Annotated in this window: 46 protein-coding genes and 1 pseudogene (1 of these 47 running past the window's edge); 25 read left to right on the top strand and 22 right to left on the bottom strand. The window is 48.4% G+C overall.

What is annotated here, in order from left to right; genetic code table 11:
• The 3 genes from acnA to Q8L79_RS01580 form a co-directional block, all read right to left on the bottom strand.
• Positions 1 to 1,683, bottom strand: the 5' portion of a protein-coding gene (gene acnA / locus Q8L79_RS01590) for an aconitate hydratase AcnA (RefSeq protein WP_305267419.1). Its footprint begins 1,119 nt before the window's first position; the window shows 1,683 of its 2,802 coding nt (coding positions 1–1,683); its start codon is at positions 1,681 to 1,683; its stop codon lies beyond the left edge, outside the window.
• Positions 1,684 to 2,122: 439 nt separating this feature from the next.
• Positions 2,123 to 2,479 (bottom strand): DUF5615 family PIN-like protein, encoded by a 357-nt coding sequence (locus Q8L79_RS01585; RefSeq protein ID WP_305267417.1) that lies wholly within the window; start codon positions 2,477 to 2,479, stop codon positions 2,123 to 2,125.
• On the bottom strand, positions 2,476 to 2,697 hold the full coding sequence (locus tag Q8L79_RS01580; protein WP_305267415.1) for a DUF433 domain-containing protein: 222 nt from the start codon (positions 2,695 to 2,697) through the stop codon (positions 2,476 to 2,478). The genes Q8L79_RS01585 and Q8L79_RS01580 overlap by 4 nt, the downstream gene beginning before the upstream one ends.
• Positions 2,698 to 3,126: 429 nt before the next feature.
• Between Q8L79_RS01580 and Q8L79_RS01575 the strand changes: the two genes are divergently transcribed.
• The 9 genes from Q8L79_RS01575 to Q8L79_RS01535 all read left to right on the top strand — a co-directional run bounded on the left by Q8L79_RS01575 (position 3,127) and on the right by Q8L79_RS01535 (position 11,433).
• Positions 3,127 to 3,567, top strand: a complete 441-nt coding sequence (locus tag Q8L79_RS01575) for a hypothetical protein (protein WP_305267413.1) — start codon at positions 3,127 to 3,129, stop codon at positions 3,565 to 3,567.
• A gap of 201 nt (positions 3,568 to 3,768) precedes the next feature.
• Entirely contained in the window at positions 3,769 to 5,367 is a 1,599-nt protein-coding gene (locus Q8L79_RS01570) for a tetratricopeptide repeat protein (protein WP_305267411.1), read from the top strand.
• Between the two features lie 2 nt (positions 5,368 to 5,369).
• A complete protein-coding gene (locus Q8L79_RS01565; protein WP_305267410.1) occupies positions 5,370 to 6,854 on the top strand; it encodes a hypothetical protein in 1,485 nt (494 codons plus the stop codon).
• Between the two features lie 12 nt (positions 6,855 to 6,866).
• Complete coding sequence (locus Q8L79_RS01560; RefSeq protein ID WP_305267407.1) at positions 6,867 to 7,082, top strand: hypothetical protein; 216 nt, start codon at positions 6,867 to 6,869, stop codon at positions 7,080 to 7,082.
• A gap of 5 nt (positions 7,083 to 7,087) precedes the next feature.
• Positions 7,088 to 7,285, top strand: a complete 198-nt coding sequence (locus Q8L79_RS01555) for a CopG family transcriptional regulator (RefSeq protein ID WP_305267406.1) — start codon at positions 7,088 to 7,090, stop codon at positions 7,283 to 7,285.
• Positions 7,272 to 7,766 (top strand): hypothetical protein, encoded by a 495-nt coding sequence (locus tag Q8L79_RS01550; protein WP_305267404.1) that lies wholly within the window; start codon positions 7,272 to 7,274, stop codon positions 7,764 to 7,766. The genes Q8L79_RS01555 and Q8L79_RS01550 overlap by 14 nt, the downstream gene beginning before the upstream one ends.
• Before the next feature lie 29 nt (positions 7,767 to 7,795).
• Positions 7,796 to 9,478: an NUDIX hydrolase gene (locus Q8L79_RS01545; protein ID WP_305267403.1), complete on the top strand. Its 1,683-nt coding sequence runs from the start codon at positions 7,796 to 7,798 to the stop codon at positions 9,476 to 9,478.
• A gap of 50 nt (positions 9,479 to 9,528) precedes the next feature.
• Positions 9,529 to 10,935, top strand: coding sequence for a class II fumarate hydratase (gene fumC, locus Q8L79_RS01540; RefSeq protein WP_305267402.1), 1,407 nt, complete (start codon positions 9,529 to 9,531; stop codon positions 10,933 to 10,935).
• Positions 10,936 to 10,998: 63 nt separating this feature from the next.
• Positions 10,999 to 11,433, top strand: a complete 435-nt coding sequence (locus Q8L79_RS01535) for a heme-binding protein (RefSeq protein WP_305267400.1) — start codon at positions 10,999 to 11,001, stop codon at positions 11,431 to 11,433.
• A 435-nt stretch (positions 11,434 to 11,868) separates the two neighbouring features.
• Here Q8L79_RS01535 and Q8L79_RS01530 read toward each other — a convergent pair whose 3' ends face one another.
• Both Q8L79_RS01530 and Q8L79_RS01525 read right to left on the bottom strand, forming a co-directional pair.
• A complete protein-coding gene (locus tag Q8L79_RS01530; RefSeq protein ID WP_305267398.1) occupies positions 11,869 to 12,357 on the bottom strand; it encodes a nucleoside triphosphate pyrophosphohydrolase family protein in 489 nt (162 codons plus the stop codon).
• Between the two features lie 72 nt (positions 12,358 to 12,429).
• Complete coding sequence (locus tag Q8L79_RS01525; protein WP_305267396.1) at positions 12,430 to 12,636, bottom strand: DUF6494 family protein; 207 nt, start codon at positions 12,634 to 12,636, stop codon at positions 12,430 to 12,432.
• A gap of 115 nt (positions 12,637 to 12,751) precedes the next feature.
• Here Q8L79_RS01525 and Q8L79_RS01520 point away from each other — a divergent pair, with 115 nt between their 5' ends.
• Positions 12,752 to 12,931 carry a hypothetical protein gene (locus Q8L79_RS01520; protein ID WP_305267394.1) on the top strand — a complete coding sequence of 60 codons (180 nt, stop codon included), beginning with the start codon at positions 12,752 to 12,754 and terminating at the stop codon, positions 12,929 to 12,931.
• Positions 12,932 to 13,010: 79 nt separating this feature from the next.
• Here the strand turns inward: Q8L79_RS01520 and Q8L79_RS01515 are convergent, their stop codons facing one another.
• From Q8L79_RS01515 to Q8L79_RS01445, 15 genes are all read right to left on the bottom strand, one after another.
• Entirely contained in the window at positions 13,011 to 16,583 is a 3,573-nt protein-coding gene (locus Q8L79_RS01515) for a PAS domain S-box protein (RefSeq protein WP_305267392.1), read from the bottom strand.
• On the bottom strand, positions 16,580 to 17,053 hold the full coding sequence (locus Q8L79_RS01510) for a response regulator (protein ID WP_305267390.1): 474 nt from the start codon (positions 17,051 to 17,053) through the stop codon (positions 16,580 to 16,582). Before Q8L79_RS01510 ends, Q8L79_RS01515 begins: the two co-directional genes overlap by 4 nt.
• Complete coding sequence (locus Q8L79_RS01505) at positions 17,032 to 20,655, bottom strand: ATP-binding protein (protein WP_305267388.1); 3,624 nt, start codon at positions 20,653 to 20,655, stop codon at positions 17,032 to 17,034. The genes Q8L79_RS01510 and Q8L79_RS01505 overlap by 22 nt, the downstream gene beginning before the upstream one ends.
• Positions 20,652 to 22,457 carry a PAS domain-containing protein gene (locus Q8L79_RS01500; protein WP_305267386.1) on the bottom strand — a complete coding sequence of 602 codons (1,806 nt, stop codon included), beginning with the start codon at positions 22,455 to 22,457 and terminating at the stop codon, positions 20,652 to 20,654. The genes Q8L79_RS01505 and Q8L79_RS01500 overlap by 4 nt, the downstream gene beginning before the upstream one ends.
• A 223-nt stretch (positions 22,458 to 22,680) precedes the next feature.
• The gene (locus Q8L79_RS01495; protein ID WP_305267384.1) at positions 22,681 to 23,781 is read right to left on the bottom strand and encodes a two-component system response regulator; all 1,101 of its coding nucleotides are present in this window, start codon (positions 23,779 to 23,781) and stop codon (positions 22,681 to 22,683) included.
• Between the two features lie 260 nt (positions 23,782 to 24,041).
• Complete coding sequence (locus tag Q8L79_RS01490; protein WP_305267382.1) at positions 24,042 to 25,598, bottom strand: bifunctional aminoglycoside phosphotransferase/ATP-binding protein; 1,557 nt, start codon at positions 25,596 to 25,598, stop codon at positions 24,042 to 24,044.
• A 108-nt stretch (positions 25,599 to 25,706) separates the two neighbouring features.
• Positions 25,707 to 26,588 carry a 23S rRNA (guanine(745)-N(1))-methyltransferase gene (gene rlmA, locus Q8L79_RS01485; protein WP_305267380.1) on the bottom strand — a complete coding sequence of 294 codons (882 nt, stop codon included), beginning with the start codon at positions 26,586 to 26,588 and terminating at the stop codon, positions 25,707 to 25,709.
• Positions 26,589 to 26,714: 126 nt separating this feature from the next.
• Positions 26,715 to 27,047: a hypothetical protein gene (locus tag Q8L79_RS01480; protein WP_305267378.1), complete on the bottom strand. Its 333-nt coding sequence runs from the start codon at positions 27,045 to 27,047 to the stop codon at positions 26,715 to 26,717.
• A gap of 529 nt (positions 27,048 to 27,576) precedes the next feature.
• A complete protein-coding gene (locus Q8L79_RS01475) occupies positions 27,577 to 27,984 on the bottom strand; it encodes a ketosteroid isomerase-related protein (protein ID WP_305267376.1) in 408 nt (135 codons plus the stop codon).
• A gap of 55 nt (positions 27,985 to 28,039) precedes the next feature.
• Positions 28,040 to 29,704, bottom strand: coding sequence for a glutamine--tRNA ligase/YqeY domain fusion protein (locus Q8L79_RS01470; RefSeq protein WP_305267374.1), 1,665 nt, complete (start codon positions 29,702 to 29,704; stop codon positions 28,040 to 28,042).
• A gap of 77 nt (positions 29,705 to 29,781) precedes the next feature.
• A complete protein-coding gene (locus Q8L79_RS01465; RefSeq protein WP_305267372.1) occupies positions 29,782 to 30,624 on the bottom strand; it encodes a 23S rRNA (adenine(2030)-N(6))-methyltransferase RlmJ in 843 nt (280 codons plus the stop codon).
• 16 nt (positions 30,625 to 30,640) lie between these two features.
• Positions 30,641 to 31,435 (bottom strand): RMD1 family protein, encoded by a 795-nt coding sequence (locus tag Q8L79_RS01460; RefSeq protein ID WP_305267370.1) that lies wholly within the window; start codon positions 31,433 to 31,435, stop codon positions 30,641 to 30,643.
• Between the two features lie 131 nt (positions 31,436 to 31,566).
• Positions 31,567 to 31,986, bottom strand: a complete 420-nt coding sequence (locus Q8L79_RS01455; RefSeq protein ID WP_305267368.1) for a hypothetical protein — start codon at positions 31,984 to 31,986, stop codon at positions 31,567 to 31,569.
• A gap of 130 nt (positions 31,987 to 32,116) precedes the next feature.
• The gene (locus Q8L79_RS01450; RefSeq protein WP_305267366.1) at positions 32,117 to 33,409 is read right to left on the bottom strand and encodes a flavohemoglobin expression-modulating QEGLA motif protein; all 1,293 of its coding nucleotides are present in this window, start codon (positions 33,407 to 33,409) and stop codon (positions 32,117 to 32,119) included.
• A gap of 121 nt (positions 33,410 to 33,530) precedes the next feature.
• On the bottom strand, positions 33,531 to 34,775 hold the full coding sequence (locus Q8L79_RS01445; RefSeq protein WP_305267364.1) for an SLC13 family permease: 1,245 nt from the start codon (positions 34,773 to 34,775) through the stop codon (positions 33,531 to 33,533).
• Between the two features lie 190 nt (positions 34,776 to 34,965).
• Between Q8L79_RS01445 and Q8L79_RS01440 the strand changes: the two genes are divergently transcribed.
• Entirely contained in the window at positions 34,966 to 35,664 is a 699-nt protein-coding gene (locus tag Q8L79_RS01440) for a DUF882 domain-containing protein (protein WP_305267362.1), read from the top strand.
• A 363-nt stretch (positions 35,665 to 36,027) separates the two neighbouring features.
• Here Q8L79_RS01440 and Q8L79_RS01435 read toward each other — a convergent pair whose 3' ends face one another.
• Complete coding sequence (locus Q8L79_RS01435) at positions 36,028 to 37,785, bottom strand: murein L,D-transpeptidase (RefSeq protein WP_305267360.1); 1,758 nt, start codon at positions 37,783 to 37,785, stop codon at positions 36,028 to 36,030.
• A 462-nt stretch (positions 37,786 to 38,247) separates the two neighbouring features.
• Here Q8L79_RS01435 and Q8L79_RS01430 point away from each other — a divergent pair, with 462 nt between their 5' ends.
• The 6 genes from Q8L79_RS01430 (at position 38,248) to Q8L79_RS01405 (ending at position 48,665) form a co-directional block, all read left to right on the top strand.
• Positions 38,248 to 39,648 carry an MBL fold metallo-hydrolase RNA specificity domain-containing protein gene (locus Q8L79_RS01430; protein WP_305267358.1) on the top strand — a complete coding sequence of 467 codons (1,401 nt, stop codon included), beginning with the start codon at positions 38,248 to 38,250 and terminating at the stop codon, positions 39,646 to 39,648.
• Between the two features lie 122 nt (positions 39,649 to 39,770).
• Entirely contained in the window at positions 39,771 to 40,721 is a 951-nt protein-coding gene (locus Q8L79_RS01425; protein ID WP_305267356.1) for a DUF808 domain-containing protein, read from the top strand.
• A gap of 146 nt (positions 40,722 to 40,867) precedes the next feature.
• Positions 40,868 to 44,302 carry a mechanosensitive ion channel domain-containing protein gene (locus Q8L79_RS01420; protein WP_305267354.1) on the top strand — a complete coding sequence of 1,145 codons (3,435 nt, stop codon included), beginning with the start codon at positions 40,868 to 40,870 and terminating at the stop codon, positions 44,300 to 44,302.
• 107 nt (positions 44,303 to 44,409) lie between these two features.
• Positions 44,410 to 44,748 (top strand): STAS domain-containing protein, encoded by a 339-nt coding sequence (locus tag Q8L79_RS01415; RefSeq protein ID WP_305267352.1) that lies wholly within the window; start codon positions 44,410 to 44,412, stop codon positions 44,746 to 44,748.
• Positions 44,749 to 44,757: 9 nt separating this feature from the next.
• A complete protein-coding gene (locus tag Q8L79_RS01410; RefSeq protein ID WP_305267350.1) occupies positions 44,758 to 45,183 on the top strand; it encodes an ATP-binding protein in 426 nt (141 codons plus the stop codon).
• A gap of 149 nt (positions 45,184 to 45,332) precedes the next feature.
• On the top strand, positions 45,333 to 48,665 hold the full coding sequence (locus tag Q8L79_RS01405; protein WP_305267348.1) for an NAD-glutamate dehydrogenase domain-containing protein: 3,333 nt from the start codon (positions 45,333 to 45,335) through the stop codon (positions 48,663 to 48,665).
• A 229-nt stretch (positions 48,666 to 48,894) separates the two neighbouring features.
• Here Q8L79_RS01405 and Q8L79_RS01400 read toward each other — a convergent pair whose 3' ends face one another.
• Positions 48,895 to 49,920: a zinc-dependent alcohol dehydrogenase family protein gene (locus tag Q8L79_RS01400; protein ID WP_305267346.1), complete on the bottom strand. Its 1,026-nt coding sequence runs from the start codon at positions 49,918 to 49,920 to the stop codon at positions 48,895 to 48,897.
• Positions 49,921 to 50,451: 531 nt separating this feature from the next.
• On the opposite strand from Q8L79_RS01400, the gene Q8L79_RS01395 reads away from it, so the two are divergent.
• From Q8L79_RS01395 to Q8L79_RS01360, 8 genes and pseudogenes are all read left to right on the top strand, one after another.
• Positions 50,452 to 51,156, top strand: coding sequence for a protein-L-isoaspartate(D-aspartate) O-methyltransferase (locus Q8L79_RS01395; protein WP_305267345.1), 705 nt, complete (start codon positions 50,452 to 50,454; stop codon positions 51,154 to 51,156).
• A complete protein-coding gene (gene ahcY, locus Q8L79_RS01390) occupies positions 51,149 to 52,411 on the top strand; it encodes an adenosylhomocysteinase (protein ID WP_305267344.1) in 1,263 nt (420 codons plus the stop codon). Before Q8L79_RS01395 ends, ahcY begins: the two co-directional genes overlap by 8 nt.
• Before the next feature lie 39 nt (positions 52,412 to 52,450).
• Positions 52,451 to 53,428 carry a hypothetical protein gene (locus Q8L79_RS01385; protein ID WP_305267343.1) on the top strand — a complete coding sequence of 326 codons (978 nt, stop codon included), beginning with the start codon at positions 52,451 to 52,453 and terminating at the stop codon, positions 53,426 to 53,428.
• Positions 53,429 to 53,562: 134 nt separating this feature from the next.
• A complete protein-coding gene (locus Q8L79_RS01380; protein WP_305267341.1) occupies positions 53,563 to 54,192 on the top strand; it encodes a DUF6781 family protein in 630 nt (209 codons plus the stop codon).
• A 16-nt stretch (positions 54,193 to 54,208) separates the two neighbouring features.
• Positions 54,209 to 55,885, top strand: a complete 1,677-nt coding sequence (locus Q8L79_RS01375; protein WP_305267339.1) for an AarF/ABC1/UbiB kinase family protein — start codon at positions 54,209 to 54,211, stop codon at positions 55,883 to 55,885.
• Positions 55,886 to 56,073: 188 nt separating this feature from the next.
• Complete coding sequence (locus Q8L79_RS01370) at positions 56,074 to 56,337, top strand: hypothetical protein (protein ID WP_305267336.1); 264 nt, start codon at positions 56,074 to 56,076, stop codon at positions 56,335 to 56,337.
• A 90-nt stretch (positions 56,338 to 56,427) separates the two neighbouring features.
• A complete protein-coding gene (locus Q8L79_RS01365) occupies positions 56,428 to 57,264 on the top strand; it encodes a hypothetical protein (RefSeq protein WP_305267334.1) in 837 nt (278 codons plus the stop codon).
• 191 nt (positions 57,265 to 57,455) lie between these two features.
• Positions 57,456 to 57,671 (top strand): annotated as a pseudogene (locus Q8L79_RS01360) (IS4 family transposase); the annotation flags it as partial.

Below are 57,671 nucleotides of genomic sequence, written 5' to 3'. Positions count from 1 at the left end.
GACCAGCGGCGGCGAAGCGAGATAATTGGTCTTTGTCAAGGGATGTACACGGCCTTCGAAATTCCTGTTGCCGGACAACACCGCCGACACGACCAGATCGTTGTCCACTATCGCTTTTTCAACCGCTTCATCCAGCGGGCCGGAGTTGCCGATGCAGGTGGTGCAGCCATAGCCGACCAGATAGAAGCCAAGCTGTTCCAAATAGCCAAGCAGCCCGGACTTTTTTAGATATTCCGTTACTACCAATGAGCCGGGGGCCAGCGAGGTTTTGACATAGTTTTTAACTTTCAATCCCCGCTCCACCGCTTTCTTGGCAACCAAGCCCGCTGCCAGCATGACCGATGGATTGCTGGTGTTGGTGCAAGATGTAATCGCCGCGATGACGACTGCGCCATGAGTAATTTTCTCATCGGCATTATTCCTCGATACGATGCCGCTGCGCTCCAGGTCATGCTCGAACAGTCCCATGCCCTTGATACCTGTCGGTTCGATCAGCATTTGCCGGTAGGTCGGCCCGACTTCACTGAGGGCGATGCGGTCTTGCGGACGCTTGGGGCCTGCCAGCGAAGGTTCAACGGTGCCGAGATCCAGTCCCATAACCTCGGTAAATTCCGGGTCCGGCGTTTCGTCGGTGCGAAACAGCCCCTGTTCTTTGGCATAACGCTCGGTTAGATCGATCAAATCCGCATGGCGCCCGGTGAAGCGCATATAACTGAGCGTCTCGTCGTCGATAGGAAAGAAACTCACCGTCGAACCTTGCTCAGGTGCCATATTACTGAGCGTGGCCCGATCCGGGATACTCAGGTTAGTCAGCCCGGAACCGTAAAACTCGATGAACTTTCCGACCACGCCAAACTTCCGGCAAAGCTCGGTAACGCGCAATACCAGATCCGTCGCAGTAACACCCGGCGGCAGCATGCCGGTCAATTTAATGCCGACCACATCGGGAACCAGCATATAGATAGGCTGATCCAGCATCACCGCTTCGGCCTCAATACCGCCGACACCCCAGCCCAGCACGCCCAGACCGTTAATCATCGGCGTATGCGAATCGGTGCCGACGCAGCTGTCCGGATAACAGACGTTTTTATCCTTGTTATGGAACACAACCGGCGCCAGGTATTCGAGATTGACCTGATGCACGATGCCGGTAGCCGGAGGCACCACGCGCAGATTTTTAAATGCCGACTGCCCCCATTTCAGGAACTCATAGCGTTCGGCGTTGCGTTCGAATTCGACGGTTTCGTTGAGCAGCAGGGCATTGGGCTTGCCGAAATAATCCACTTGCACCGAGTGATCGATCACCAAGTCGCAGGGAATAAGAGGATTAATCTTTTTCGGATCGCCGCCCAGCTGCTTCATCGCATCCCGCATCGCGGCCAGATCCACGAGCGCCGGAACGCCGGTAAAATCCTGCAATATCACCCGGGCCGGTTTGAACGGGATTTCATACCGTGTGCCTTGCGGCTGCCAGTTGGCGACGCTCAAGACATGATCCTGGGTAATTATGTCGTTGTCGCAGTTACGCAATAATGATTCAAGCAGGATTTTTATCGTATACGGCAGCCGGGAGACATTGGCCGCGCCGGCAGTCTCAAGCCGGGGCAGGGCATAATACGAGACCGGGCCGACGCTATCGGTTTTCAGTTGTTGATGCGCACCAAATGGATCGTGGTTAGTCATGACAGAAACCTCCGGGATGGGCTTTTGGGCTTTCAATTTAACAAGGGCAGTTTAAGGTTAAGCCGTTCGTGATGAGCCTGTCGAACCATGTGCGGCTTAACCATCCACCCTTCGACAGGCTCAGGGCGAACGGTTAAGCCTTGCGTCTGTCCCGTCTTAAGTGAGAAACCGAAAAATAATAATAACTTAAACAGCTTTTACCCGCATCTGTAGTGGCGTCAAGGATTTTGATTCTATCTTGAGGTAATCGAGAGCTTAATTTTTGATTAACAATGCATGTGAAAAGTAGATCAATACTGTTGACTTAAGCCACCGCCCGTTCGCCCTGACCCTTCGGCTGCGCTCAGGACTAAAGGCCTTGTCGAACAACAACATTGGAAATATCGGATCATTCTATTCATAAGATAGTTGATACAGGCCAATGTCTTATTTATCAATATCATGAGATTTTCGTAGTTTCAAGGTCGGTTATTTCTACAACGGCTTCGCCTTTGACCAGTAATTCCTGAGCGCGAGGAAATACCTGAATCAAAATGTTTTGCAAGCGGCGATTCGTGACGTTGCCGCAAGTGACCCAAAGTAGTTGCGGAGGTGCGCCCAAGCGCAACACCATCTCGACGAAATCGCTGTCCTTGCTGATAATGACGATACCTTGCTGACGCTCTCTTTGAAAAATTTGTTCATCTTCGGCATCGCGTAATTGCAGGTCACGCAAGGCATAGGCTTCCACGTTAAATGTCTGGCTAAGCCAGTCCGCCAATTGCGGCGGCAGTTGCGCATCAATCCAGTAAATCATGCCGCCAAGCGTTCCAAATTCGCCCGGCGAGCAGCGTACAACAGGCAAGCTTGAATGTCTTGCGGCTCCAAATCAGGGAAATCCTGCAAAATTTCTTCGCTACTTACGCCTTCGCCCAACATTTGCAAAATATCGCTGACGCGGATTCTCATGCCGCGAACACAAGGTTTGCCGCCGCACTGAAGTGGGTTATGGGTGATTCTTGTTTCTAAACTCATGGTAATGACTCCTATCTAATCAATGTTGTCATCCTAGCATAAATCTTTTTGGTCAATTTGGCATCCATTCGCGAGCGAAAGACCGGCAAGTCATGGCAAGATTCGTCATTTGTGGATGGAGTTACAACAGTATTTCACGCCTCTACCAACACTTCATCAATTCGCACTGAGCCCTTCGGTTAAGCTCGGACTAAAGGCCTTGTCGAACGACTCAGCGCGACCGACAAGGGTTCCGATAGAATCAAAAAAACTCCCACAGTTCTCCCATTACATCGACATAATTTTATCCGATACTACACACCATGTTGATGAGGCAGATTTAGAGCCCTCTCGTTTCAAAATTGAATATTAAAGTAACGATTACAATGTCTCAATGATGTACATTGACCATTTAACTTAACGAATCCAACAACAACCGGGAAAACAAACATGAACTCATTCAATGATCACGAAAAAAGCAATGAAGCTTTGATTAAGTCCAATCAGTGGGATGCGAAAAAAATTGCGCAAAAGATAGTAATTGGCGCATCAATTGTCGGTGGTACCACTGCATTGAGAATTGGTGTCATTGCAGCAGGCACCTCTGCAACGGCTACCATTAGCGCAGTTGGGGCAACAATAGGAGGTGTGACTGGTGGAGTCATCGGTTCAAGCGTTGGGCTGGTATCAGGAGGTGTCGGTATGGTCGCTACTGTTCCGTTTGCCGCTGCCGGTGCTGCCATAGGCAGCTGGGTTGGCCCTGCACTTGCTCTTGTCGGCATTGGTACGGCGCCAGCTTGGGCTGTACCAGTTGCTATTGGAGGTGGAGTAATCGCATTAGGTGGAACTGCTGCTGCAATTTACAAATTGGCTAGGTCGCCGCGAAAATAAAAGCCAAACCGTTGCGCGACCATTATGCTGTTTCATTTTCAACTCGCGATTGGTCACGCAACGGTTAACTTTGCGTTTTACGTTGTCGTATGCCTTAAGCCGCTATTAATCACATTCCCTATGTTGGCGATTGCCAATATAGGGTTTAATATGATGTTGATTGCATGACCTTTTCATTACCTACTAAATATAAGCAGAAACATGCAACACAAAACAGAATTAACAAATGGCTCAAACTGGGGAGTGGAATCGGACGAGGAAGGTGAGGAAATTGGTCGATATACGAATGAAGAGATTAATCGCCTGACTCAGGCTATAGGGCAATTACCCTCATATGACTTATATATGGAGCGTAGTGAAAAATATCCAGAGGACGGTCATGAATTGGCCTTATCCGATATTGATAAAGCGATTGCATTAAATCCAACATCCGAAGCGTATTATAAAAAGGGCAATATTCATATGATGGATGATGAATATAAGCTTGCTATTGATGATTATAACGAAGCAATTAAAATTGATGACAACATAGAAGCTTATTTCAATCGCGCCACTGCTCATGTTTTGCTGGGTCAGCCAGAGAAAGCTTTAGAAACTTATTCGGCAACGCTCAACAATAAATCCATATGCACTTATGATTATGACAAGAGAAATAAAGCATTTATTTTTGCAGTAAATTTGGCTAATAGTTTAAATAAATATTATGAAGCTAAGGAGTTTATTAGATTTTTATCTTTATATGCTTCGGATAGAGAAGAGGAAAAGCAACTTAAAGTACATTTAAAGCTTGTCAATACTGTTGACGGTCTTGATAGGAAGAACAAAGAAAGGAAAAAAGAACTTGAAGAAAAAAATAATGAACTTGAGTTATTAATTCAACAAAAAGAATCGTTGCAAACAAGAATGCAAAAATTAGTTGAACAATTTACTCATTCTTTAGGTAATGTCATTTTTCCAGATACCATTTATCAAGTTGCCGAGCGATTGAAAAATAATCCTGAATGCCGCAAAGATGTTTTATTACTCCATGAAGCTTATCATTCAGAAATTATCATCAAGTTACAAGGCGAATTATTGCGTCAACGTTACGCAAACACAAATCCTGAAAAATTTCGCCGGTTTATTAGAAGTTGTCGCCGAACTCAGAATCATGCCGATAAAACAAAGTCCATTGAAGAAATTTTGGATTATGCGGCTAGCCGTGTAGCAGCTCGATTTCTCAATCAACATTATGCGGGGCTTAACAGCATCCGCGATAACATTTTGTCCAAGAAAAATGTAAGTCTTGATGCCTTAAAGCAAAAATTTGAAGATGATATTTTACTCAACAAGTCGTTGCGGCCTATTGCATGGGTTAACCAAAATTTGCGGCCGATTCAAATAACTGAAATAAGTCCTCTGTGGAAAAAAGTTTTCATTCTTTCAGAAAGCCATGCCGAAGCACTATTGTTTGGTTATTTTTCAGAAATTTTGTTTAATGCCTTTAAGTATGCAGACCATGATAAAGATGAATTTTTAACATTAGTTTTTGATGAAAAAAATATCGACGACAAAACGTATTTGACTTGTAGTTGGCAAAACCCAGTTAAAGACAAAAGCCAATCAATGCTAGGCACAGGGAAAGGCCTGGATGCCATTCAAGAAGACTTAAAACAACTGAACGACACCGAAAACCCAGAAGAAAGTTTATTGATTTCTCAGCAAAAAAATCAATTTCAGGTGACTTTGTTCTTTAAAAAAGACTTGTTAGTAAACGAGTTACCTAGCCTTAAAATAAAACGCAAAGCCAATGTGGAGTAAAAATGCTAAAAATATTATGGGTGGAAGACGAGTATTCAGAACAAAAACAAGTTTCCTGGTTTAACAATAGGTCGGTTTGCGTAAAAACATCCTTCGATGAGGGAGAAGAAGCTATCAATAATTGTTTAACGCAATTCGACTTGATTGTATTGGATATAAATTTAGAAAATTCAGAGCATACTGACAAAGTAAAAGAACTTGCAAAGCAATTTGGAATTACCGAGCAAGAGTTTTTACAAGAAAGTGGAATGAATTTGTTTTTAAACTTGTTGGAGAATGGGTTTCCGAAAGAGCAAATTATATTTTTAACCGCTAATGCAGATATTAATATCAGTCGAATAGATGAATTACGTGAAGCATATAGTCAGGGTAATGACGATGTTTTTAATGGAATTCTAGGTACTATCACAAATGGGTTTAGCGCAGAAACGGTTAAAGAGTGCTCTGAATTTATCGATGCAGGAGATATTGAAGGTTTATGTCAATATCTTGAAAATTATTCCAATAAATTAAATGATGGCGTAACAAATAATACCTACAACAGATTTTGTGAAGCTTATCGACGTTGCCGTATTGAACCGCCTAAAGCCATCAATAAAAATTTAAATGAATCCAAGCGGCATCTTAATGATTGGCTAGAAGAGTACGAAAAAAATAAAAAACACGATTATTTGGTTTTGCGACGGGGGATTATTGAAGGTTGTGATTTTTTAAAATTACATATTAAAAGTGAGGACGGTAATATTCAATTTAGGGATTTTATCAAGACAGATAAAGATACCAATCGACCCGTTATCGAAATAGAACACACTGATATAAAAAACTATCTTGATACTTTATCGCAATTTTTAGCGATAAAACAACCGAATATAAAAACAATCATTGATGTATATCGGTTGTTTTTAAGAACACTTGTACATGAGTGGGAAGAAAATATTGAGCCCAATAAAAAGTATAAATACAAGGATATTCATACTTTCGCTTGGCTATCAAAAATGACTCGAAATTGGACTTCTCATGCTAATTTACTTGAACCGTTAAATCCTCACATACTTGCCTTTTTATTCATGGTTAATATGCGGGCTATGTTTAAAATACCTCCAGAAACACAGTTTTATGAAGAAATTTTATTGAGCCGAATTTCAATATCAAAAGAAATTGATGATAGATTAGAAAATAAAATTGAAGATATAGAAAATAATGTTAATAAAATTTTAGTTACTTTAAAAATACCTGAATATAAAGAGGATAAATATGGAAATAAAATCCTTGATAGGAATGGAAAAGAAAAGATGAAGTATTTTGGTGACAAAATAAATGCAATTCATCAGAAAAATACAGGGAAACCAAAACAACATGACTTTAATAGTTTTTTACTACAATATTTTTTGGTTAATCAGAAATCTAATTTAGACGATTTAACGGCAAATTCAGATGATTTTTTGCCGACATTGGCACGGCATATCTACAACTGTAGTTTTTTATAGGATGATTACGCCATGAAAACCCTACAATTCACCAGCCACATAGAAAACAATGCCCAGCTCCATTTAACGCTACCATCTGAATACGCCAATCAAGACGTCGAACTGGTTGTGATTATTCAACCACGTAAAGAAACGATGGAAAGGCAGAATTGGCTGGCGTTTATTAACCAGAGCTATTGCTGTTTAGCCGATGATCCTTTAGCCCCCGCAGTTTCCCTCAATAGGTAATTATCATGTCCACACTTATAAAAACCGAAATACCCGATCAACTTTGGCAGCAAGCGCAAAACATGGTGGAGCAAGGTTGGATTGATAACATGGATGCACTGGTTGCAGAAGCAATGCGTCGTTATATAGAGTCTCATCAACAAACGATCAGCGAACGCTTTATCCGCGAAGATATTGACTGGGGCTTGCATGGAAAAGACTAGGGCGGTCGTTATTGCCGACGCCGGGCCTATTATTCATTTGGATGAACTGAACAGCCTTGATCTTCTGGCCGATTTTGACAAGGTTATTGTTCCGGAAACAGTTTGGAATGAAGTGGAACAGCATCGTCCTCAAGCTTTGGTTTGCTCCGAAGTTAAATTTATTCGCCAATGTGCGGTACATTTTTCGGCCCAAGTCGATGCGCTGACCCCGTTTTACACTCTACATGCGGGAGAGCAGGAAGCTTTGCATTTGTGCTTTGAATTTAGCAATAGCCTGCTTTTGACGGATGATACTGCCGCCCGGCTAGCCGCAAAAAATTTAGGAGTGGCGGCACATGTGGCACACTGGGTGTATTGGTTCGCGCTATTCGCCAACAAACCCGCTCAAAATCGGGCGTATTGGAATTGTTACACGCTATTCCAACACGGACCACTTTACACATTCGCGCTTCTTTATTGGCAGAAGTCATCAGCGACGTAGAGAAAAATGCATAATGAAGTTTATAAATAATGTCTGCTAATCTCATTCAAGCGCTTATTTCCCATCTTCCCCGTTACGCCGAAGAAGAAGGCGATTTTTACAGCGTTCCGCGCGAAGCATTGATTAACGCGCTTTGCCGCCAGCACCAACTTGACCGCTTGATCACTGAAAACACTATAAATTTAATAGAAACCCTGCTCGATACTTTAGCTGTATTAAATACCGCCAATTTACAAAAAGGCGAGTGGTGTTTTATTTCATTTCCTGCGCAATTGTTAGCAACGTCGTTATTAACTGCGATGAGCGACAATGAATCACGTTTTTTTGCCGATAATTTTTGGAATACGCAAGGCATAGCCGATGCGAAGAAAAATCAGCAACGCGAGGTGTTGAGTATTGTTGAAGACAGGCGCTATGAGCATCACTCAAGCCATAGCGCTAAACCTATCCGTTACATTTATGTAGCCTGGGGCATTATCAAACTGGACGGCAACATTTTGTTTTATCAACGCGAAGATACCCAAAAGCGTTTTGATAAAAAAGCAGGGGATTACGGCTTGATCGGTGGGCGGTTGAATCAGCATGATGTGCCGGGTGATATGGATATGCCTGTTTTACTCGTTGAACTGCAATCGGCAAATTCCGGTTTAATTAAACAAGCTTTGCCGGACACATTAAAACGGGAAATCAGCGAAGAAGTCGGTTTGGTTTTTGAGCGGCATTTTCGTTTTAAGCCTTGGCGTAGCTTAAAGCCTTACCGGCAAGTTCAAGGTTCTGCGCCTAATCATGCATTAACCGAATATTATCTGGATATTTTTCAGGTTGAATTAACGTTGGAAGGCTATTTATTTCTGCAACAGCAAATAAAGCGTGATGACCGTCTGGTCTGGTTTGCGATTGATGATGTGGCAAAGGGCGAAACAGTTAACGGCAAGATCGCTTATGTCAAAGCCTTGGTTGATGATTTTGATGATGACCGCTTAGCGTTAAAAACAGGACTGTTGGCTTTACCGGATAGTTTTTCAGCGGGTTATTTATTCGATCCGCCAAAATACGGTTTAACGTTGCTTATTGATGCTGAAAAGCCACTGTTGGCCGGTGCTTTAGGTAAAGAGAAGCCGTTTGATTTGGTTTTAACTCCAAGGCAATTAAGCGTTTTATTAGGTTTGGCGGCACATTGTCGCGGTTTTGAATTTGCGACGGTTGAAGAAAATATTATTTTTCATCCTTATGGCTGGATTGATGTTAAAAATAATCCAATGCTGCAAGCAGAATTAAAGCAGCTGGCTGAATTGTTTAAAGGCACTGATTTAATTATTGAAAACCACCATGATGTATTGTTTCGCTTATCGATCAATCCTGATGTGGTTTATTTTGATGAAGCGTTGTTTACTTATTCGGTGCATAACGCCGACCTAATCGGCACCAAAACAAAAATACCTGTGAGCATTGAAAGAAAAGCCTTTGCTATGGCATTAGGAATGACTAAAGTCAAAGCAGAAGTATTTAATGTGACTTTGGAATTTGCGCATAAATTACAGCAATTATCTGAGAAGCAATTTTCGTCAGATAACGAAGAGGCTGTAAAAATTGAAGATACTTATAAAAAAGGTTTACATAGAGACTCCAAGTTTTCGGCATTGGGCTTAAGAGGATTGATACGACGAGAGGCGGGGGTTATAAAGTTTTGTTGTAAATTAGATGTGCTATAAAGGGCTGGAGTGTGCAAGCTATGTCGTAACTCAACCATAGAGGATAACGCATGAAAACAAACACCATCCATAATACCCGTACAGAAACCGACTCTTTCGGCCCGATACAAGTACCCGCCGACAAATACTGGGGCGCGCAAACCCAGCGCTCCCTGCTTAACTTCAAAATCGGCAATGAAAAAATGCCTCGGCCTTTGATCCGCGCGCTGGGCATCGTCAAATATTGCGCCGCATTATCGAATATCGCGCTGAACAATATTGATGACAAAATCGGCTACGCCATAGCGGTTGCGGCTCAGGATGTTATCGACGGCAATCTCGATGATAATTTTCCGCTGGTTGTCTGGCAGACCGGCTCCGGCACCCAGTCCAACATGAACGCCAACGAGGTGATTGCCAATCTGGCTATCGAGCGTCTTGGCGGCGCTATGGGATCTAAAACGCCGGTTCATCCGAACGATCACTGTAATCGCAGCCAGTCTTCGAATGATGCTTTTCCGACGGCCATGCATATCGCCGCCGTCGAGCAGTTGCACCACGTGTTGATTCCCTCGCTTTTACATTTGCAGCGCGCACTGGCCGAAAAATCCCTGGCATGGAACCAAATAATCAAGATCGGGCGCACGCATTTGCAGGATGCGACGCCGCTGACGTTGGGGCAGGAGTTTTCCGGCTATGCCGCCCAAGTGCAGTTCGGCATCGACCGGATTAATGACAGTCTAAAACGGCTGTATCCGTTGGCGCAAGGCGGTACCGCGGTGGGTACCGGCCTGAATTCAAAGCCGGGTTTTGGCGAACAGTTTGCCGAAGAAGTTGCAAAATTTACCCGGCTTCCTTTCGTCTCCGCGTCCAATAAATTCGAGGCGCTGGCCGCGCACGACGCGATGGTGGAAATCTCCGGGGTGTTAAACACCATCGCCGTCGGCCTTAATAAAATTGCCAATGATATTCGCCTGTTGAGTTCGGGGCCGCGCTCCGGCATCGGCGAGCTGTCGCTGCCTGAAAACGAACCCGGCTCTTCGATTATGCCGGGCAAGGTGAATCCGACCCAATGCGAAGCCATGACGATGGTTTGCGCACAGGTTATGGGCAATCACACCACTGTCACCTTTGCCGGAGCGCAAGGGCATTTGGAACTCAATGTGTTCAAGCCGGTCATTATTTATAACGTGCTCCAGTCGATCCGGCTTATCGGCGATGCGGCGATGAGTTTTACAGATCATTGCGTGGTCGGCATTGAGCCGAATATCGACCGCATTGCCGAGCTTATGGAACGTTCGCTGATGCTGGTGACTGCCTTGGCTCCGCGCATCGGTTACGACAATGCCGCAAAAATTGCGAAACTGGCTTTAAAAAATCGCAGCACGTTACGTGAAGAGGCAGTCTCCGGCGGATTTGTGACTGAAGAGGAATTCGACAAGCTTGTTCGTCCGGAAAATATGATTTTTCCCCAATAAAGAACGAAAGAGAATACCATTAAGCGGTTAGGTACTTTTGATAACGAATAGAGGAGATAGACCATGCATGTAACATACGAACTGGCCGAACAGGCAATGGCTGCGGCAATTGCCGAGTCAAAAAAAATCGGTACGCAGATGTGTATCGCCGTTGTGGATTCCGGCGCTGACTTAAAGGCGTTCGTGAGAATGGACAATGCCTGGGTAGGCAGCGTGGATATTGCGATCAAAAAAGCCAAGACCGCCTGTTTCTTCGCGATGAACACCGGACAAATCGGTCAGCTATCGCAACCGGGCGGGCCGCTTTACGGGATTGAACATTCTAACGACGGGCTAATTACCTTTCCCGGAGGCGTGCCTATTGTTGACAAGGATGGCGTTCTAATCGGCGCTGTCGGCGTCAGCGGCAGTTCGGTGGAAAACGATCATCAGGTTGCCAAAGCCGGGGCGGAAGCAATCGGTGTTTCCGATTTGCCGGCGCACCCGTGGCGAACTTGAGCTTAAGATCATTTTCAGGATTGCATCGTTCCCACGCAGAGCGTCACTGCCATTAAGTTGAGAAATACGCTGGGTCCCACGCTCGACTTGGGGCCCCATATGGCGAAGCTCTCGGCAATCGCTCCTGCGTTGCTCTACCCCCTGCATAATCCACAAGGATGTGGTGAATGCAGATATTGCACGACTGTATGGATACAGGAGGTAGAGTAATGCAGGAGCAATTACCGAGGAGCAAATATCTGTCCATGCAAGTCGTAGCTTGGCGAGACGGGAAGCTGGAGCTTCCCACACCGAGTTCCCAAGCTGGAGCTTGGGAACTAGCGCTTACTAAAATCCTTAACTTAATGGCCGTGACGAACGATGTATTTTTTTTGGGGCTAAATTCAGGCAATCCCCATCATAATTCCTCATCCATTCATGAATAGCCCTTTGATGTTATTCAAAAAGACAAGCACTCAAATCGGGCTCTTTCACTTCTTTGGCTATCTTGCCGTCATGGATCATTTGAAAGGCTTTATTGAAATCCGCGTTGATGAAACTGCTCGATAAATGAGCGCACAAGCAATAAACGGCTGAATAATCATCGGTATTGCCTGAGGTGCAATTATTGATTCTGTCGGACAGGATACGGATGATAGAAAGAATAAAGCCATCATGCCGCCATGTTACCGGACGGTCTGTAACATCACTTCCCCGTATCGCAATAGCGCCCAATGCACAATAGGCAAGATTAACCAGTCCGGCCAATATTTCAACCATATCGCCTGCTTTAATCGCTTTTAATACCGCGCTGCCTTCATCCATGAGTAATGCTTGACGCATAACAATATCCATATCGGATAACCGCTCATTTGCCCCATGTTCGGCTTGCGGAAGTGAAAATGTGTCGTGAAATTCTCTAACTAACTTTAAGTGCTTATTCATGGTTTTTATCCTCGTCGACTTACGTCGAATTAATGTAATAACCAGACCCAACTAAAGTTTCTTCATAGCGATTTATTCAAGCGCTATTTTTCCCTCAATGCAATGGTTGACGCCAAGAGCGGGAGCATCCAGGGTCATTTTAATGTCTATGGTCTCGGAACCGTTCAATTTTCCGGTTTCAACCGCCTTGAGTACGGCATGTTCAATCTCGCGTTGTGATGTGATGCCGACATTTTTGAGATATTTTCTGATTTCTAAATTTAATGTGTCTTCATTCATTTTGACCTCCTAAAGGCAAATTAGGTTCCATCAGTAAAAGCAATGGAATTTGTTTTGATGAAAAAACTATCATTTTGTAATCATAAAAGCTTCTTATGAACTGTAACATGTCCTGATGTTACGTACACTGCCAAAAATAATTATTTTTCCGGCTGCAAAAAAGGAAATTGTTGTTGGTCAAAAATTATCAGCAATCAGCGAAAACAGGTTATTAAAAACTAATAACCTGCGCTTCAGTCTGGGTGTGCTGTTGGATTATGATCTAATGGCGGGAAGATATGCCGGTGCAGGTTGATGTAATAAATGTCCGTATAATTTTCTTTTCCAAAATGCGGCTGGATTCGAGGCAAGGTTATCAATGAGGTGAAAACCTCTTAAGCATCCGTCTTGGGGCTGGTTATCCCTCGTAGTGTTGTCAGCGCGCTTTCGTAGTTGAATACTTCAATTTGTCGGCTAAAGTCAGCATAGCCGCTGCCCAGCTTCATCCGTAGCAGATCGGCAGATTCACGGGCCAAGCGGTTGGCGAGAGCGTTGTCTTCGATCAGCAGGCTTTCCAATTCCGAAAGTATTTGCTTTGCGTGTTCAGGATCAATATTACAGTTAGTGTTTTCGGCGGGAACAACTTCTTCAGGCAAACTCAGGATGTACTGAATCAATTGAGTCAATTCGCGATCGCACAACCGGGCCAACTCTGTGCATTCGGCTACACTAGCATTCTGGCGCAAGGCCTTATCCAGCCTGGTCGCCAGCTCAGAAACGCGGCATGCGCCCAGTGTGGCGGCGGCGCCGTTCAAGCCATGAGTCAGACGTTGCGCCTCTTGGATATCCCCATCAGCCAGTCGTTCCTGTACACGTATCATGTCTTTGCTATGGAAGCCGGCAAACATCTGCAAAAGTTTCTGATATTTGGTGGCGTCGCCCCTGACGACAGCGAGGCCTAGCGCAGCCTCCAGTCCCGGAACGGTTGCCAGTCGGCCCGGAATATAGGTAGCCGGGAGAGGGGACTGTGCTAAGTCTGCCGTGAGCTCTACAAGCCGGTTGCTCGAATCTGTCGAGGGATGGTTTCGATCAGAGGGCGACAGCCAACGCAACAGCGTAGCGTAGAGAACCTGGGGAATCACGGGTTTGGCAACAAAGTCGTTCATACCTGCATTAAGGCAGATCCGCCGATCTTCGTCGAAGGCATTGGCAGTCATCGCCAGGATCGGCAAGGCTGCATAGCCGGGCTGGGCGCGAATCGCTTTAGTCGCGGCCAGGCCATCCATTTCGGGCATTTGTACATCCATCAACACCATATCGTAACTATTCGCACTGAGCTTATCCAAGGCGGCCCGACCATTTTCCGCAGTGTCTACCGACAGACCGACTCCATGCAGCAATTCCAGCGCCACCTCCCGATTGATGGGGTTGTCCTCCGCCAGCAGCAGACGGGCGCCGGCATAGTCCCGGCGCAACATGTTCTCGGCATCCATCGATTTTATCCGAACTTCAGTAGGTATCACGCCATGACCCCGCTGGAGCCGGACGGTAAACCAGAAGGTGCTGCCTTGGCCCAGAGTGCTTTCGACGCCGACCTCTCCACCCATGATGTTCGCCAGACGTCGGGTAATGGCCAGCCCCAAGCCGGTGCCGCCGTACTTGCGGGTAGTCGAAATATCGGCTTGAGCGAATACTTCGAACAGCGTCGGCAAATTCTCCGCCGCGATACCGATTCCGGTGTCCTGAACTTCGAATCGCACCAGCAGCCCTGTGCCGGTTTCTTCCAATAACCTGGCGCGCAACCAGATGGTACCGCGCTCGGTGAACTTGACGGCATTGCCCGCATAGTTGAGCATGGCCTGACGTAGCCGGGTCGGGTCGCCGCGCAACCACAGCGGCACGTCACCGTTATCCATTTCGATAGTCAGCCCCTTGGCTCGGGACTGATCGGCAATCAATGAGTTGATGTGGTCCAGTACCGCTGCCAGGGAGAAGTCGGTTTGTTCCAGCTCCAGGCGACCGGCCTCAATTTTTGACAGATCCAGAATGTCGTTAATGATGGACAGCAGATGCAGGGCGGCGGCATCAATCTTGTCCAGGCGTACGCTTTGTTCAGGCGTAGGCGTGTTTTGGCGTAAGAGATAAGTCAACCCGATGATGGCATTCATGGGGGTGCGAATTTCATGGCTCATATTGGCCAGGAAAGCACTCTTGGACTGATTGGCTGCATCCGCCGAAGTCCGGGCCGACTCCAGTTCCGCCGTTCGACGCGCTACCAGCTCCTCCAAGTGATGGCGGTGCTGATCCAGTTCCTCGCCTTGACGCCGCTTTTCGGTAATGTCCTCCTGCACCGCCACGTAATGGGTGATGCCTCCATTCGGTTGACGGATGGGAGTAATGATGGCGAAATCGACATATTCGCTGCCATCCTTGCGTTTATTGATGAATTCGCCTTTCCAGGTTTGTCCATGAGAGATGGCATCCCAGAGCGCTGCATAGGACTCTTTCGGCGTTTTGCCGGAGTTCAGGAGTCGCGGATTCTGCCCCATCAGCTCTTCGTGGAGGTAGCCGCTATTCTTCACGAAAGCCTCGTTAACATATTCGATGTTGCCGTCGAGATTGGTGATGATAATGCTCTCCGGACTCTGCTCCACGGCTTGGGCGAGTTTGCGCAGCTGCTCTTCGGCCTGCTTGCGCTCGGTGATGTCGCGAACGATTCCGGCGGCATGCCACTGGCCGCCGAGCTGTGTCGCAGAGAGGGAAAGCTCGACGGAGAATTCCTCGCCGTTCCGGCGCAGGGCGGGTAGTTCGAGCGTGCGGCCCACTGTCGCGCCCTCGCCGGTGTGCGCGAAATGCGCCAGACCGAGAGCTGCCGCTTCGTGAAAACGGGACGGCCCGATGAGTTGGTGTAGTGGCAGGCCTATCGCCTCGTTCTTGGTGTAGCCGAACATAACAGCGGCAGCGGGGTTCCACAGCACGATTTTGCCCTCTTCGCCATCAATGAGGATAAAGGCATCGCGGATGCTTTCGGTGGCTACCCGGAAGCGCTCAGCGCTGTCATGCAGTTCTTCCTCGTCCCGCTTACGCGCGGTAATGTCGCGGTTCACGCCGTGCAGACCCAGGTATTCGCCGTTCTCGCCGTGGATGGGTTTGCAATGGTGACCGATCCAACGCACGCTTCCGTCCTTGTGCACGATGCGCACTTCAAGTTCGCCCCTATCGGTATTTGTGCTGTCTGCAAGATGTTGTCGATACGCCATGCGGTCGTCAAAATGGATCATGTCGGCCATTAACTCGGGATCGGCCAGGAATTCCTCGGGAGTATGGCCGGAAATTTGTTCGCAAGCCGGAGAAATGTATTTATAGCGTCTGTCGGTGCCGACCCAGAAGATACAATCGGCAGCATTGTCGGCCAGTAGCCGGTATTTTGCCTCCGATTCCTGCAACGCTGCATGAGCCGTCTCGGCGCGGGTCCGGGCGGCGAGGGCGTCCTCCATCAGATTCAGTGTAGCCAATCTGGCCTGGCGCTGCTCTTCAAGGATGACTGCCTGGCTTTCGTGCAACGCAGTTTCGGCGGATTGGCGTGCGCGACGTTCGTTGGTCTCATCCAGGGCGCGCAAGATGGCCGGCAATAAACGAACCAAGCTGTTTTTAAGGACAAAATCGCTCATGCCCAGACGCAACAGTTCCACAGCAGTTTCCTCGCCGACACTGCCGGACACCAGGATAATCGGCAGGTCGGGGCAATAAGTCCTGATACGTTTCAGGGTCGTGACAAAATCCATGCCCGGCACGTTGTAATCAGAGAGCACCACATCCCATTCGTTTTGCAATGCGGCATCCAGCTCTGCATTGCTGCCGACACGGAGGTACTCGGCATCCAGGTCATGCCGGCGTAAGTGCCTCTCCAGTAGCAGGAAGTCGGCAGGGATATCTTCGATGACGAGGAGCTTCAACGGACTGTTCATTGCTGTTTCATCGCGGGAGGCGGCTCATTGGTCGCCAGCCAGTACACACCCAAGCGCGCTACAGTCTCGGCGAATTCGGCAAAATCCACCGGCTTGCGCACGAAGCTGTTGGCGCCGACTTCATAGCTCTTCAGGCGATCGCGTTCCTCATCCGAAGAGGTGAGGATGACCACAGGCAATAGCGCAGTGCGGGTGTCGGCGCGCAGTTGTTCCAGCACTTCCAGGCCGGACAGACGTGGCAGGCCGATGTCAAGCAGTACCACGGTGGGCAGGTCGGGGCCGCCCCGGTCGGCGAACTCGCTTTGCCGAAACAGGTAATCCAGAGCTTGTTGACCGTCGCGCACTACGTCTATCTGGTTGATCAGATTGGCGCGGCGCAAGGCGCGTAGGGTCAGTATTTCGTCCTGGTGGTTGTCTTCTACCAGCAAGATGGTTTTGTTATTCATCATTAAACCTCGTTTTCGCCGCACGTTGAATTTGCGGGCATATTTGATAAAGAAAAACAGAATACCGCGCCTTTGCCCGGTTCTCCTCGTGCTTCGATGCTCCCGTTGTGGCGGTGTACGATACGCTGCACGGTGGCCAGGCCGATGCCGATGCCGGTAAATTCCTCCTGGCGGTGCAGACGTTGGAACGGCTGGAACAAGCGGTTGCCGTGGGCCATATCGAAACCGGCACCGTTATCGGCGACGCAGAAGCGGCGAACGTCACCCCGATCTTCGGCGTACACGCGAATGCCCGGTGCTGCCGCGTGTGCGCTGTATTTCCAGGCATTGTCCAGCAGATTGCGCATGACTGCTTCGAGCATGCGCGCATCGCCATACACCTGAAGCCCTGTCTCCACCTGTATCGCCACTTGCCGTTCAGGTATGCTTTGCATCAGTTCGGCCAGCAAACGCTCGGACAGGGCGGAAAGATCCACGGCATCGTGCCGCAACTCGCCCCGGGTGCTACGCGAAAGCGTCAGCAGGCCATCGATCAGTTCGCTCATCTTGCGACTGGAGAGATCGATCTGATCCAGGTAAACCTTAGCCTCTCCCACCAACTGACTGCCGTAATCCTCAGCCAGAGCCTGGCTGAATCCGCTCATGGCGCGTAGCGGCGCGCGCAGATCGTGGGAGACGGCGTAGGCAAAGCTGTCGAGCTCGCGGTTGGCGGTGGTGAGTTCGGCAGTGCGCTCGATTACGCGTCGCTCCAGGTCGGCGTTGAGGCGGTGGATTTCTTCTTGGGTCCGTTTACGGTCGGTGATGTCGCGCAAGATCACCGTGAACAGTTCGCCAGTGGCAGTGGGGGTATGGGAGATGGACGCCTCGATGGGAAATTCCTCGCCGTTTGCGCGCAGGCCGCTGATCTCGCCTACGCCCATACGGCGAGCGGTTATGCCGGTCTGTGCGAAATTCCGGACATTGCTTTCATGCTCACAGCGGAAACGTTCCGGGATGAGGCGGGTCAAGGGCTGGCCTATAATTTCGTCCGCGCTCAGGCCGAACACCTGCCCGGCGGCCGGGTTAAACATGCATATCTGTTGCTGCTCGTTCACGGAGATAATCGCATCCGTCGCCGAGTCGATAATGCCTGCTAACCGCTCCTCGCTTTCGCGTAGCGCCTGCTCCGTGCGTTTGCGCTCGGTAATGTCTTGCACCGTGCCGTACAGACCGATGATGTTTCCTTCGGTATCGTGGCTTGCTTTACCTCGGGCGATGATCCAACGATGGGAACCGTCGGGGCGTACCACCTCGGTATCGCATTCGTAGGACACTCCTTCCGTCAAGCCCTTCTCTACGGCCGCGGCGAGGCCAACCCAGCTTTCGGGCGTGAAATAAGTCTGGACTTCCGGATAAGCCGCGGGTGGCAAGGTTAGGTCGCGGCCGTAGATGCGATAGATTTCGTCGGACCATGTGTATTGGTTGGTCCTCAGATTCCACGTCCAGTTGCCGATACCGGCCAAGTGCTGCGCTTCCTCAAGTGTGGCTGCGAACTGTTCCGCATCCTGCCGGGCGTTGGCCATGCCTTGGTAAAGATCAATGTTGGCAAGTCCTACCGACATGGCATCGGCCAAAGCCTGCTGCAACTCAAGTTCTTCTACGCCGGCCATGTGCCGGTTGGCCCAGTAGCAGCCAATCGCGCCCACCGGCTTTTCTCTGCCGATAGGTGTCATGGATAGACTCTTGACGAAAGTGGAGCGATAGGCGGCATGGGGAATACGCGGATCGACAGTGATATCTTCGATGACAGCCGCTTCTGCGTGGAGCATGGCCCAGCCCGAAACGCAGGATTCAAGCGGAAAGCGTTGGCCCTTCCACAATGGGCCAATGGCATCCTCGTCGATGTAATGGCACTGGCCATTGTCGCGTAATACTAAAGTGGCACCGTCTGCGCCGGTCAATTCACGCACGGCGGGGAGGACGATGTTGGTGAGACTCGGCAAGTCGCGCACCGCCGCAACTTTCTCGACGATTTCGGCCAGTCGGCGCAAAAGCTCCGCACTACGGCTCAACTCCTCCACCGTGCGCCGTCGCGATAATATCAGTCCGCTCACTCGTGCCAGTAGTTCCTCCACCGAGAAAGGCTTGTTGAGATAGTCTTGCACACCCTCCCTGAGCAGGCGTATACGCAGGTTTTCATCGGCCTTGGCGGTGAGTATGACGATCGGCACGTCGCGCGTAGCCGGCAAACGGCGCAATTCGTATACCATGTCGTCGCCGGCCATTTCCGGCATCATCAGATCGGTGATGATCAAGTCGGGAAGCAGCTCCAGCGTTTTTTTCAGACCCTCGCGTCCGTTGAAGGCGCTGTAAACGCGGTAGTGCGGGCGCAGAGTGGCGGCAATGAATTCGTTCATATCGAGGTTGTCTTCGACCACCAGTATCAGCGGCGCGTCGGCTGCGGGCAAGGATTTGTTCAGGGCAACGGTCGAGGCACGTGCTTCCAGTTCCTCGATGGCTTGGCGGTCGATGACTTCATCGAACGGTACCGGTGCGCTGAGTACCGTGCCGACCGGTGCCGTCAGCGGCAGCCGCACGGAAAACAGTGCACCGCCGCCCGAAGTCTCGCCCAAGCTGACCGTGCCGTTATGCAGTTCGACGAAATCCTTGACAATAGCTAACCCGAGGCCGGTGCCTCCAAAACGGCGCTGGGCTCCACCCTCCACCTGACGAAACCGTTCAAACACAGTTTCCTGCAAGTTGGCGGGTACGCCGGGGCCGTTGTCCTGCACTTCGATCAGTGCGTGACCATTTTCCTGCGACAGGCGCAGGGCAATAGCTCCGAAATCGGGCGTGAACTTGAAGGCATTGGAAAGGAGATTCACTAAGACGCGCTGTAACTTTTCACCGTCCGCCTCGACCGGCAGTGTGTCCGGAATCATCACGGCGTAGTCTATTTTCCGTTCCGCAGCCAAGGCCTCGAAGTGGCTGGCCATTGCCCTGGTTAGGGCCGCAAGATCAATCGGTGTCCAGATCAGGGGCATACGGCCTGCCTCAAGTTTGGCTGTATCGAGTAAATCCGTGACGTGGCGGTAAAGTAAGCGTGCGTTGCGCAGCACCATTTCGTTTTCGCGCCGTTCCGTCTCGGTCAGGTCGGTAGCGGCCAAGCGCCGGGTAAGGGGGCTCATGATCAAAGTCAATGGCGTGCGCAGTTCGTGGCTGACATTAGCGAAAAATTGGGTTTTTAGTTTGTCGAGTTCGAGCGTTTTTTGATAAAGCCGGGTGATCTTCCGGTTAGCCGTGCGGATTTCTGCCAGAGCCATGTCGGTGTTCCGTTGCGCGCGACGCAGACGATCCTGGGTTTCGCTAAACAGGTAGCCCATGACCAGAAACAGGCCTACCGAATAAAGGTTGGACGGGTTGTCCATCGTCCAGCTCAACTGGGGCGGGATAAAAAAGAACCAGACTATGACGGTACTCAGAACGGTGCTGATCAGCCCGCCCCAGAGGCCGCCCAGACGTGCGCTGAAAAACACGGTGGGGAAGAATAGAAACCAGACGAAAGGGGCGATCCAGGGCCACAGTACCCATTGCAGCGCCAGCGCCAGCAAGGGTAGCAGGACCGCCGGCGCCAAGCGTCCGTTCATGGCGCTTCGTTCCCCTTCGGCGGTACTGGATGGGTATTAAGAAAAGCCAGCGGATAGGGGGGCTCCTGCCCGAGTCGTATGGACAGCTCGTTGACCTGTTGTTTAAGCGCAATCATATCCAGCTCACGCCCTATCATGGTGCGATTGAAGCGCTCAAGCTCGTCGTTGCGCTGGATCAGCTCAGCCTCGGCTGTCTTGCGCTCGGTGATGTTGCGGGAAATTCCGAAGATACCGATCATGTTGCCTTCGTTGTCGTACAGAGGCCCTTTGGTGGTGAGAAATTCGGTCTCACCCTGCAAGGTGTTAAGCCGTTCTTCCTGAGTAATGGTGCGGTTTTCGGCGCTCACACGACGATCGACGGCCATCAGCCTTTCGGCCTGCTCGGGAGGGAAGATGGCTAGGTCGTCGTGACCCAGCAGATCTTCGGACGACTTGCCGACGAACAGACTGGCAGCGCGATTGAACAGGAGGTAATGGCCGTCCATGTCTTTGGCGAAAATAGCGTCATCCGAGCTGTCGGCGATGGCGGCAAGCAGATGCAATGCGCGAAGGCGCTCTGTCTGGGATTGCTGTAAGGCCTTAGCCTGGGCAAGTTGTTGAGCCTGTCGCAACAGATAAAAACCGGCACCCGTCATAAACAGGGCCAGCAAGCCTACAAAACCGGTCCACGCAACATCTCCGACGACCTCGGCGTAAAGTTCAGACAGATCCAGCTTGGTCATCAGGAACCAGTCTGTGCCGGCGACAGAGCGCACTACACCGATGATGGGAACGCCATGGTAATCCAGGCCTTCAATCGGGCTACCCGGAGATACCTCGTCGTTAAGCAGTTTTTCCATTGCCATGGGTACGGGCAACTTGGTTTGCGTATTTTCTTGGTGTTTCAGTTTGTTAAAGAAGAGTACCTGGTCGCCATTACGCTGGAACAACACAGTCTCGCCCTTGGCGCCGGGTACCGGCCAGGTTTGCAGAATGGGGGAAAGCCGATCCGTCAAGTCGACGTGCAGGATGACCAAGGGCGGAGAGCCGGAGATGATCGTCAAGGGCACAATAAAATCCAGGCACATGTTGCCGGCTGCATCGGGATACGGACCGGCTCGCCGTACTGTCCGCTCTGCCGAGGCAAGCTGTGCTGCGGTCTGCAATGGCTGGGCAAGGACAAGCGACGTCTTGTCGTTTCCCCACAGCTGCTTACCTTTCGGGTCGAGTAGTATGACGGCACCAAATCCATGATTCCGGCCTAGTTGCTCCAACTGCGTTTGCAGTCGTTCGCCGCTGTGTTGATCACCCGATTCTTGCCAACGGCGGTATTGTTCGGTGAAAAAGTCGCTGGTCTGGGTGAAGTCCGCGTCAGCCTGTCTCTCTTTGAGCCAGTCAGCAATCTGAAGGGCCTTGATGTCGGCATCGGCCTGCAACCGGCCAATCGCTTCTTCTTTTTGGTGTTTGAAGGTATGTAATATACCTGTGCCTGTGAACATGACGATAATCACCGCCAGCGATATGAAAGGTAAGCCCAAGCCATGTGAGCTCGCCGAGTGTGCTTTAGACGTCTTATCGCCGCCGATCCAGCGCAGCATCAGGCCATAGAACAGCAATGAGGTTACACCGACGAATAACCAGCCCTTGAGCATACTGGCGAGGATAATCTGGTTAGGATCGTTGAAGATTATCTGTACCAATTTGTCGGACAGCAATATCCAACACGCGGCGAACATGGCATAGACCAGAACAATGGCTAGAATTCCGCCTCGGTTGGCGGGTGGTTCAGGTCGAGTCGGTATGGAGGCAGTATCGGGTGGCATTGGCTGGGCAGCTCTTTATATTAGTGATCCGGACTGGATTCAGTGGAGGTAAAGTTGAGCGTCATAGCTATGTTGTTACCGTTCCGGATGGTCGAAATTCACTGCGCGCCTTAAAGACATTTTCTGGTTTGGCCATGGTGACAGATAAGCTGGTTGTTAACGATAAAGATAGCTGTACCTTCATGCTCGACCAGTAGGACGCGAGTGGCTTGATTCATGGCGTTTAATCCGGAACGGGATCGCGATGGCGTTCGGCGATGTCGCAGAAGACGCTGAAATGGGTGAGAAAGGCATCAACCATGTCCGGGTCGAAATGCCGGCCTCGCCCGGCCGCAATGATGCTGCGAACTTCAGCGTAAGACATGGGTTCTTTGTAAACACGGCGGGAAATCAAGGCGTCGAATACATCCGCCAGGGCCATGATACGAGCTGACACGGGAATGGCTTCACCGACAAGTCCATCCGGATAACCGCTGCCATCCCATTTCTCATGGTGTCGGTGGGCTATTTCCTTGGCTAAAGTCAGGAATATTACCGGCCGTTCTACATCCCGCTCGGCCTCTTCGATGGCCACGGCGCCAAGACGAGCATGGGTTTTCATGATCTCCCATTCTTCCGGCGTCAACTTACCGGGTTTTTGCAGGATAGCGTCGGGGATACCGACCTTACCGATGTCGTGCAGCGGCGCGGAACGTGCCAGCAACTGAATGTAACGGTCATTCAGAGTCGCCGAAAAAAGGGGGTGAGTTTGTAGCTTCTGGGCGAGCTGTTGAACATAGCCCTGGGTGCGCAGGATGTGGTTGCCGGTTTCAGGGTCGCGAGTTTCCGCCAGATGGGCCAATGCCCGGATGCTTACTTCCTGGATCAACTCGTTTTCGGCCATGCGTTTCGCGATCTCGGCTTCCAGATAACAGTTTTCGTCACGCAGCCAGTCACGGGCCTGTTTCAATTCCAGTTGGGTATGGACGCGCGCCAATACAATGGGGGGTACGACAGGTTTGGTGATGTAGTCCACTGCACCTACGTCCAGTCCATGGAGCTCGGCTTCCGTACTGTCCATGGCAGTCACGAATATCACAGGGATGTCGCGGGTCGAGGGATCTGCGCGCAAACGCTCGAAGACTTGATAACCGTCCATGCCCGGCATCATCACATCCAGCATAATCAAGTCTGGACATGGTGTAGTGGCGGCGATGCGCAATGCTTTCCGGCCCGAAGTAGCGACGCGTACCCGGTAGATCGGTTGCAACAATTCGCTTAAAACGGTGAGGTTCTCGGGAGAGTCGTCAACGATCAATATCGTTTGGAGAGTTATCTCTGACATGGGTGTTCCATAGTAGGTATGGCAATGTTTCTTAGCTTAGATTGCAGATTCTATCGTTTTGAATTATAGAGGGCTTAAAAAATAACGCTAGGTTTTGTTGGTATTTCAGTAATAAGTATTCAAAAGCAATTACTTGTAAATATAAAGTGAATTCCTAAGTAGCCGATAAAACAAACGTTTTTATTAATGGTCAACAGAATCCGGTGCCTTAGGAATAAATGAATTCATTTGTTAAGCCGCGTTAAAAGACCCGCATCCGGTCATTGTAAATAACGGTCAAAGTTATTCAACAGGTTTTCCAGGGCATTGCCGTTTTCGGTATTAATTTCAATTACAGCGGATTGTTCATGTTCCGACAACGGTTGTGCCGATTGTTGCTGATGGTGTAGTACGGCCACAGTTGCTTCCGATGCATCGTTTTGCCGTTGCTTGATACGCCTGCATAATTCCTGATCAGACGCTTGAAAAGTGAGGATATGAAACGGCACGCCGCAGTCGGCCGCAAGCTGCCGAAACGGATCGCGTTGCCTGGTTTTAAGAAAAGCCGCATCGATAATTACCGGGAAACCTGCGTCAAGCACGGTTTTGGCAAGTTCCTTAAGGTGTTGATAGGTTTTTAGATTCGCTTCTTGGGTATAAAGTCCGTTGTCAATGCCGCTGCCCGTTTGCATCAATGCCCGGTAGCCGAACAGCCGTTTGCGTTCTATATCGGAACGTATCTGGAACGCGCCGATTTTTTCGGCGAGTTGGGCGGCCATCGTGGATTTTCCGGAACCTGAATAGCCATGGGTAATGATCAGAACGTTTTGGCGACGCTTGGTAAAACGCTCTGCCAGATCGGCAAAAGCTGCGTATTCGCGATGCGCCTTCTGGGCAACAACAGGGTCGTCGGGTTGCTGGGCCATGCGCAACAAGGAAACTTTAGCCCGTACCAGCGCACGGTAAACCAGGTAATAACGCAGCAGCGTCAGCCCTCGATAATCGCCGGTGTATTGTAAATAGCGATTAAGAAAGCGGTATGCATAGCGGTCATATCCAAAATGCAGCAGGTCGATAAACAAAAAAGCTACTTCGCTGATGACATCAATCCAGCGCAGCAGCGGATTAAATTCGATGCAATCGAACAGGGTCACCTTACCGTTAATCAGTGTCATGTTGCCCAGATGCAGGTCACCGTGACATTCCCGGATATAGCCTTGATGTCTGCGCAGCTGCATTATCCCGGCTTGCATGCGCCATTCGCTGTCGCCCCATTGCTGAATGCGCTGTAGCTGCTGTTTTTGAACGTCATCAATCAATAAAGGCCTGATATGGTCGAAATTCTCGACAAACCAATGGTTGATGCCTGCGCTATCGCCATAGGGAGAGTTTTCATCCGTCTGTTCAATGGTTTCATGAAAATCGGCAATAATATCGGCAAGTTGATCGACTGCATCTGTGCTTAGCCGGCCGCGCGCGGCGTACTCGCTTAGCAACTGCCCGGAAGGAAATCGAGTCATCTTGATGGCGTATTCGATGGCTGTGGTCGTGCCGCCTATTCTGGGATGCTCCGGCGTTCCGGTTATCGGTACGACCTCCAGATACAGGTCGGCGGCCAAGCGTCTGTTCAGTCTTAGTTCTTCAATACAGCAAAAGCTGCGTTTTTCCAGCGTGGAAAAATCCAGAAAGCCGAAGTTAACCGGTTTTTTGATTTTGTAGACGTATTGGCCGGTCAGCAGCACCCAGGAAATATGGGTTTCAATGATGTTGCAGTCATTCGCTTCAGATAACGCTTTGATGAGGGTGAGGCTTGAATCCAGCGCTGTTTTATTGCTCATGTTTACAACCTCCGACGCAATCAATGGTCAGATGTTATTACGTTCATGGCATTGGGCGCAATGCCGGAAGGTCGGGGCGGTAAAAAATATGTAATTCGAATAGCGAGGTTAAGACTTTAAGATGCTGTTTGCGTCCTGCAATGCTCCAGCGTTACTAGGCTTGTAGGGTGTTTTTATCGCCAGCGTTAAAATAAAGTCGGTTTCTATTTCGAGTTCCGCAACGTCTTTAATGGCTTGTTGAACGCTTTCATTGGCTCGCCACGCAAATGGCGTCATCTGTAACAGGGCGATTCTTTGCTGGAGATTCGGGACGATTTTATAACTGATGCGTTGTCTATCAATACGCTCAAACCCTTGCGGCAGTTCGCTCTCCAACGTATGTTCTTGCACATCAGCATAGATGAATTTTTTCAATTGCCATAGATGTCTGGGACCTGGCGTCACTGTCAGCAAAAATCCTGACGGTTTCAGTATCCGCTTGAGTTCATGTTCATTTGATGGGGCAAATACTCTCAGCACAAAATCGAAATACTGATCTGCATAAGGCAGCCGGTTAGCGCTGGCGACTATAAATCGCGCATTGGGCTGTTTTTTAGCGGCAGCGGCTATCGCGAATTTGGCAATGTCGACGCCGTGCAACATCATCGTGTTTGGGCAATGGGCTTCAATCATCCGGCTGTAGTAGCCTTCGCCACAGCCCAGATCCAGCAGATGTTTGGGTTGATTTGCATTGACCATCATCGCTACGGCTTGGGCCATTGGTTCATAATACCCGGCTTCCAAAAACTCGCGTCTGGCCTGCATCATTTGCTTGCTATCACCCGGTTCACCGGAGCGTTTATGCTGCACAGGCAAAAGATTCAAATAACCTTCTTTTGCAAGATCAAAGTGATGGTTATTCTTGCAAACGTAGCTTTTTTGATTTAACTGTAGCGAGGCCGCGCAAAGCGGACATACATAACAGGATATTGGCTGGTGAGGTTGATGCATGCAAACAAACAGGGGGCTTTACCCGGCTAAGCGGTGTAAAAATCGTAGAGGGTTGAACGGTGGTTTTGAATAGAAGGCAGGGTCAACTTAAGTTAACCCTGTCTCAGTAAAAAGTCGATCTAATGATTAGATTGACTTGAAAAAGCCTAATGCTTTGTTTAATTCAGCAATAGCTTTTTCTTCATCTGCACTTTTACCAATTATTTGCGCTTTAATCAGACTTTCGAGGCCTTGCTTTACAGCCGCTTCGTTGCCTGTGATTTCTTCAGAAGCGGTACGTGCTGCTTTTTCATGTATATAAGCGGCATTGAAATCGTGTTTGCCGATTTCAGCTATAGCGGCTTCAATATGTGCAATAACTTCAGTGGCTTTTGCATCTTCAGCGAAAGCAATGTTACTTGCACCAAAAGAGATAGCCATAATAAAAGTAAGTACTGCTTTTTTGATTAAATTCATCATATACCTATGAAGTGTTTTGGTGTGATTTCCAGACATTGCCTGAAAATTAATAATTGGAAAGACAATTGCTTCCCAAACGCTATCATATACGATTAATCGATTCCTTATATAGCCAATTTTTAAATTAACAATATGTTTTCAGAAAAGTCGGACAGGGTTGTTTTGACTTGTGATTTTCATAATGTTGTTTTTTATAGATTATTATGGCAAAAACCGGTAAGTAACGGCTTTTTGTTATGAGTAAGTAGTTTTTAAAATTTGTCCTGATTAGCAAGAAATTTGTTGAAAGGGATTCAGTCTGCAAAGAACTGGAAGGGAAGGCGATATTGAACTCATTCACCTTACGTCCCTCTCCGGACAGGACGCCAAAGCGCCGCCTGACCTGATGTCTAACCTAGCACACTATAATGATATAGCTCTGTTTCCAGGATTATGTACTGAAAGGGTTAACGCATGAGCAGTTCCGTAAGTCGGGTTACGGCGCAAAAAAAACGCGCCTCACCCAACCTTGTTGAATAGTTGCAGTTAATTATTGGCTAACCTGAGCGATCCAGTCTTGCAGGTTGTAATAATTGGTAATGCGGGCCACTTTGTTGTCGCGAATTTCAAAAAAAGCACCGGCAGGCAGGCGGTATTTTTGGCCTTGTGCGGCAGGCAGGCCTTCATCGGTTTTAATGTATTCGCCCAATACTACAAATTCCGCCGCCGCACGTTTGCCGTCGGCTGTCGCCATGATAACCATATCGACCAGCTGTTCTCTGTAATTGTTGTTCATGCAGGCCATAAACTGGGTAAATGCGTCCTTGCCGATTTCACGCCTGCCTTGGTTAATGTCGTGGATGACATCGTCAGTCAGCAGGTTAAGAAATGACTCCATGTCACCGCCGTTGAATGCGGCATAGTATTGTTCTATCAGGTTGATGCTGTCTTGGTTCATAGTGATTCCGTGGTAAATAAATTAAATACTGATATTTGATTATGTTGCCGGTTGATTAGTCTTTTTCCCAGTTATCCCGCAAGGTCACGGTGCGGTTAAAGACCAGTTTGCCATTAACGCTGTCTATGGCGTCAAAGCAGAAATAGCCGGTTCGTTCAAACTGGTAGCGGCTTTCCGGTTGCGGACTAGCCAAACTGGCTTCCACTCTGCAATCGGTCAGAACTTCCAATGAATCGGGGTTTATGGCATCCAGGAAGTTTTCTTCATTGTCAGGGTTAGGCACGCTGAATAAGCGGTTATATAAACGCAGTTCTGCAGGTTGCGAGTGTGGCTCGGAAACCCAGTGGATTACGCCTTTGACTTTACGTCCTTCGGGATTTTTGCCCAGCGTGTCGGGGTCGTAGCTGCAACGCAGTTCGGTAATATTGCCGTCAGCATCTTTGACGATTTCGTTGCACTGGATGACGTAAGAACCGCGCAAGCGGACTTCGCCGCCTGCTATCAAGCGCTTGAATTTCGGCGGCGGTACTTCGGCAAAGTCATCCTGTTCAATCAAAATGACTTTGGAAAAGGGCACTATACGTTTGCCAAGCTCAGGCTTTTGCGGGTGATTACCGACTTCAAGCTGTTCGGTTTGATCTTCAGAATAATTGTCGATGACTACGCGCAACGGCTGTAAAACCGCCATGGCTCTGGGGGCATTGTCGTTTAAATCTTCGCGGATGCAGTATTCCAGCACGCCCATTTCTATCCATGAATTTTGCTTGGTCAGGCCGATGCGCTCGCAAAAATCGCGTATCGATTTAGGCGTAAAACCTGCGCGGCGCAAACCGGCGATAGTCGGCATACGTGGGTCGTCCCAGCCGTTGACGTGTTTTTCCGTGACCAACTGGTTGAGTTTACGTTTGCTGACGATGGTGTATTCCAGTTGCAATCTTGCGAACTCTATTTGTTGCGGATGGCTGGGCGTTTTGAGTTGATCCAGCACCCAGTCGTAAAGCGGGCGATGGTCTTCAAATTCCAGCGTACACAGCGAATGAGTGATGCCTTCCAGCGCGTCGGAAATGCAGTGGGTGTAATCGTACATCGGATAGATGCACCAGTCGTTGCCGGTACGTTGGTGATGCACGCGGCGAATCCGGTACAACGCCGGGTCGCGCATGTTGATATTGGGGGAGGCCATGTCGATTTTGGCGCGCAGCACATATTGGCCGTCGGCGAATTCACCGGCGCGCATGCGTTTAAATAAATCGATATTTTCCGCTATCGGGCGGCTACGGTCAGGGCTCTCCTTGCCGGGTTCGGTCAGGGTGCCGCGATATTCCCTGATTTGTTCGGCGGACAAGCTGTCGACATAGGCTTGGCCTTGTTCGATCAGTTGCACGGCGTAGTTGTAAAGCTGTTCAAAATAATCCGACGCGTGACGCAATTCCGACCACTCAAAGCCCAGCCAGTGTACGTCGCGCTTGATTGATTCCACATACTCATCGCTTTCTTTTTCGGGATTGGTGTCGTCAAAACGAAGATTACAAGCGCCGTTATTTTCGGCGGCGATGCCAAAATTCAGGCAGATCGATTTTGCATGACCGATATGCAGATAGCCATTAGGCTCTGGGGGAAAGCGGGTGACAACTTTGCCGTTGTTTTTGTTGTCGTTGAGATCATTGGCAATGATCTGGCGGATAAAGTTTGACGCAGGTTGGTTATCGTTTGTGGACATTGTCTGTGTTGGATGCGTTATTGAAGAGGATTTGTGTGTCAAAAGTTGTAATTATACATTGAATGATTGCTGCGGAGCTATTCGGCAACCAGCGTCTCTATCCGGTAAAAACCTTCGCCGTTATCGCCTAAAACATCGGCCAGCCAAGGTAAAACCTGTTTCATCTCAGCCGCTAAAGTCCAAGGTGGATTGATGACGATCATGCCGCTGGCGGTCATGCCGTGTTCGTTGCTGTCCGCGCGTATTCCCAGCTCAAATAACTGCACATTGTTGATGCCGCTGGCTTGGATGGCCCGCTCCAGTTTCTGGTTGCGACTGCGGTCAATGACCGGGTACCAAAGTGCATAAGTCCCTGTGGCAAAGCGTTTATGCATGGCGGCCAGGGTTTCGACAACCTGTTTGTAATCGCTTTTTATTTCATAAGAAGGATCAATCAATACCAGTCCCCGGCGCTCGAACGGTGGCAATAATTTTAAGCAGTCTGTTAAACCATCGGCATGAAAGACGTTGATGCGCTTGTCTTTATTGGCTTCGGAGGTTAATAGCTTTATTTCGGTGTTATGCAATTCGAATAAACACAGGCGGTCTTTGTCGCGCAGTAATTGTTTGGTGATTAACGGCGAGCCGGGATAACGGGTTAATTTGTCCGGGCTGTTAAAGCGCTTGATAAGGCTGACATAGCGGGCAACGCAGTCAGGTAAGTCATTGCGTTGCCATAACTTGGTTATGCCGTTTTCAAATTCACGGGTTTTTAATGCGTATTCACCGTCCAGCTCGTATTTTCCGGGGCCCGCATGAGTATCGATGCAGCAGAAAGGCTTGTCTTTTTTTGTTAAGTATTCAAGGTTTTGTATCAGGATAATATGTTTTAAAACGTCGGCAAAATTGCCTGCATGAAAGGAGTGTCGGTAGCTGAGCATGATGAGTTTTATTTTTTTAGAGTACTTTGTCGAATATCGTCATGCCTATTTCAAAAGCAATCAGCCAAATAATAATCCATTCCAGTATTGATGAATGTCTATGTTTTTGCTCGTCTGCCAGCATTTCAAATAATTCATGGATGGTTTCTAGCTTTTTTGACAATACGTCGGTTCGTTGAGCTATTTCCAGGTATTTTGCGGTGACCCCGTAAAAGGCTTCATATTCGGGATATTCCCAAAAGAAATCAGGCGTATCCAGCAAATCATAATTCAAAATAATGTCGCTTTTGGTTAAAAACAATTGCCCTCGTATTTTTGCGATTTTATGGCGACTTAACTTGATTTTTCCGTTTTCAGCCAATGACTTGGGAATATAGCTGGTGTTGTTGATGGTGGTGAGGGCGTTGGTTTCAAAAGAGGCTAGTTTAATCGATTGCGCCATGCCTTGCGATAATGCAAAAATCAAAATGGGATCCGAAGACTCGATTTCAATATGATCTTCAATAATGCGTGTGCCTGGACAATCGAGAGTAAAAGTGAAGTTGTCTTCCTCCGGGGAAGTCAGCGGATTTTCTGCATGATCCAATAATAACTGATGTAGTTTAGACTGCTGTTCCAAGCTGACATTCCAGTGCACAACAGCGCCATAAGCAAAGATAACCGACCAGGATTGATCATCCTCAATCAATAATGCGCCTTTAATAATCCGTATCAGCGTTGAGTCTGATAGCAGTCCTGCTAATGCGCTAATATCAAAACTCTGAGCCAGACAATAAGCTACACAATTTTTAATGAACTGATTTTCAGACATAGAGTGCTCTCAAAAGTTAATATGGAGTATGGCGCGGAGGTATTGACGAGCTTTTATTCTAACCCTGTCAATTGATGTATCAGCAGGGCGCTATCGGAACAGGTCTCTGTTGATACAACTGAAAATAGCGACTATTTTTCTGCAATTTTTACCAGCCAGCCGTTCTCGCCATTGCATCTTGAGACTTTTGCATTCACCTTGATGTTGATCCTTGCTGTTGTGTTAACCAACTCGGCAGGTAATTTTCCTTTTACCAGATAAAAAGTATCTTTATCTTCCGTAGTTACTTCAACGGGGAGTGTTTTTACGGTGACTTTTATTTGCTCGGGTTTCTCCACATTGAACGCCAGAAAAGAGAACGCCGATCCCGGAGCAACGGTTGCCATGTTGGCAGGCAAAAACTTGGTCAGCTGCGGTTTTAAGCAGGCATTCTCGCCACCGCCACCACCGGTGCTTGCACCGTGTCCGCTATGATGCTCTGCAGCATGACCTGCGCTGACGTTAAAGCAAGAAACTATAAAAAAGAGGGCTAGTAGTCTGGGTGTTTTCATAGGATTACCTTTTAATTATTATCTGGGTCGCGATCAGTATCAGGCGAACTCTTGTTACGCTATTAAAATGCAAAAGTATTTAGGCTAAATCGCCCCTACACGGCTAATTATATGCATAAATGACGCTGCATCATAAAACATTGGAATAGTCCTGCTCCAGCTGACGGAAATTCATTGACGACATGAAGCGGCTGAAACTCAGCCAGGATGAAAGCCCCATCAGGTCTTTGAACTGCGGCGGCAAAAAGCGTGGCGATATCACCGTACCTTCTTCAACCAGATCGACTAATACTTTCATATCTTCGATCATGGTTTTGCCGCAAAACAGCAAGGGGATACGATCCGGTTTACCTTTGTTGACCGCCAGACGCATGAAGTTATAAGTCAGCACGAAGCCTTTGATATAGGTCAGGTCCTTGGTAAACGGCATGCCGTCAGAGCTGCTGCCTCTAAAAACCCGGCTGCTGAGCATATAGCTTTCTTCGTTGTCCAGTCCTTTATCCTTAAAGAAATCGAATATGTCCAGGAAGTCCGCGCCTTCTTCGGCCAGCGTGATGGCGCGCACCCGGTTGATCAGGCGCATTAGCCGGTTGGGTGTGGAGCTGAAGGTTAATATTTCCATCAATACCGCTAACCCTTCCTGAGTGACGGTTGCGGATGGCGGTCCTTTGCCGAGAAAAGTGCAATAAGGCTGGGCCAAGCCGTTCAGGGTCGTGCCCAGATGCACCCATATTTCGTGAACTTCAAGCACGCGCAGGTCGCGCATGTTGAACAACGCATCGGCGCGCAATTTGATGTAATCGGTGCCGGCGGCGGCATCGGCGACGATACCGTCGCTGAGCATGGCGCGCAGGCCATCGCCGGGGAATACAGCCTCTATTTTTTCATTAAGGATGGCTACGGCATCCTTTGCGTTGATGGTTTTGGGTTCTTCGACCAGGAAATCAAGTTTCAGCAGTTGCGACAGGGTGCCTTCCATCATGCTGCCCAGATCGGCAATGGTCGGGTCGCCGACATGAAAAACGTCCTGGGATGAGCCGTATAATTCCTGGGAAATATTGGAGAAGGTCGGCTTTCCTCTGGCCTCCAACATGCGTACTACGTCCAGATATTCCTTGCAAATTCGTCGCATGATCACGCTGAGCGGGTTGAGCTGGCCGAGCTTGCGCATTAAATCGCGCTCAATCTGGTAAAACTCGTGTTTCTTTTCGTTTGGGTCAAAGCCCAGAGGACGTTTTTGATAATAATCCGGCGTGACTATCGGCGACTTTTTGCAGTTGCCGTCAAAAAAAGCCTGTTTGATATTGTCATCCCATTTGATGGCGTCGAGTATGCGGATCGGCTGTTGAGCTTTGACGATCCGATCCGACAGCGTTTTGACTTCGGTCAGATAAGCGGAGGGTTTAACGGCTTTTTTGCGCATGAGTGTCGTCCATTAGCGTTGCAGTGTTGTAGGTAAGAAAAATCATTCACCACGAAGGGCACGAAGATCACGAAGTTTTATGTGGTTTTTCGTGACTTTCGCGGTAAATAAGAAATCCGGATCAGCCGTACCCATACTGAAACCATATCCAGTATATCAACAGATTGACAAAGCCCAAGGGAATTCCGACACGGGCAAATTCAAAAAAACCGAGGGTGGCTTCATGCTTTTCGGCATGCTGAATAATAATCACATTACTGGCGGCGCCCAAAATCAGCAGGTTACCTGCGATAGTGCTGCCGGCTGCCAGGGCCATCAGCGATTCGGGGCTCGGATTAGTCAGCATCGGCAGATACAGCGCTACCAGGGGTACATTCGAAATCAGCTGGCTGAGCGAGGCGCTGAGCAGCATGATAGCCGGAATGGTCGTCAGATCCATGTGTAATTCAGTAACCTGTTGTTGCATGATGCCGGTTTGCCAGACGCTGGACATTAACACAAACATGGCCGCGAAAAACAGCAAGGTTGACCAGTCCAGACTTTTTAATAAGTGCAAGCGGGCAGAGCTGAACAAGACCGGCGGCAGGGCCGCGATAAGGGCGATATGGCTTAATTTAAGCTGCACCGTGCTGTGTATGGCGGACAGAATGATGTTGAGCGTTATCAATCCGATCAACAAAAACAAGGAGGCTTGGGCCAGTTTGGCCAGTTTTTTATCTAATAGTTTGACCGGGTTATGGGTAAGCGGCATAGCGGTTATGAATTGTTGCCGATAAAACAGCCGTAAAATCAGATAAGTGACAATTAAGTTAAGCAGTGTAGGGAGGATAGCAAGCGCCTTAAAAAAAGTCAGGAAAGGCGCGGATAATCCACCTTGGCTGGCAATCAGAAAGTTCTGGGGATTGCCAATAGGGCTCATCACGCTGCCGATGGTAATGGCATAAGCCAGCGTTAATAGCAGCAACCTGCTGTTGATGTTGTGCTCCCGAGCCAGGCGCAACACCAGCGGCGTGCCTATGATGGCGAGGGTATCGTTCATCAGCAGCGCAGAGCTCACGGCCGCACCGAATAAAATGCCGCAAACCAGTTGCGGCACGGATGTCATCCGGTTAAACAAATGATAGGCGAGGGCATACAGATAGCCGCTGGCGACCAGCGCCTGACCGACGACAAACATGCCGAACAGAAACAGCATGACATTAAAATCGATAGCCTTTAGGGCGTCGGGTCCGCTAATCTCGCCGGTAGCCAGTACCAGCAGCGCTCCGCAGGTCATTGATTGCCAGATCTTGATATTAAAATGGCCGATTTTACGCACGGCTATCAAAGCGAATACCGCAATTAGCGTCAGTATCGGTATATTCATTTTGTTCCTGATAATGGGTGATTTTTTATAGACTGTCTTGAATATTTATTAGGTTGCGCGCGCAGTGCTGGAGCAGCATTTTTTGTATGAAATATTTAAAGCCCCTTAAGGCTAATTTAAGATTAAATGATGAGAATGAGGCCATCTGGATTAATACACATATAGAGCATGAACAAGAGCGCAACCCACTATGAATGAAAGCGACATTATTTCATCACGACGAAAATTTCTGAAAAATATGGCTTATGGTTCCTTGCTGATGGCTGGAGGCGTCGGCGTCGCAAACGCTAAAGTTAAACATATAGCTTCACACACGGTACTTGCCCCGCACTCGTCCAACCATAAGACGCGTGTTCATGAAACGCTACACCAACACCTTTCCTCACACAAGTTTTCACCCACGGTACACACCTCCAGCATATTTAATCGGAACTCGCCCTCGCATAAGATGCTGGCTTTGCATAACACGCATACCGGTGACCGGTTAAATCTGACTTACTTTGAGCAGGGGCGTTATATCAAAGACGCGCTCCACGAAATTAATCATTTATTTCGTGACTATCATGACGGTACCGTTCACCCCATTGATCCGGCATTACTGGATCAGCTGTATGACTTGAAACATTCTCTCGAAGTCAGGAAGCCCTTTCATATCGTTTCCGGTTATCGATCACCCGCTACCAATGCCGACTTGCGTAAACACAGCGATGGCGTCGCTAAAAATAGTCTGCACATGGAGGGCAGGGCGATTGACATTCGCATTGAAGGCTTGGATACCAGAAGGATTAGAAATGCAGCACTGGCCATGCAACGTGGCGGTGTCGGTTATTACGGAAGGTCCAATTTTGTGCATTTGGATACCGGTAGCGTAAGAACCTGGGCCGGATAAACCGACCCTATCCGGAAGACACGAAGAGCGGGATGTAAGCTTCGTAGCAACTTAAGACATAAGACCCACGAAGTTCAGGAATAAAACTTCGCGTCCTCGTTAATTTCTCCTATACCGCCTCTGGGCAATAGCTCCTGCATACGGTTTTAAATCAAGCGATTTAATTACAGCTATCAAGATAGAGATATTGCCCTGCATTACTCTCTATCGCTGTTCCGAATGCGATTCTACCGGCCTTGCCCCCGTGCAGTCGTAAAGCGCCTGCATTTAGTGTTCTACTGCACGCCATCCATGGCGTTATGCAATATTTTATTCATCCAACCATCCGCAGTTACCGCGTTTCTTGTAACAAATGTTGCGTCTCTACTTGATTATCTTGATTGGCGCTTCCTGCGTCGAATTGGTGCTGATAAAAAGCGATTGGTCAGACAGGTCGTCCGGTTTGCTCAGAGCTTCCAGTAGCACTGCGTCATGTCCATAAATATCGGGGTAAAACTCTAAATTGTCATATTGGTCGAAAAAAGCTGTGGTATAAAAAAACAACACCGGTATCGGTTTTTTCAATATGACTCTCTGCATTTTTGGCGTGTTCATGGCCAGTTGTATAGTTTCGGCGTTCCAGCTGTCCTGATTTTTAAGTGCAAACTCAGCCAGTTTTTGTGGATCCGCAACCCGCACGCAGCCATGGCTGAAATCTCTCCGTGATTTGCTAAACAAGGCATTTGCAGGGGTGTCATGTAAGTACACGTCATCTTTATTGGGGAAGATAAACTTGACCTTGCCCAATGCATTCTTTTTTCCCGGACGCTGCCTGACTCTTAACTTTCCCTCTTTAAGCAGATTCATTGCTTCTTGGTTAAGGACTGTAGGTTTTTCACCGTCGCGAAAAACAGAAACCATTTCCATGTTTTCTTTATCAAGATAATTGTTGTTTTGAATTAACTTGGGCAATATTTCATTTTTTATGATGCTGTAAGGCACATTCCAATAAGGCATGAAATCGATAAAGTGCATTTCCGCCATCAACACAGGGGTTTGGGTCTTTAAAGCCTTACCGACAACGACCCTCATATTGATTATATTGGCATCTTTCTGATCAATCGCCTCAAACGCCCATAATTGAAAGGCTGGAATATTAACAATAATCGATGTGCCGACATTGAGCTCCGGTAGCCAGCGCAGTCTTTCCATAGCCAATTCGATTTGTGTTACCCGGTAGCCTAAAGGTACATTGAGTGCGGCTACAGAACCTTTTCCGATATCGCCATCAGCAGTAATTCCATGCCGCTTTTGATACTTTTTAACTCCGGTAGCAATGGCGTCAGTGTATAGCGATGATTTTTCAGGGTCGATAACCGTATTATCTTCAGGCAAGTCGCCTATGATAGTTAAAAATCGGCGCAACTCGGGAATTTGCGGATGGGACCCTCCGGGGCGCAACGTTTCTTTAATCTCCATTTTAAAAGACGGCGCTTTCACGGCAAGCTCACGGTAACTGGCCAAGGCCTGTTTTAACTTTTGGTATTGCTTTAACTTTGGTTCAACCGACAGCGGTAATTGGGGTAAGGTGTTTTGAGTCAGGCTGTTTTTAATCAGCAGCGGTAAATCAATCAGCTTTTTTTCTCTTAACTTTAAGTTAAAGTTTATGCCTTGCGGATTGACCCGGCCATAATTCAAATCATGCAGAAAGCGTAGCAAGGATATACTGAGCGCCGTATCGTATAGCGCCAACTCTTTATATGAGTCAGGCTTGAGTTTTAAGGCTGCCTGTGATTTTTGCCTTAGCGCTTCAGCGTCGTAATTTTTAGGATTTAAACCGTCGATAGCCGCGTTCGCTAATAGATTAAGCGCTTCGGTGATATTTTTTTCTGCATCCGCATTGCCTAACCACAGTAGCTGGTGGTTTGACAATCTATAGAGGGATTCAAGATCTTCGGTACGATTGGGGAAATTGGACAGCATCAGGTAAGGATGCTGTTTTGCCGCAATAATGGCAGTAATTTCCTGAGCTATGCCGGGTTCCTGATTGACGATTTCCTCTGCAAACAACGCTTGTATGGGTAGCGCCAAGAAAAGAAATATTAGCAATCGGGGAATAGGGTATCTTATGGTCTTTTTCAATTTATTTCTTCGCTGAATGTTCGTGATATTAAGTTTTGCAGTTGGATTACTGCAAAACTTTTTTAATAGGATAATCAGTCTTTTTGATTGATATACAATTTTAACATCAACTACATCGTTCGAGGAAATTTGACGACTGTCCGGATAAATATTTGTTCCTCGGCAACTTGCTCCAGCGTCGCCTCGGCAATTGCTCCTGCATTGCTCTACCTTCTGCATAACCCACAGGGATGTGGGGAATGCAGAGAAATGACTGGATCATTTCCTGTCCCTGCAGTCGTAAAGGGCCTGCTGTCGGTGCTCTCTATCGCTGTTCCTGACGCGATTCTAACTGCCCATCCATGAGGACGTACCTCCCGGGTAACCGCTCCAGGCAGGAGGGAGTATAATGCAGAAGCGGCATGGCGGTGTGTCGATACGGCTGCACCATTTATTGAGTTTCACTCACTACAAGGCAAGTTGATGGCAAATCTTACTTTTTTAGGGGCAACTGGCCAAGTTACCGGCTCCTGTTATTTACTGGAAACCGACTCCAGCCGCATATTGCTTGATTGCGGATTGTTTCAGGGGTCAAGGGAAACAGAAAAACAAAATGAAGCCGATTTTCCCTTTGATCCTGCCGGCATTGATGCGGTGGTTTTGTCCCACGCCCATCTTGACCACTGCGGACGCTTGCCCAAGTTGGTTAAAGACGGTTTCAAAGGGGCGGTATTTCTGACCGAGGCCAGTTTTCCGCTGCTGGAGTTGATGTTGATGGATGCCGCGCATCTGCAACTACGGGATACCGAATGGGAAAACAAGCGTCGGGAACGTGCCGGTAAGCCGCTGCTTGAACCTTTATATACAGAGGCGGACGTAAAGACATTGCTCTCGCTACGTCAGCCGATAGCGTATGGCGTGGAAACCAAAATACTTCCCGAGGTAAGTATTTCTTTTCATGAAGCGGGACATATACTCGGTTCATCGATTGTGCGTTTGCGCATCAACGATAAAGATAAAACCAAAACACTGGTTTTTTCCGGCGATTTGGGCAACCTGAATTCGCCGTTACTGCGCGACCCTGCTGTTTTAACCGAAGCCGATGTCTTGTTGCTTGAATCCACTTACGGCGACCGCGACCATAAACCGTTGGTAAACACACTGGATGAATTACGCGAAACATTGGCGGAAGCCGCAGAGAGCGGCGGCAATGTCATTATTCCGGCTTTTGCGGTAGGTAGAACTCAGGATCTGATTTACTGGCTGGGTAAAATTCAGCGTCAGGGCGGACTGCCGCAGCAACAGATTTACCTGGATAGCCCGATGGCGATCAGCGCCAGCAATATCTACGCTGAAAATACCCATTTATTCAATATTGATGATCCCGAATTTACCAAAATTGCGCCTGGCGGTTGGCAAGCCTGGTTGCCGGGATTGATCTATTCTCAGACAGCCGAAGAATCAATGGCCGTCAACCGCATTGCCGGCGGCGCGATTATTATTGCCGGTAGCGGCATGTGTAACGGCGGTCGCATCCGCCACCACCTTAAATACAACTTATGGCGGCGCAATGCGCATATTATCATCGCCGGTTTTCAGGCCGAAGGTACTTTGGGTCGGGCTATTGTCGACGGCAAAAAGTCGCATTTGAAAATCCTGGGCGCTGAAATCAATGTCGCCGCCAAGGTGCATACCCTGGGCGCGTTAAGCGCCCACGCCGATCAAAGCCAGTTATTGCAGTGGGCGGAACATTTTAAAGAGCCTAGGCCGAGACTTTATCTGATTCATGGCGAAAAATCGGCCACGTTATCATTGCAGACCTGCTTCAGGCGTACCGGGTGGAATGCGAATGTTCCTAAAGTCGGGGAGAGGATTAACCTTTGAATGGCTGGAAAGCCAACTCGCGCTAAAATACATAAAACGGAAATAAACCATCATCAATTGAAGTAGCTTGGCTATAAAAAAACCGGCACCTCTTCAATCACCTTTATATAAAAGAACCTCATATGGCCGGAACCAGCCTTTTAGTTTTGCTTGATGATATTGCTTCAGTCCTGGATGACGTAGCCTTGATGGCCAAGATTGCGGCGAAGAAAACCACCGGCGTTTTAGGTGATGATTTGGCACTGAATGCCGAGCAGGTGTCCGGTGTTCGCGCGGATCGAGAGCTGCCGGTGGTGTGGGCGGTAGCGAAAGGCTCGCTGAAAAACAAGCTGATTTTAGTGCCGACGGCGTTGGCGATCAGCTGGATTGCGCCCTGGTTGATCATGCCGTTGCTGATGCTGGGCGGTGTTTATTTGTGTTTTGAGGGCTTTGAAAAGCTGGCGCATCCGTTGCTGCACTCTCATGCAGAAGATGAAGTCCATCAGGCCGAGCTGGCGGCGGTAGTAGCCGATCCTGAAATTGATCTGGTTACGTTTGAGCAGAACAAGATCAAAGGAGCCGTTCGTACCGACTTTGTGCTGTCCGCAGAAATTATCGTCATTACGTTGGGCGCTGTGACAGCTGCGGCTTTTCCGATCAAGGTGGCCGTAGTTTCCGGCATTGCGCTGATTATGACGATAGGCGTATACGGTCTGGTGGCAGTCATTGTAAAGCTGGATGATGCGGGACTTTACCTGTGCCAAAAGCCGGGTGTCGATTTATGGACGAAAATACAGCATAAAGCCGGCCGAGTCTGTTTGCAGGGCGCACCTTACCTGATGAAGCTGCTGGCGATAGTCGGCACTGCGGCGATGTTTATGGTGGGCGGCGGGATTATTACTCACGGCATTCCCGTAGCGCACCACTTTATCGAGTCTCTTGCGCAAAGCACCAATGCCGTATCCGGCATCGGCGGCATCTTGGAAACGCTGACTTTTTCGCTGCTCAATGCCTTCGCAGGCATCGTTTCAGGTGCGCTTGCGTTGGCCGGAGTGACGATAGCGGAACGTGTTTATACTCGAGTTAAGCGTTAAAATTTCAAGTAGGACGGGTACGACTGGTTTCGGCTATGGCCTCTACCCATCCTGCCGTTCCCTAGACTCAAGCTTCCTGCTTCGGAACCGGCAAAAACAGTTTACAATATCACTGTATATTTATTCCCCGTTGTACTATTTAATCTATGAAAATCATTAATTTCCCTGTCGCTCAACCAAAAATACTCCCTTTTCTGTTTTTGTTGCTTATTATCACCTTGGACTCAACCGGAGCGTGGGCCAAAAGCACTACGCCGGATGTCGGGCAAAAAAACGCAATGTTTGACATCAATAAAGACATGCTAAAGGCCAAAATCGAGGCTATCAATAGCCGGGAAGGTATCGATGAGGCGACAAAATCCAAATTGCTGTCTATTTATCAGGGGGCGGAAGATAATTTGGCCAATGTCGAAAAGTTTAAAGCGCATACCGTCGATTTTAAGGCGGCTACCAAGCAAGCGCCGGAGCAAACCAAAAAGCTGCAAAAGGAACTTGAGCAGACCTTGCTGAAAATATCCAAGCAAAAACTGGAGGACTTTAGCCGGATACCGGTCGAGGAGCTTGAGCAGCGGCTTATTCTTGAAAAAGGGAAGATCAGTAATCTTGATGAGCAGATAAAAAAGCTTGAAACTGAGCTGGCTGTGCAAAATACTCGTCCACAGCTGATCCGCGAAGAAACGGTAGCGGCACAGCAAGATATGGAAGCGGCACAGAAAAAGTTGCAAGTCCCGAGCGGTAAGGCGGATACAAAATTGGAAGCCGAAGCCAGGCAAGTGCAGCTGAAAACACTGATTGATTCGCGTACTGCCGAGCTAAAAATGCTCGATGTTGAAGCGATCAGTAATCCGGCCAGAGTGGAATTGCTTAAAACTCAGTTTCAGTTACTGGATGTACAAAAGTCGGCATTGAATCCGGTTGTTGCGGCAATCGAAAGTCTTACTTTCGATCTGCGGCAGCAAGAAGCGAAGCAAATGCAGGATGCACTCAGTCTGGCGGAAAAAGCGGTTTCCGGCAAGCATCCCCTTATTCAGGAAAGTACGCGGGAGAATATTCAATACAGCCGCGATTTGCAGGACATTACAGCCGCAATTGAACACTACACTGAACAAAAAACCAAGGTTGAGGCTCAGGCCGGTGAAATTGAAATCGATTTTAAAAGCGCCGAAAAGAAAATCAGTCTGGCAGGTTTAAGTCCGGCACTGGGCAAAATCCTGCGTGAGCAGCGGCGTAATTTATCGGTTCAGGATGAGTTTAAGCAACAGTCCGAGACCATTCAGAACGAAACCGCCATAACCAGTCTTGCGCAATTCAAGGTTGAAGACAAGCTGAAACGGCTGATTGATGTTGACGCCGAACTGAACGACATGATGAAACAGCAGGTCGATCCAGCCTTGCCTGCGGATCAGCGCATGATGATACAGGCTGAGTTGCGGGTATTACTGAATAATCAGAAAGAACTGCTCAACAAGCTGTCCGTTGCCTATACAACGTATCTGCGCATGCTGGGCGACTTTGATTTCGCCAGACAACAGATGAGCGCTCAGGCCGGTAAATTTGCCATTTATTTGGATGAGCGTTTGCTGTGGGTGCCCAGTTCCGAGCCGATTAACTTGGGTTATATAGCCGATTTGTATCACTCCGCACAATGGCTGCTGTCGCCGTTTAACTGGATGGCAGTGATTAAAGATACTGTTAAGCTAACCCTGCATCAGCTCTTTTTGACCTTTCTTGCGATACTGTGTTTAGTCGGCTTGCAGTTGAGCAGAAATTGGGCAAAGATTCAGTTAACGGCTATCTCGGACAAAACGGATAGTTTTTATTACACCTTAAGAGCTCTGGGCTACAACTTAATACTGGTATTGCCGCTGCCACTAATTTTCTATTACTTGGGCTGGTTTTTGAGCAGCAGTATCCAGGTTGCCGACTTCACTAAAGCGGTTGGCGAGGGCTTGCAAGGCATTGCACTGCCTTTGTTTTTACTGCAATTTTTTTACCGTTTGTTTGCAGCCGAGGGTATCGCGCGTAAACATTTTCAATGGCAAAAAAGCACAGTCAGCCTTTTACGCACACAGGTTGCCTGGATACGTTTTATTGTGGTGCCGGGGGTGTTTATTATCAGCAGCACCAGTGCATCAAAATTTTCGGCACACAGTGACAGTATCGGCCGCCTTGCGTTGATTATCATCATGATTGTGATGGCTGTGTTTGCGGGCCGGGTCTTGAAACCTTCTACCGGCTTGTTATACGGCTATATCAATAAAAACCCTGATGGGTGGATAACCAGGCTGCGCTATGTCTGGTATGCGGCAGCCATTTGCATACCGTTGGTTATCATCGGTTTTGCTGTCGCAGGCTACTATTTGAGCGCATTGGAGTTGCAGCAAAAGCTGATTATTACCCTGCGGCTGATTTTTTTGACCATTATCATTCATGCGCTGGTGTTTCGTTGGTTAACACTGGTTAACCGACAATTGGCCATCACAAATGCCAGACAAAAACGCAAAGCTGCGGCGGTTACCGAAAAGCATTTGGCAGGATCGGAAGATCCGATACTGCCGGTTGATGAGCAGCAAATCGATATTCCTAAAATAAACGCCCAAACCATAAAGCTGCTTAATGTCTTTATCGGTTTTACGCTGGTGATCGGTTTCTGGATGATCTGGAAAAATATCTTGCCGGCCTTTTCATTTCTGGACCGTATTGTGCTTTGGCAGCATTTGGTCAATATCGATCATCAGGAAAGCTACCAACCGATAACCATGACTAATCTCTTTCTGGCCGGGTTATATGTTTTTATTGCGGTGGTCGCGGTACGAAATTTTTCCGGCGTGATGGAGTTGCTGGTTTTTAGACGTTTGCCGATAGAGGCGGGCGGTCGTTATGCCGTTAATCAGCTGGCCAAATACGTTTTATTTTCGATAGGCTTTATCAGCATCGCAAACGAGCTGGGCGGCAGCTGGTCGCAGGTGCAGTGGCTGGTTGCAGCACTCAGCGTCGGCTTGGGTTTCGGTTTGCAGGAAATCTTCGCCAATATGGTGTCGGGTATTATCCTGTTGTTTGAACGCCCGATTCGGGTCGGCGATACCGTCACCATCGGTACGGTCACCGGTAAAGTCAGCCGTATCCAGATGCGTGCCACCACGCTGATAGACATGGATCAGAAAGACCTGATTGTGCCGAACAAAACCTTTATTACCAGTCAGCTTATCAACTGGACTTTAAGCGATCCAATAACCCGTGTGGTGATTCCTGTGGGTATCGCTTACGGTTCCGATATTGAATTGGCGCACAAGATTATGATCGATACGGTAAGGTCGACGCCGATGGTACTTGCAGAGCCTGAGCCGAGCGTATTGCTGGTCGGCTTTGGCGATAGCTCGCTGAATTTTTCCATCCGTATTTTTGTCAGTGAATTATCAAATCGTCTGCCGGTTGCGCATGATTTGCATATTCGGCTTGAAAAAGCCCTGCGTGAGCATAAGATAGAAATTCCTTTTCCGCAGAGGGACATTCATGTTCGTTCTATCGTACATGAACACGACGAGATAAATGATGAGGTGCAGCGAATTACCGGTGAGTAAAAAACCATCCCGACCGGGTTGGGGATAATACATTTGTAATGTTGCTTATGGTGCTATGATTCGATTACAGAATTTGTTTTTAATATTCATCACACTTAAAAAAACCAATGAATTTAAATCTGGAAAAAATAAATGGCTGCACCGTCCTTTTTATCAAGGAAGCAAGGATAGATGCGCATAATTCAGGAGAATTAAAGGAAGCTGTTTTGCACCTGATAGAGCAGGGTGAAGTCAATATTATTGTCCAGCTCGAACATGTGCGTTTTATTGATAGCTCCGGTTTAGGCGCTTTGCTGTCCGGTTATAAAAATGCAGCGGCCAAGTCAGGCAAACTGGCTTTAGCCAACATGCAGCAACAGGTGTTATCAATGTTTGAGTTAACCCGATTAAACAGGGTTTTTGATATTTATGCTGATTTAAATGAGGCTTTTGACAGCGAAGCCTAGAGGTTTTATATGTGTAATTCGATTATTCAGGTAGAGGTAATCATTCCGACACAGACCAAATATCTGGATTTGATCGGAAGTATCGGCGAGCATATAGCAAAAGAACTGGATAAATTTTCCGGTGATCGGGAGGCGTTGGCTTATCATTTAAATCTGGTATTAACGGAAGCGACCATTAATGCCATCAAACACGGAACACTGGCGAACCCGGATGATACCGTCAGAATCACCATCCATATCCAGGAAAACGAACTGAACATCAAGGTCTATGATCACGGGCAGGGCTTCGATCTGGAGTCTGTGCCGCTACCGGATTTCGATCACCCCAAAGAAGGCGGCATGGGTATATTTTTTATCCGTACCTTGATGGATTCGGTGACCTATACCCGGCAGGGTGATTGTAATGTTTTGGAAATCATAAAATACTTGAGCTGATACAATTCCGCTGACAAATAAGCCTTGCAGCGCAGGCTGTACGTATTTCAGAAGGCTAAATAAGTTTAGTCCGCGTCATTCGTCGACTGCATGGAGCCGTTGCCGAGTGCTGTTTTTCTAACTGCCGAACAGTTACAGGGGATAAGTAATTGAACAGACTCACCAAATCCTGGCCGATTGCCTTGCGGCATATAGCTGAAAGAGCTTTGGGCAAACAAGCCGGGCATCAATTATGGCAAAAATATCAGTCAGCATTTTCGGCTGAATATCGGGCGCTGGTTTCGCCGCGTTATGCGTTAAAAGATATACTGCACCTTGAGCGCATTTTGGCCTCAAACAACCAGCGCATCAGCCTGCTTAACCCCAGCAAAAGAGTCAGTCACTACCGGCTGCATTTTTACAGCCGACAACCGCGTTATCTGGACGAATATATTCCGGTTCTCGAAAATATGCATTTAAGAGTCATGGATCAGGTGCAATTTTCGATTACTGTGGATGACGTTACCCTGTTTATTAAAAGTTTCACCATTAAGGCAAAAAGCCAGTGCGCGCCTTTCGTCAAGTTAAGAAGCCGGATGCTGGAAACCATTCAAGTAATAATGGATGGGGTTATTGAAAATGATGCGCTCAACAAACTGTGTATTCTGACTGGAATGGACTGGCAGGAAATCGATGCGCTCAGGGCTTACCGGAACTATTATTTGCAACTGGGGCATCAAACCACTCGAGCCAGCATTCATCGCGCCTTGATTAACAACCCGCAGGTTGCGCTGGGTTTGTTTGATTATTTTGAAGTGCGCTTTAGACCGAACCCTGATTGGGACGATCCTGTAATCAGGGAAGAACAGGCTTCATTCCCGTTGCGTTTGCAATTACTGGAGAACATCGCCTCGGTTTCCGATATTAATGACGACCGGATTTTGCGTACCTTATTTAACCTGATCGATGCGACGATGCGCTGTAATTTTGAGCTGCGTCGCGGCTTGGATGATTATTTCATCGCTTTTAAAATTAACAGCCTGGGCATTATTGATATGCCTGCGCCCAAGCCGCAAAACGAGATTTACGTCCATGCAGTGGATATGGAAGGCATCCATTTACGTAGCGGCAAGATTTCCCGTGGCGGTATCCGCTGGTCGGATCGTCCCGATGATTTCAGAACCGAAATCCTGGGGCTGATGCAAACCCAGATCAGCAAAAACGCCCTGATTATCCCGACAGGAGCCAAGGGCGGATTTGTCGTTAAAAAGAACGGTCCAAAATCCTCCAGCCTGGTGATGAAAGAAGCAGGGAAAAAAGCCTATCTCACCCTGATACGCGGCTTGCTTGATTTAACCGACAATTATATCGACGGCAACATCGTCAAGCCGCAGAACATCGTCTGCTACGATGACCCCGATCCGTATCTGGTGGTGGCAGCCGATAAAGGCACGGCTCAGTTCTCGGATATTGCCAACGCCGTTTCGACAGAATACCAATTCTGGCTGGGCGATGCCTTTGCCAGCGGCGGCTCCCGCGGTTATGATCACAAAGCGCTGGGTATTACGGCTCGCGGTGCCTGGGAATGTATAAAACGCCATTTTCGTGAATTAGGCAAAGACATACAAAGCGAAGCCTTTAGCGTAGTCGGCATCGGCAGCATGGATGGCGATGTGTTTGGCAACGGCATGCTGTTGTCGCCGTGTATCCGGCTGCTGGCGGCTTTTAGCGGCCAACATATATTTATCGATCCGAATCCGTCCGAAAGCGAAGCGGTATTTAATGAGCGCAAGCGTTTGTTTGAGTTGCCGGGTTCCAGTTGGGATGATTATGACCGGACGCTCATTTCAGAAGGCGGCGGCGTTTATTTAAGGTCGGCCAAAGATATTCCGGTTTCCGCCGAGTTGAGGAAATGGTTAGGCGTGCGTTACAAATCGCTGGATGGCGAATCCCTGATCCGTTACTTGCTGAGGGCTCCCGTGGAATTATTATGGTTGGGCGGTATCGGCACTTACGTAAAAGCAAGCACAGAAAAACATGAAGATGTCGGCGACCGGGCTAATGATAACGTGCGGGTGGATGCGGCCGATCTGGGCGCCGGCGTTGTCGGCGAAGGCGCTAACCTGGGCTTTACCCAAAAAGCGCGGATTGAATACAGTTTGCGGGGAGGGCACATTAACACCGATGCGGTCGATAACTCGGCAGGCGTTGATACTTCCGATCATGAAGTGAATTTAAAAATTTTCCTGGTCGGTCTGCAAAAGAAAAACCTGATTGATGATTATCAACCGTTATTTATCAGCATGACTCAGGATGTTTGCCAGTTGGTGCTGGCCGATAATATCGCCCAAAGCCTGTGTTTATCTTTGGAACAACTGCGCTGCGCTGAGAGTTCAGTGTTTTTTTTGCAGTTGGCCGAAAGTTTGGAAACCGCCGGTTTTTTCGATAGAGCCGTTGAATGCTTTCCGCAAACCAAAGATGTCATGTCCCGGCCCGGACAGGTCATTACCCGGCCTGAGCTTGCGGTATTGATGGCCGCCGGCAAAATGTACCTGACCCAATTAATACAGGATCAATCCGCCTTGCTGCAGGAAGAGTGTTGCAGCTGCTATTTGAACGCCTATTTTCCCGGGCAGATCAGCAAACAGTATGCAGGCTACCTGTCCGGCCACCCCTTGGCCCATGAAATCAAAGCCACCCTGATCAGCAATAAAATCATCAATCAGGCCGGGTGCGGTTTTTTAAGCCTGGATGCCGACAGCGAAAACATGCTGGATCATGTTACCTGTTATCTGACTTTCGACCGGGTTTTAAATGGCGATGCTTTGCGGCAGGCAATTAGTGCGCTGGACAATAAAATAGCGGCCGATAAGCAATACCGGTTATTGATGCAACTGGAAAATACCCTGACCGGTTTTTGTCATTGGGCCTTAATGCAGGGAAGAAAAATCCGGCCGAATGCACAGACCGTTGTCTGTTATAGCCGTCATTTAAAGGACTACGAGCACTATTTTAAAAGCGACTACGCCGAGTTTGGCGAGCAGTTGGAGCAATATCGGCAAGACGGCATTCCCGAGCAACTGGCGCTCAGCATGGTGTTTATATCCAGCCTCAATGATTTTCCACTGATCGTTTCATTGGCAGCCGAAACCGAGCGGAATTTTGTCGCCACACTGAAACTGTTCAATGAAATCAACAGTTATCTGGGGTTGTATGAGGTCAATGAGCAGTTGGCGAAAATGCCCATGCACGATTACTGGGAGCGAAAAGTGCTGAATGAATTGCAAGAGGATATGAAACGGGTGATCGGCCAAGTCATTAAAAACATCCTTGCAAGCAAGACTGAAACGTGTGCCGATTACTTTGAGCAGCCGGATCAAAAACATAAAATCAACCGATACCGGCGCATTTATCAAGAAATTAACAGCACAGTGCCGGTTAACCTGTTTCCCTATATTGCGTTGACCAGGGAGCTGGAGCATTTGGTTGACGATCGCTTGTAATGAGAGGAACAGTATTGGCGGCTCGCTGCACCGCATAGGAACGTGCACAAAATGGTAGTGGGTGAAATACCATCCGTGCGTAACATCAGTGATTACTATAAGTGCTGGTGATGGATATTGATATTGATGTGCTGAATTCTGTGAAACATGTCTTGCGCATGAGGCGGCAGATAAGCAAAAGCCGGTGAAAACCTGTAATTGGGCAGCAATCCGGAATGACAGGGTTTGATCAAACTATTTTCAACACCTTGGCTCCGCGAATCTTTCCTGTCTTCAGCTCAAGCAAGGCCTCATTTGCCTGTTCCAATGCAAAGACCTGAATCTCGGGCTGGAGATTCATTTCCGCCGCCAAGCCCAAAAACACCTTTACATCGTTTCGGGTGATATTGGCGACGCTCTTGAGTTCTTTTTCCTGCCAAAAGTGCAGAGGATAATCCAGGTTCAGCAGGCAACGCTTGTCGCCTTCCTTGCGAATTGCGTTAATCACCAGCCTGCCGCCGGATTCCAGGTTTGCCAAGGCTTCAACAACAGGTTCCCATACCGGAGTGGTATCGATGATGCGGTCCAGTTTATGGGGCGCTCGTTCGATAGTATCTCCTGTCCATATTGCGCCCAGTTCTTCGGCAAACGCTCTTTCTTTGGCGCTTCGGGCAAAAACATAAATTTCGCAATCCGGATATTGATATTGCGCCATCTTCAGCACCAGGTGCGCCGAGGCGCCAAAGCCGGTCAGTCCCAGCCGTTGGCCGTTCTTTAGGCCGCTCAAGCGTAATGAGCGGTAGCCGATGGCGCCGGCGCAAAGCAAAGGAGCGGCTTGCAGGTCGGAAAAATTTTCCGGAATCGCATAGGTGAAAGCTTCCGCAACAGTCATATATTGGGCATAGCCGCCATTGGCGTCGCGACCGGTTGCCGCGAAATGCGGGCACAGGTTTTCGTGGTCTGCCAGACAAAATTTACATGTGCCGCAAGCAGAGAAAATCCATGCAACGCCCACTCTGTTACCCAACTTAACGGTGCTGACCTTGCTGCCGAGGGCTTCAACCCGGCCTACCACTTGGTGCCCGGGAATGATCGGTAAGTGCGGCGGCGGAGTGCGCCCTTCAATTTCGTCCAATTCGGTATGGCAAATTCCGCAGGCTAAAACTTTCAGCAGGACTTCATGTTCACCGGGAATCGGAATCGGCAGATCCATCAATTTCAGCGGCAAGGAATGTTCTTTAAGGTTACAGAGCGCTTTCAATACCATGGCTTTCATTAATTTCGCTCCATATGTACAGCTTAAGCGGAAAAATTCATATATCTAATCAATAGCATGTAACCGGGTTGATGTATCTGCGCGGTTTTTGTATTTATGGGCTTTCGTTATTTTCTCAAAAGATAATCAGTCGGCCGTCTCGAACGATTGATGTTGCAACCTCGCTTAATTTTGATTTTGCTACGGCTTTTGACGCAAAGCTATAAGTAATGTCACTAATTGAAAGCGCCCCGGACTCGTGTTTGAATTATAGTTCGTGTTGCTGGAGATACAGCGTTTCCAAATTCAGTTAATGACTAAAACAGCGACGATGCTTATTGAAACTATGGCGCGACAGGAACGGAAGCTTCGCCTGCAAGCGCAAGCAAAGCTTGCACTCCCGCTGAAAACTTACGCCGCGAGTTGTTCAAATTGTTTCATGTTCATTCCTAATTTAAGTTAAAAACGCTGTAACCAATCCATGCCGTGAATTGTTATAGAGCATTCCCACGAAGACCGTAACAACGTAACAGACACCGGGGGGCACAATTGATGAGCGGTCTGCAACGCATGTTGGAGGATATTGAAATGGAAGTTAACCAGACCCGTCATCTGATCGGTAAGGATGCATTGGACGACAGGGTCATGACGGCCATAAAACAGGTGCCTCGACATAAGTTTTTGCCTGCGGATTTTCGCTTTTTTGCCTATGATAACGGCCCGGCACCCATCGGCTCGGGACAGACCATTTCCCAGCCGTATATTGTCGCCCTGATGACCGACTTGTTGAATACCAAGCCTACCGATACTATCCTGGAAATAGGCACCGGTTCCGGCTATCAGGCGGCTATCCTTTCGAGACTGGTTAAACAGGTTTATTCGCTCGAAGTCATAGCAGAGCTGTCCGTCAACGCGCGCCGCCAACTCAAAAAAATGGGCTATAACAATGTAACGGTTAAAACCGGCGACGGCCGCTTGGGTTGGCCGGAACATGCACCCTTTGACGGCATCATAGTCACCGCCGCTACCCTTCATATTCCCCGGCCCCTTATTGATCAATTGCGCACCGGCGCTCGCTTGGTTATTCCGGTCGGTTTGCCTTACAACTATCAGGAATTGATGGTTATAGAAAAAAAGGCCAACGGTAAAATCGAGCCCCGTAGTATTTTGGGCGTCAATTTTGTACCGCTTATCGATGGTTGCGATGCGGAAACAACCGGCAAAGACTCCGAGTCAGGTGATCTGTATTATGAATAACGATCATGACATAAAAAATTTCTCGCTGGCTGATCAAGGGCGTGAACGTATTGAATGGGCGCTGACTGAAATGCCGGTACTGAGCGCCATCCATGATCGTTTTGCCGAACAGCGGCCATTGGCGGGCGTCCGGATCAGCGCTTGCCTGCATATCACTACCGAAACCGCCAACCTGGCCCGCACCCTTAAAGCGGGCGGCGCGGAGCTGGTCTTATGCGCCAGTAATCCGCTCAGCACTCAGGATGATGTCGCTGCCGCACTGGTGCAGCATTACCGGATTCCCACCTTTGCTATTAAAGGAGAAGACGGCAGCACTTATTACCGGCATATAGCCAAAGCGCTGGAGCACAGGCCTCAGTTGACTATGGATGACGGTGCCGATCTGGTCAGCGAGCTGCACAAAAACCGTAGCGATTTGTTGGCCGGGGTTATCGGCGGCACCGAAGAAACCACCACCGGCGTGATTCGCCTGCGCGCCATGGCGGTAGATGGCGCACTCAAATTTCCGGTAATCGCGGTCAACGATGCGATGACCAAACACCTGTTCGATAACCGTTACGGGACCGGCCAAAGCACGCTGGACGGCATTATTCGCGCCACCAATATATTGCTGGCCGGTAAGACCTTTACGGTTGCAGGCTACGGCTGGTGCGGTCGCGGTATCGCCATGCGCGCCAAAGGCCACGGCGCGCAGGTCATTATTACCGAAGTCGATCCGCTTAGGGCGCTGGAAGCCGCGATGGATGGCTTTCGCGTCATGCCCATGCTGGAGGCCGCCGCCTGTTCGGATTTTATTATTACCGCGACCGGTGACAAGCATGTGCTGGATCAAGCCCATTTTGAGGTCATCAAAGACGGCTGCGTGATCGCCAATTCAGGACATTTCAATGTTGAAATCAACATCCCGGCGTTGGAAAATATGGCGGTAACAAAACACCGTCCGCGGACCGGCGTTGAAGCCTATCAGCTTAAAGACGGGCGCACTGTAAGGCTGTTGGCCGAAGGACGGCTGGTCAACCTGGCTGCCGCAGAAGGTCATCCGGCAACGGTTATGGATATGAGTTTTGCCAATCAGGCCTTGAGCATTGCCTATTTATGGGAGCAAGGAGCTGATCTTGAAAATAGGGTGTACCCGGTGCCGACCGATATTGATCAACAGATCGCTGTGATGAAACTGGCGGCGATGCATCTTGGTATTGATAGCTTAAGCCCGGAACAGCAGGCGTATCTGTCATCATGGAAAGAAGGCACATGAACCTCTTGTCGCCCTATAAAACGGGCAGGAGCAATAGATATGTCGTCAAATCTTAATATTCTGAAATGGCTATTCGCGCTGGTGCTTATTTTTGGCGGGTTTACCGTTTACAAGATTTTTGCCGTACTGGCAGTTGATCTTGGCGATAAAGAATATGTCTGGCTGGTAAAGATTATCTCCGAGTTCGGCTTGTTCACATCGGTGGTGATTTCAGTGGGTTTTTTTCATCACTGGATAATTGCTACCGAAGAGCGCAAAGAAACCGAGAAGATATTTCAGAGCGTACTGACCAAGTATATCGATGGGACAGTTATCAATGCCAAGAAGCGGGGGTTTTTAGGAATAACCGAGAAAGAATTGGATTTTTCAGAAATCATGCACAGCCTGTATCCCGGCGATTATGTTTACTGGTTAATTACCTTTGATCCTCGTTATAGGCATTATTGCCGGGAATTTGAAGTTGCCATTAAAAAAGGCGTTCATTTCAGGATGCTTGTTTTGAAGGACGGTCCGACTTCAGAGCACTATGCGCAGGAAATAATCGGCTTTGGCGCGGAGGAATTCAGGCAATATAACCGCTTGTTTTTGTCCTTGCTCGAAGATATAGCAGGGCGGATCGATGAAAAGGATGGCGGAACGCTGGGCATATTTGCTTACGATTACGATAACTTACCCAGTACGCCTTTGTTTATGGTTCTTCGCAAAAAGTTAAAAGTCCTGGAAATATTCAACAGTTTTTACCTGGCCGAGCCGATAGGAAGAATGCCTTATTTGCATTGGCAGACGGAACTGAAAAATGACAGCTGTTACTTTTTTGAATCGGAACAGTGGAGCATGCCGGATCTTTTTTTAGACTATTTTCAACGGCGCTGGATGCTGGAAAGACATAAATTAACCCTGATCGATAAAGAAAAAGCCCCTTGCAACGATTTTATCTATGCGCCCGCTTCGGCTAGGAAAAAATGTTTCAGCCTCCATGGCGAATCGGATACGGCAGGGACTCCCGAAAGCATATGATCTTGACTGAAAAATCAAAAGCACTGTTTTGGACGGATTTGATATTGATGCGCCCTTCGACAAGCTCACAGGACAGGCGGCATGGGATCAGCACATTTTCCCTGCCCTCTCATTATTTAATCTGGAGAATAACCATGACTGAAACAAACCAACAACAAGACGTTAAAGATGCAGTCCGGGCAGCGGTTGAATCGGGAGCCGATGTTCATCAGCAAGTTAAGGATATAACATTAAAAGCACTGACCAAAGGGCAGCTGGATATAAAAAATATCAAGAACGTTGCTGAAGCAGTCGCTAAAGGTATTGATGAGGGTATAGCCGGTCAGGATGAGCATGCTAAAGGGACTTTTACGCATGCGGTCACGGCATTGGATGATGCGTTGGCGATTGCGACAGAAGCATCGACGCTGGCTATTCAAGAGGCGGCTTCCAAAGTCACTTCCCAACATGATTTTAACGATGCAATTAAAGACATACAGAGCATGGAAAGATTGTTTATCGATACCTTGGAGAAAGTCGCCAAAGGCAGCACTCAGGTGACTGCCGACATCGTTAATGATTTTATTGCTCATGCGCACAAAAGCGGAACGGCAGTCGGCAAGCAAACATTAACCGCCCTGAAAGCGATTAAAGGCTTGCCGAACGTAAATACGGGCGTGATTATATCAAGTACGGCTGCGACAGCTTCCGCTTTGGCGAAAATAGGCAGCGGTATTTTATTGGGCATTGCAGAAAGCCTGCAGCCGACTCATTCCAAAAAATAAAATTCAGCAGTACAACATGTTTTGGGAGATGTTAAACGCAGTCAAGGATTTGGGCAGGGCTCATGATATTGCATCGGTATTAATCCGTTATGGATTCGGCGGCTTTGTGCGCGGTTTGGGGATGGGCAAGGCAATAGAACGCGCCGGCAAAGTGCTGCATTGGCAGCAGATGGAAGACACTGTAAAACTCGACGCGCCGCAACGCATACGCCATGTCCTGGAAGAGTTGGGGCCTACTTTCATTAAATTGGGACAAATCCTTGCGACACGCGTCGATTTATTCTCTCCAGCTTATATAGCCGAGTTTGAAAAGCTTCAGGATCAGGTGCCTCCGATGCCTTTTGAGGAACTGCTACCCCAGCTTGAAGAAGATCTTGGCGGCAGTATTGATGAATTTTTTTCAGAAGTCGAAAGAGAGTCCCTTGCCGCCGCTTCAATTGCCCAGGTTCATAAAGCCGTACTCAAGGATGGAACGCCGGTTATTTTAAAAATTCGCAGACCCGGCTTGCGTAAACTTATTGAAGCCGATTTGCGCCTTTTACAGCGTATTGTTGATATTGCCGAATCCGAATCGCCGGAGATTCGTCGATTTCATCCGAAAGAAGTCCTGCGTCAGTTTAACCAATCATTACGCCGGGAACTCGATCTGGCCGCCGAGTGTAGAAACGCAGAACGGATAGCCGCCAATTTAGCCGATGACCTTAATATCAGGATTCCTGCCATATATTGGGAATGGACCTGCGAAAGACTCAATGTGCAGGAATACATTCAAGGCATTCAAGGCAGGGATCTTGCGGCTGTGGACCAAGCGGGACTGGATAGAAAACTGCTGGCCGATCGAGGCACCGGGGCGGTCATGAAGATGATTATGGAAGACGGCTTTTTTCATGCCGACCCGCATGCCGGCAATGTGTTTTATCTGGAAGATAATAAATTGGCATTTATCGATTTCGGTATGATTGGCCGTTTAACTGAAGAGCGCAGGGGGCAGGTTGTCAGCCTTTTGTACGGCATGACCAATCATCTGCCCATTAAAGTAGCCGAGATACTCGAAGACTGGTCGGACAATATTTATACCGATGAACAAGTGCTGATCATTGATATAGAAGCTTTTGTCGATCAATACAGCTCGCTGGCGCTAAAGGATTTAAGCCTGACCGACATGATGAGCGATCTGATGACTATCTTAAGAGATCATAAACTGATCTTGCCTGCCGATCTTACCTTGTTGGTCAAAACTTATATCACGATGGACGGTCTCGGCAGACACCTTAACCCGGAATTTAATACACTGGTTTTTGCCGCGCCCTATATCCAAAAAGTCATGGCGGAACGTTACCGACCGGAAGCTATGGCCCAGCGTGGATGGCGCAACCTGCTCAGCGTTGCCGATCTTTTATCGAATTTGCCTAAAGACCTGCGTAAACTGTTGCGCGCATCAAGGAAAGGAGCCTTTCAGATTGACATTACCATCAGGCGTCTGGGTCAGTATGTTAATCATATTGATAATGCCATTAGCCGGTTAACCATGGGCATCGTGACCGCTGCGCTCATTATCGGTTCTTCCATTATCATGACGGTAAAAGGCGGGCCGGAATTGTTCGGCTTACCGGCATTCGGGTTTCTGGGATACACCTTTGCGACTATGGGGGGGATCTGGTTATTGCTGTCCATTTGGAAAAGCGGGCAATAATTATTATGGGTTAAAAACGGCCTTTCGAGCATAATCAAGGAGTTTGTTTTGGAGGTGTATTTTCATGGTGCATAAAAAGGTTGCTATCGATAATTGAATATCTATAGTATCTTGCCTAACGGATCTCAGGAGTTGCAATATACACCTGTGGTTGAAATTTAATATACACCTACTTAGGTGTCTACTTAATGTTATATGTATTTAGTGAAATCATGAAGATTACTGGATATAAGAAAAAAGATACTGAACTAGAGGGCCTAATGGAGATGGAATCTATTGCTATTGCAGCCTCCGCAGAGACAATTAGAGAACTAGCTAAATTCTTAAATCATGCAGCAGACGTAATGGATGAAATGGGTACTGATTACGATCACCTTCATTTGATGGACGAGTGGGATAATTGGAAAGAAGGCCTGCCCGACTTACAGATTATCAGTGAAAAATACATATAACATGGCGCTCAACCGGAGCGCGGTTACAGTGCGGTTTTGTTTATTCAGCTTTCCGTGCCGCGCCCGGTTAGCTTTACGTTAGAACCCCTTATGGACCCTGTATCAGCATCAACATCATTTGCAACGATAGTCGGCCTCTTGTCTGATTTCGTTTCGCACAGGAAAAACAAGCAAAGCCTTGAAATAACAGACTTTGTGGAATGGTTGCGTGCGCATGGGCATAGCGAAATCATGCAGGCCATCGAAAGCAATCACGTAACCGCGATCAGTATCAAAGCAGTGCTTGCTGAAGGCCAGGAAACCTTGCTCGGCAGGCTGCAAAGCATTGAGCATAGTCTTGCCACGTTATGTGCAAAGCAAGGCCCGTTTGGCGATGTTGCAGAATCTCTATATCCGAAGATTCCTAAAAACCTGCTTGAGCACTTGCGCCCAGGTGTTCCTCGAGAGCGTGTTGCTGAAATTCTCGGGCAAGCGCATAAGGTTTGTGGGAGAACGTGGTGGTACTGCTGCCCGTCAGCTCTGGTTCAAATTGAGTTCTACGATGACGGAGGGGCAAGTTCTGTCGCAATCGCACTTACTATCGGCTCTCCGGATTCCGGTTTCATTCTGCCAATGCACTCCACCACGCTAGGAAAAATTACCCTTTCGGAGGTCATGGAAGATGAAGGCGAATTCAGATTCAGGTCTACTCTCCGAACGGAGGAGTTGCTCTTCCAGACTCGAATAGGTCCTCCTGGTGCGTGGAAGTACTACACGTTTGGTGTGCTTAGGCCTTTGGCTTCAGGCGCATTGGCCGAAGGTGAATTCGAATGGAATTACGAAAATCAGCGATTGCTTTCTAGCCCAGAAAGTGTGCGGATAAACTGGGTCGGTATCTCTGAATCTTCCGAGGAATTATGGTTTGACTGGTCTATTGCATTGCCGTAGCCGGGGGGGCTAACCATTCGCTGCAGGCGCGACGGCCCTGACGGAGAATCAATGGGGTCAGATTCTGAGGTATCCCCACGAAATATCGATATAAAACAATGTGCTATTTAGTATTTTTTATCCAATTAAAGCCTGAGTGTCGCTAAAATAAGATTTTCTCGCCAGAAAAAATGCGTTAGCAGGAAAATCTTATGTCGATCATCAACACATTACATGCTCTGTTAAAACAGTCACTCCCCAACCTTCATGCTGCGCGACTCAATGCGTTAATGATTGCGGTCGGAGCCGGCTTGACCGGCGCATCCGTGTCGATTACGACACTGGGTCGGGCGATTTCCGGGCCTACGTTTATCAAACATAAAATCAAGCGCTTGGATCGCTTAGTTGGGAATCGTCACCTAAAATCT

Origin of the sequence: Methylobacter sp., from assembly GCF_030680395.1 — a bacterium.
Taxonomy (GTDB): domain Bacteria; phylum Pseudomonadota; class Gammaproteobacteria; order Methylococcales; family Methylomonadaceae; genus Methylobacter_A.
This window is presented reverse-complemented; position numbering and strand designations above follow the sequence as displayed.

Excerpts from the sequence above, each read along its gene's own strand:
- Q8L79_RS01585 (WP_305267417.1), bottom strand. The coding sequence starts at position 2,479 with ATGATTTACTGGATTGATGCGCAACTGCCGCCGCAATTGGCGGACTGG.
- Q8L79_RS01580 (WP_305267415.1), bottom strand. The coding sequence starts at position 2,697 with ATGAGTTTAGAAACAAGAATCACCCATAACCCACTTCAGTGCGGCGGC.
- Q8L79_RS01575 (WP_305267413.1), top strand. The coding sequence starts at position 3,127 with ATGAACTCATTCAATGATCACGAAAAAAGCAATGAAGCTTTGATTAAG.
- Q8L79_RS01570 (WP_305267411.1), top strand. The coding sequence starts at position 3,769 with ATGCAACACAAAACAGAATTAACAAATGGCTCAAACTGGGGAGTGGAA.
- Q8L79_RS01565 (WP_305267410.1), top strand. The coding sequence starts at position 5,370 with ATGCTAAAAATATTATGGGTGGAAGACGAGTATTCAGAACAAAAACAA.
- Q8L79_RS01560 (WP_305267407.1), top strand. The coding sequence starts at position 6,867 with ATGAAAACCCTACAATTCACCAGCCACATAGAAAACAATGCCCAGCTC.
- Q8L79_RS01555 (WP_305267406.1), top strand. The coding sequence starts at position 7,088 with ATGTCCACACTTATAAAAACCGAAATACCCGATCAACTTTGGCAGCAA.
- Q8L79_RS01550 (WP_305267404.1), top strand. The coding sequence starts at position 7,272 with ATGGAAAAGACTAGGGCGGTCGTTATTGCCGACGCCGGGCCTATTATT.
- Q8L79_RS01545 (WP_305267403.1), top strand. The coding sequence starts at position 7,796 with ATGTCTGCTAATCTCATTCAAGCGCTTATTTCCCATCTTCCCCGTTAC.
- fumC (WP_305267402.1), top strand. The coding sequence starts at position 9,529 with ATGAAAACAAACACCATCCATAATACCCGTACAGAAACCGACTCTTTC.
- Q8L79_RS01535 (WP_305267400.1), top strand. The coding sequence starts at position 10,999 with ATGCATGTAACATACGAACTGGCCGAACAGGCAATGGCTGCGGCAATT.
- Q8L79_RS01530 (WP_305267398.1), bottom strand. The coding sequence starts at position 12,357 with ATGAATAAGCACTTAAAGTTAGTTAGAGAATTTCACGACACATTTTCA.
- Q8L79_RS01525 (WP_305267396.1), bottom strand. The coding sequence starts at position 12,636 with ATGAATGAAGACACATTAAATTTAGAAATCAGAAAATATCTCAAAAAT.
- Q8L79_RS01520 (WP_305267394.1), top strand. The coding sequence starts at position 12,752 with ATGTTACGTACACTGCCAAAAATAATTATTTTTCCGGCTGCAAAAAAG.
- Q8L79_RS01515 (WP_305267392.1), bottom strand. The coding sequence starts at position 16,583 with ATGAACAGTCCGTTGAAGCTCCTCGTCATCGAAGATATCCCTGCCGAC.
- Q8L79_RS01505 (WP_305267388.1), bottom strand. The coding sequence starts at position 20,655 with ATGAACGGACGCTTGGCGCCGGCGGTCCTGCTACCCTTGCTGGCGCTG.
- Q8L79_RS01500 (WP_305267386.1), bottom strand. The coding sequence starts at position 22,457 with ATGCCACCCGATACTGCCTCCATACCGACTCGACCTGAACCACCCGCC.
- Q8L79_RS01495 (WP_305267384.1), bottom strand. The coding sequence starts at position 23,781 with ATGTCAGAGATAACTCTCCAAACGATATTGATCGTTGACGACTCTCCC.
- Q8L79_RS01490 (WP_305267382.1), bottom strand. The coding sequence starts at position 25,598 with ATGAGCAATAAAACAGCGCTGGATTCAAGCCTCACCCTCATCAAAGCG.
- rlmA (WP_305267380.1), bottom strand. The coding sequence starts at position 26,588 with ATGCATCAACCTCACCAGCCAATATCCTGTTATGTATGTCCGCTTTGC.
- Q8L79_RS01480 (WP_305267378.1), bottom strand. The coding sequence starts at position 27,047 with ATGATGAATTTAATCAAAAAAGCAGTACTTACTTTTATTATGGCTATC.
- Q8L79_RS01475 (WP_305267376.1), bottom strand. The coding sequence starts at position 27,984 with ATGAACCAAGACAGCATCAACCTGATAGAACAATACTATGCCGCATTC.
- Q8L79_RS01470 (WP_305267374.1), bottom strand. The coding sequence starts at position 29,704 with ATGTCCACAAACGATAACCAACCTGCGTCAAACTTTATCCGCCAGATC.
- Q8L79_RS01465 (WP_305267372.1), bottom strand. The coding sequence starts at position 30,624 with ATGCTCAGCTACCGACACTCCTTTCATGCAGGCAATTTTGCCGACGTT.
- Q8L79_RS01460 (WP_305267370.1), bottom strand. The coding sequence starts at position 31,435 with ATGTCTGAAAATCAGTTCATTAAAAATTGTGTAGCTTATTGTCTGGCT.
- Q8L79_RS01455 (WP_305267368.1), bottom strand. The coding sequence starts at position 31,986 with ATGAAAACACCCAGACTACTAGCCCTCTTTTTTATAGTTTCTTGCTTT.
- Q8L79_RS01450 (WP_305267366.1), bottom strand. The coding sequence starts at position 33,409 with ATGCGCAAAAAAGCCGTTAAACCCTCCGCTTATCTGACCGAAGTCAAA.
- Q8L79_RS01445 (WP_305267364.1), bottom strand. The coding sequence starts at position 34,775 with ATGAATATACCGATACTGACGCTAATTGCGGTATTCGCTTTGATAGCC.
- Q8L79_RS01440 (WP_305267362.1), top strand. The coding sequence starts at position 34,966 with ATGAATGAAAGCGACATTATTTCATCACGACGAAAATTTCTGAAAAAT.
- Q8L79_RS01430 (WP_305267358.1), top strand. The coding sequence starts at position 38,248 with ATGGCAAATCTTACTTTTTTAGGGGCAACTGGCCAAGTTACCGGCTCC.
- Q8L79_RS01425 (WP_305267356.1), top strand. The coding sequence starts at position 39,771 with ATGGCCGGAACCAGCCTTTTAGTTTTGCTTGATGATATTGCTTCAGTC.
- Q8L79_RS01420 (WP_305267354.1), top strand. The coding sequence starts at position 40,868 with ATGAAAATCATTAATTTCCCTGTCGCTCAACCAAAAATACTCCCTTTT.
- Q8L79_RS01415 (WP_305267352.1), top strand. The coding sequence starts at position 44,410 with ATGAATTTAAATCTGGAAAAAATAAATGGCTGCACCGTCCTTTTTATC.
- Q8L79_RS01410 (WP_305267350.1), top strand. The coding sequence starts at position 44,758 with ATGTGTAATTCGATTATTCAGGTAGAGGTAATCATTCCGACACAGACC.
- Q8L79_RS01400 (WP_305267346.1), bottom strand. The coding sequence starts at position 49,920 with ATGAAAGCCATGGTATTGAAAGCGCTCTGTAACCTTAAAGAACATTCC.
- Q8L79_RS01395 (WP_305267345.1), top strand. The coding sequence starts at position 50,452 with ATGAGCGGTCTGCAACGCATGTTGGAGGATATTGAAATGGAAGTTAAC.
- ahcY (WP_305267344.1), top strand. The coding sequence starts at position 51,149 with ATGAATAACGATCATGACATAAAAAATTTCTCGCTGGCTGATCAAGGG.
- Q8L79_RS01385 (WP_305267343.1), top strand. The coding sequence starts at position 52,451 with ATGTCGTCAAATCTTAATATTCTGAAATGGCTATTCGCGCTGGTGCTT.
- Q8L79_RS01380 (WP_305267341.1), top strand. The coding sequence starts at position 53,563 with ATGACTGAAACAAACCAACAACAAGACGTTAAAGATGCAGTCCGGGCA.
- Q8L79_RS01375 (WP_305267339.1), top strand. The coding sequence starts at position 54,209 with ATGTTTTGGGAGATGTTAAACGCAGTCAAGGATTTGGGCAGGGCTCAT.
- Q8L79_RS01370 (WP_305267336.1), top strand. The coding sequence starts at position 56,074 with ATGTTATATGTATTTAGTGAAATCATGAAGATTACTGGATATAAGAAA.
- Q8L79_RS01365 (WP_305267334.1), top strand. The coding sequence starts at position 56,428 with ATGGACCCTGTATCAGCATCAACATCATTTGCAACGATAGTCGGCCTC.